Raw genomic sequence first — 57,671 nt, 5'->3', positions numbered from 1 at the left:
CCAGTTTTTATCCGCAATCTTCACAATAGCCCATACGGCCAGAATAGGTGCCTTGATGATCACCTGCAGCCCCAGCGCAACCACCGTTTGAATCTGCGTAACATCGTTCGTGGAGCGGGTAATGAGGCTTGCCGTCGAAAAGCTGTTCATCTCTTCCATAGAAAAGGATAAGGTCTTGTCAAAGACCATCGCACGCAGACGCATAGCCAGCCCAGCAGCCACCTTTGCCGCGAAATAGCCCACAATAATAGATGCAATCATACTGCCGACGGCACAAAACAACATGTAACTGCCGGGAATCAGCAGTTCGGACACAGGCGTTCCTTCCGTTTGCAGCTTGGTCGTAATTTCCGCCATATAATCAGGCAGCTTCAGATCAAGCCATACCTGCACAACGATGAAAGCTAGGCTGCAAAGTACGAGCATCCATTCATTTTTCTTGAGATATTTGAATATCTTTAGCATTCTGTTGCTCTCCTTTTATCTGATAGTCTTTGATGTTTGGTGAAGTATGGTGCGTCCTGCATCTGCATAGAAGTTCAGCTTCTAGAGACAATAAGCTTAATGAGTCGAATCAGTTCTTTAGCATCCTCTTCGTCTAACTTTCGAAGAACATTCTCGGTCCATGCAATTCCTTCATTATGCCTATCAATCATAAATTGCTTACCTGAATCCGTAATGAATACAATCACCTTACGTTTGTCGTTGACATCAGTACGCCGTACAACTAGCCCTTTCTTCTCCAGACTCTTCAGTGCCGTTGCTACCCGTCCCGTACTGACGGACAAGTATTCGCTCAAGTGGCCAGAGGTAACCCCGTCCTTATTGAAATTCAGACAAATGAGAATCCCCATTTCGCCACGTGAGAAGTGCCCTCGTTCCTCTAATGCCGGTTTCCGCGATTTGACGATATACTCGAATAGTTCTGTCGCTAATGATTTATAATCCAATGGTCACAACACCTTCTCGCTAATACCTTATAGTATGAGATAATTAATCTTATAGTATAAGATAATAATAATGTCGAGTCACAAAGTCAATTAGAGAAAATATGGAATACAAAAAAATCCTCCGTAACTAGCTTGTATCTTTACCAATTTTTCTACACAAAGTCCAATGTAAAAACATCAGAGCTAAAACTGAATCTCTTCTTATGTATCTTCCTCTGAACATCTTCATTATTGTTTGTAAGGTGAAGTTCTACATGCCGTACTTTGATGAATCGTCTGGTCATCGATTCCGCCCACAGATTCAAAGCATATTCGGCAATCTTACGCACTTCTCCCGCCACAATCGGAAACCTTCTTCCATGCTCCTGCCCAGGCAGCCAGCAAATTGGTTTGAGCAACAATATTCTGGATGCTCTCTGTGATCGCAGAGCTCATTAATTAGACCTTTTGTAGAGTACCTTGATAGAGTACTTTACAGAAGGTCTAAAGGACGTACTTTTTTTGCTTAATCGATTCGAATCGTTTTACTGACCCAAGCAGGCTCAATCAGTAATGTGTACAGTCAGTCTTAAAACCCTGTAGTATACTGTGTAGGGATTGCAGTTTCTTTTTTCAATTTTGATGCGGCTTCCAGTGACCAATAAGGATTTCTCAACATCCCTCTACCCACAGCAACCAGATCGGCCTCTTCATTACCGATAACTGCATTCGCCAAAATTGGATCTTCCAGTCTTCCAACGGCCATCACCGGAATATCCAGAGCTTCTTTGATATCTTTTGCCAAGGGGACTTGATACGCTGCGTGAGTTCCTGGTCTGCCCCATGCAGCTATAGGTCCCTCACCGCCAGATGAAATATCAAACATATCTACTCCTGCCTTTTGATATTCCTTGGCAAAAGCAATGCTTTCCTTAATACCATATCCACCTTCTACATATTCTTTGGCAGAAATACGCATCAACAGCGGCATATCTTCCGGCATTTCGCCCTTCGCTGCCTGAATGATCTCCCGACCAAAAAGGGTAAGATCTTTACCATATTCATCTTCCCGTTTGTTCGTAAGCGGCGAATGAAATTGATGAATCAAATAGCCATGTGCACCATGAATTTCAATGCTGTCGAATCCAGCCTTAACAGCGCGAGCTACAGCAGCACGAAATTTTTCAACGAGTCCTTTAACCTCTTCTGTTGTAAGCGCGCGAGGTTGTTTTGAATTTTCATCAAATGCAATAGCAGATGGTGCTACAGGGACTTCAGCATCTTCCGCCTTGCGTCCGGCATGCGCGATTTGGATTCCCACTTTGGCACCGTAGCTGTGACAAGCATCTACAATCCGTTTGAGAGCAGGAATCTGCTCATCTGACCATAAACCAAGATCAAAATCGGAGATACGACCATCTGGCTCTACATCTGTCATTTCAATTATGATAAAACCAGCTCCGCCTACCGCCCGGCTAACGTAGTGTATATAATGCCAATCTGTGGCGACCCCATCCTTTTTGTCAACCGAATATTGGCACATTGGAGGCATAACTACGCGATTTTTCAATTCCAAACCTTTAATTGTATAGGGACTAAATAAATCTTTCATGTAAGAAAGACTCCTCTCTGATTTATATTATGAAATGCATCAATAAAATGCATGCACAAGCATATACATTAACATGTTTGTTTCATTTGTCAACTCTAGGTATGATTTCAAAGCTTCAAAGTAATTGGTGCAAATAATTCTTTATTGTTTGGATTCACACTTGATCCTCATCTTCAGATTTTTTGCAATGCTTCGACAACTGAATCGTCACCAGTAATCAGATCAAATGCTCGCTTGTATGTGTTCCCCTCATCTAAAGCTGCCACAATGGCACGGGCTACATCCTCACGTGGGATACTGCCATAGGTGATATTCTCCGCGGCAGCCACTTTTCCCGTACCGATTTCATTCAAAAGAATCCCCAGTCTTATGATTGTGTAGTTCAAACTGCTGCTTTCCAGCTATGAGTAATGGCTATACTTGAGACAAAAGTTATTCTTACATTCCTAAAATTTTTAGTTATAAGTGATACTTTCTTGCTTTATAACTGAGACTTTTTACGTTTTTTTTGGATTATAACTGAGACTTATCCTCCAACAATAACATAATCACACCCTAATATGATCACTCGTCATTCTATAACTGTGAAGAGAAATGAGAACCAGTAGATTCCGAAGCCCAACCGCCGATGACAAATTGACATCGGACAATCTGTCCGATATAATCAAAACAAAACGGACAAACTGTCCGGATTTATAATATAAAGGGTGAAACTAGGATGAATATCAAAAAGTTGTATTTTTTACCTGTAGGTGAATGTTTCCTAGATCAATCGGCAGTTAATCGAACCCTTGCCCCCGGGAAATTAGTCGGAATGCCTGTGTGGTCTTTTCTATTGGAAACGACCAGCGGGCCGATACTCATCGATACGGGAATGCCCGACGCTTTTATCAACAATCCCGATTACTACAAGGGGACTAGACGTGAAGGGCGCGTCGTCCCCAACATGTCTGACGGCGACTCGATCGTAAATGTGTTAAAGCGTGTAGGTTATCGACCTGACGATATTCAAATGGTCATTAGCTCCCATTTACACTTGGATCATTCTGGGGGAAACGGGCATTTCCGCAATACGCCGATCCTTATTCAAAGGGCAGAGTATGATGCGGCCATAAACAATGAGGATTACTCTCCATTAGAGTGCAGGCTGCCCGATTTACAATATCAAATCATTGAGGGTGACCATGAATTGATTCCGGGGGTTCAAATTTTATTCACTCCGGGTCATTCCCCTGGCCATCAATCAGTCCTTGTCACAACGGAAAAGTCGGGTCCAGTGCTACTGACAATTGATGTTGCTTATACTCGGGAGAACTTCGAGAATAGCGTACCGTTCTTGACATTCGATCAAGAGATGGCTGCCAAATCGATTACTCGCATGCAGGAGTTAATTCAGGATGTTCGGCCGTCCTATGTTTTCTTAGGACACGATAGAGATCAGGCGCAAAAATGCCGCACCTTTCCTGACTTCCTGTAATGGAGGGACAGGCTATGGATACTCAATCAATGGCTTTATCCGGCAATGAGCGGAAATTAATGGGGACACTTTGCTTGCTCATTATTTTCGGAAACATCAATATGACCATGTTTAATTTGTCTATACCTTCGATTTCCGCTGACTTTGCCCTGACCTCCTCGCAGGTGAGCTGGGTTATGGTCGGTTACAGCATTTTGATGGCTATCGGCGCCGGTACTTACGGCAAGTTAACGGAGTCCTTTTCCTTTCGCCAGCTGTATGTCATTGGTTTAATCCTTTTAGCTTTCGGCTCTATGATCGGCTTTTTTGCAGCTTCATACTTGCAAGTCATCATTGGGAGACTGCTGCAGGCAGCAGGGGCCTCATCCATCTCTCCCCTGTCTTATGCGGCAGTAACCCTGTATTTTAAGCCTACAGTCAAGGGACGGGTGCTGGGAACCTTATCCGCCACAATTGCCTTTGCTTCCGGCTTCGGGCCTGTGTTCGGCGGTTTCGTGGAGCAATACTTTGGCTGGCGTGCTTTGTTCATCGTGTCCAGTCTGAGCCTATTTGTTATCCCTTTGATATTCAAGTATGTTCCTGACAAGAAACACGACCGCGGTTCATTCGATTTTCTCGGAGCTGTTTTGTTCTCCGCGGGACTGGCGTTGGTATTGCTAGGGGTTACGAACTATTGGTTTATGCTCATTGCAGGAGCAGCAGTTCTTCTATGGTTCGGTACTCATATTCAGAAAAAAGAACATCCATTTATCGATGCATCTTTCATGAAAAATGCTCCTTACCGACGAATTCTAGGGATTGGATTCCTTACCTTCGTATGCAACACGGGGTTAACCTTTACTCTTCCTGTCATGATGAAGAATTCCTTTCATTTACCAACTAGTAAAATCGGTCTGCTGATGCTTCCCGGTGCCGCCTGTGCAGCCTTGCTCGGATCCCGGATCGGAGGTTGGACAGATCGTTTCGGAAGCTCCCGCGTGCTTGTCATATCGCAAAGTCTCGTCATCAGCGGATTTATACTACTGGGGGTATCCGTACATTTGCCGCCATGGATCGACGCTTTATTGATCATTATCCTTATGATTGGATTCAACGGTGTCCTCACCTCTAGCAGCAATTTAGTTTCGACGACACTCCGTTCGGCTGAGCTGGGTGTAGGGATGGGTATTTTCACACTGGCCTATCTCCTAGGCGGAGCATTCGGCCCTGCGCTGGTCGGCCGACTGATTGATCTAAAGATGCCTTTTTCTGTTGTTTATTTTACCATTTCCCTGTTGGCAATCCTGACATACTTATTCGCAAGAAAAGCAAATCGTAGCGGAAGCTATGGTAATTAGTTTGGTAGACTTACGACATGTCCGAAAGAGACGGAGGATGAATAGATGAGTAAATTAAATTTCCAACTGTCCTTTGCTGCTATTCATGAGCTGGCCGAGGGGATCCGAACAAGGGAAATATCCCCGGTAGAGATTACAGAACATGCGCTTCACCGCATCGAACGTTTGAATCCGAAACTGAACGTTTTCGTTACCCAAACGTCCGAACTGGCGATTGAACAAGCGAAGCAATCGGAACGCGATATTATGCATGGTCGGTACAAAGGGCCCCTTCACGGGATTCCCATCGTTCATAAGGATCTATATTACACTAAAGGGATCCGAACAACTGCCGGTTCAAAAATATTGAACAGCTTCGTCCCCGATTACGATTCGACGGTTGCAGCTAAGCTACATGAGGCTGGAACAGTTCTGCTAGGCAAAGTACAGACTCACGAGTTCGCTGCGGGATTGACAACAACTAGCCCGCACTTCGGTCCTTGCCTCAATCCGTGGAACACTGAACTTGTAACGGGAGGTTCAAGCGGCGGCTCGGCTTCTGCTTTAGCGGCTGGACTTACTTATCTGGGCACAGGCTCGGATACCGGAGGTTCGATCCGCATACCCGCTGCTTTGTGCGGTGTCGTAGGGATGAAGCCGACGTACGGTCGGGTCAGTCGGTATGGTATCATTCCAATGGCCTGGTCATTGGACCACTCGGGTCCGTTGACCCGCTGTGTCATGGATGCGTCCCTGTGCTTGGATGTGATGTCTGGCTTCGATCCAAAGGATGAATCGACTGTCGATCTGCCTGCGCCAGGTATCAAGATGTATCCGAATGGTCTCAGGGGTGTGCGTATCGGATTGCCGACAAGCTACTATTACGAGGATTTGATGCCGGAAGTGGAAGCTGCGATGAAGGCCGCTATCAATAAATTCCGAGAACTGGGAGCAGAAATCATCGAAGTTAGCCTGCCCCTGATCAAACATGTTAGAAGTGCGACGATGGCCATTATGATGACGGAAATGTACTCGTACCACGAGAAGTGGCTTGAGACAGAATTGGAACAGTATGGACCGGACGTCCGAATGTTTCTTGAAAGCAGTAGAGATATTCCGGCTTCCATTTACCTTCAGTCTCAGCGGGCCCGGCAACTAATTGTCAATGATTTTTTGAATGCATTGTCCGGAATCGACATCTTGTTGACGCCGGCAACACCGATCACTGCGCCGCGTGCAGATGATGATGCTAGTGTATTCAGATTGAACTCATTTACGGTTCCGACCAATTTGACTGGCTTGCCTAGCCTGAGCATGCCTTGCGGCTTCTCACCTTCCGGTCTGCCGATTAATATGCAATTGATTGGCCGCCCCTTCGAAGAAGCGACAGTACTAGGTATCGGCAATACTTATGAAATGAATACAGACTGGCACAAGAGACATCCGGATTTGTAAGCCTGACTATATTTGATGGAGGGTAATCTATGGATCAAAAGCAACTTAACTCTGAAGTTAGCAGGAAAGCATCAACCGAAACCGGAACAGATACGACGAGCGACAAGAAAAAAGCATACGAGCAGTTTATTCATACGATCGCAAGTTTAAAGGAACTGGACCTATCGGGCATTGAACCGCATTTGCCTCCAATTTACAAAAAGCACTATACCAAGAAATAAAAAAAAGCTCATCGGTCACCCAAATGAATGTATTTTTAATTTTTCACGAAATGTATTATAATATGAAGACGGACAACATGTCCTATACACGAAAAACGGACATATTGTCCGTTTTTCGTGTTAAATAACAGTTAAATTAATGATGAAGGGAGATGTTTATGATGAATTCAGAATCGCAATCTGTCTCTCTGAAAATTCCCAGAGAGGAGTTAAACCGAAGACGAATTTTGGCGGCGGCTAGAGAACTTTTCATCAAAAACGGTGTTGACAATGTCAATATGCATCAGATTGCGAAGACTGCTGGAGTAGGACAAGCAAGCCTATACCGCCGCTACTCGGATAAGGGCGACATATGTCAGGAGATCGCGTATGAAGAATACCAACCTTTGTTTGATGAAGTTCAAGCATTTCTTGATCAGTCCCCAGAAACCGCTGCCTTGGACCGGCTTTACCATGTAATCGTAAGATATGTATCTTTTTTAGAAGCGAAAGTTCCTTGGCTCTGTGAGGTCAGCCGGGCCTCAACCGGGCATCGTCCGTTACAATCTCCGTTATGTCAATGGATGCGCAATATAAGCAGAAATCTGCTAAATGAGGCCGTTGAACAGGGAGACGTATCCGGGGTGGACATTTCATATACTATTGAAGCCCTGCTGGCCGTGCTTCACAATATCGATTACCATCTCCAAGATGAAGGCTTTACAAGCCAACGAGTTCTTGATGGATTACACCGCATATTTATTGAAGGTTTAAGAGCTAATAGACATTAAATGAGGGGCTGGCCACAAAGCCACATAACATGGATGAGAGATAGTCCTGCGTAACCCCTCTTTTTATCTCATAATGGTATATTGAATGTACAAAGAAACCATATCCTTTCAAATGGTCGGGTGGCACCTCCATTTTACCCAGGAACGGTTTCTTATTGTTTTACAATTGGAGAACAGGACGTCCCTAGTCATTTTTATGACTTATGGGACAACCCTTTTTTTCTGCCAATGGCTGCTATGCGAATTGTCCGGATCGGACTTCCATGGCACGCTCTCCTTATTCGGTCTTCTTATCATCAGCAGCGCTCTTTCGTCTACTTCCTGTAGGCTTCGTAGCAGCAGGCTTAATTACAAGACCTGTTACATCATCAATCACCTGCATATCCAAGCGTGTATGATCCATCTGAATAATATCCAACCTATATATGGCCTCTCTGTTTGCATAGCCACGGGCGACTTCATCATAAATAGTCTTAGCCTTATTTATATTTCGAAGTCTTTCTACTGCCTGTTTATCAATTCGGTCAATAATATCGGAGATTGTGCTATATTTAACTTCTGCTTCGTTCACCTTCGCGCATCTTCGTTCTACTAATCTATGTATTGTTGCTTTCGATACACGATATTTATTTAGGTAGTCCCTTTCAAGATTTTCTTTTAATATTTCAATTTGCTTATCAGTAAGACGGACAAGAATAGTATCCAGTACAATTTCTTGCCGTTCTGGATGGCAAATTGTCATCACTTTGTTATCTTTTCTTCCTGTGTATCCTTTTCCTTTATTTGATATTAATCTCTCAAGTCCTCTGGATATCGATGCGTCTTCGTATTTTCTATAATTTGCCAAAATGCGCATAATGGTTGCCCTGGATCCGCCAAACTTTTTCACAATTTTAGAGATTAACTCTTCTTGCTTAAGTTTAAACACTTCTTCATCCTCATGAAGAAGTTCCTTATATTTATCATTAAATTTTGACACGGCTTGAATATTACCATTCTTTATCTTTTCGAGTAAAATCAGCGGCTGTATCAGATCAAAACGTTTACTGACCTCGTCTCTTTTTTTCGGATCTAATTTTGCAAGTACATTATCGTATGACTTCTTCTCTTGTTGCTTCTCAAGTTTCATCGAGGCTTCCGGTACAAAAGTCGGGTGATTCACTAAATCAGTAAAAAATATCTCTAGATCCTCACCATCAGGCCTCCTTAGCCACACATGAGGGGGATTTATGGTAACCACCTTGAACTTTTTCCCATAAAGACAATACTAAGCATATATCCTGATTTGGTTAAATGCATACAACATTCCTCCATCTATTTTTTCTACTTGGGGGTTCACCTGTGTGTTTAGTGATATTATGCTACGGGATGAAATAAGCTCGTTGAGATTGGTGATTAATGTTCCTTTTGCGATGAGGTGATAAATCAATGGTTTAATTAAGAGGGGATCTGTATTGTTTACGAATGTGGAGGCAAGATGGTCAACTGGACAAGACCCAAATACACTGAAGTCGATAGATAACAGGGTTATACCATTGTGAATAGTACTTTCTCTCTTTTAAAAAACCTTTCAAAAACTTAAGGTTACGGGACAGAGATATCGGAGGTGTTTTTGGGAAAACTACTTGATATTTCCAATCCTTTTTTGATGCGCATGTTCTACAATATTTATTACCCAATTCTGTTCGATCATTGTTTCGTTCTTCTTTGGGCTCCAGTTTTATTTGATAAAGTAATGGAATATGCCCTTGCCTAAAAACCAAAACATCAGGAACATGGAACCATTATGATAAGCATTAGCTTGTTCTTGTTTCCTAACCATCGCACGGACTGTGTGTTCTTTGTTTTCTTTCAAAAAATGGATAAGATGTTGTCCAATTTGTCCATTTGAACCTACCACCAAAACCTTCACCTAATCACTCCTCATTATTATATTTTTTCCTTTCCCATTAACTTAAATCACCTTTCTTGGCTGTAAGGTCGATCATCTTGTTCTAATTAAACATTAAGTAACCGAATGGTTTAGTGAATACAAATATTGATTGCTTATTCTCCAGAAAAAATACGTCGATGATTTGAATAAACTTTGGTTCATCTTTGCTTTCTAAGTTCTCATTCTTCGGTACGTTAAACTTTGAGCGCTTCTGGTATCTACTAGGAAGCGCTCGTATTGTATATTAATTTTGATGTGGAGGAAAATCTATATTCTCATGCTCTCCATAAAAAAGCTCAATGCGTTGGACACCCACTTTTTGGGATGAAGAACAAGCTGAATTTCCAGCTTGAGCTCGGCATGCTCAAAGGGTAACACCTTTAACTCTTCCCGTTCAATCTCTTCCAGCGCAGCCATTAGAGGTAGAATGGATATACCCTCTCCAGTCTTGATGCTCCGTTTGATCGCTTCCGGATTACCCAGCTCCAGACTCACGCGATAGGTGATTCCATTTGCTCGAAGCACTCTCTCCAGCAGTTGTCTGTAGTTGCACGTATGCTCGGGCATGATCCACTCCGCATCAACCAGATCATTCAGGTCGATTTGCTCTTTAGCGATAAGCGGATGGTTCGGATGGACAATCAGCACAAGCGGTTCTTCTCGAATGGTAATCCACTGCAACGCCGGATTGCTTGAATCGTCCGCGAGGATCAACCCAACATCGGCCTCCCCTTCCCTCACCTGGTGCAAAATCATCTCTTCGCGATCCGTATGCAATCGTATGTTCAGATCTGGGTATTCTTTGCGAGTCGCCTGCATATACGGCGGCAGAAAATACGAAGCGATGGAATCCATAGTACCGATCGTCATGGAGCCTCCGCCCTGCTTGGCCAATTTTTCTTTCGATTGCTCGAAAAGCTCCAGCATTTGTCCAGCAAGCTTGAACAGCTCTTCTCCGGCGGAGGTAAGACGAATCTTATTGTTATTGTAGCGCTCGAACAATTTAACTTGATATGTTTTCTCCAGCTTTTGAATCTGGGTCGTGACGCTGGATTGTGCGTAACCGAGCACTTCTGCTGCTCTTGTAAAGCTTTCACGAATGGCAACTTCCCGAAATGTTTGAAGATAAATGAAATCCAATCTGGCCACCCCATCGAAAATTTTGATTAGAATCATCGTTTATTATAGATAACTCTGATGCTGTTTCCTATGTTACATTAGATTTAATTCAACGGGAAGGGATAACTGATGATGATGAACGAACAACATATTCATGGGATTTTCATACCGCTGATTACACCTTTTACGCGTGACTATAAGCTGGACATCGATTCGTACCGGAAGTATGTTACCTATCTTGCAGGCCATGACATCCAGGGTCTGGTCGTTAACGGTACGACAGGAGAGTCGCCAACCGTATCCTGGGATGAAGTGAAGCTGATGGTACATGTGACGCAGGATGTTCTGAAGATCATGAACAAAACCATTCCGATCGTTATTGGCACGGGAACGAATGATACCTATTCAACGGTGCATCGGACGGAAATGGCGGCTGAATTAGGAGCGGATGCAGCCATGGTGGTCACTCCGTATTACAACCGGCCGACGCAGGAAGGAATATTGGAGCATTTCCGTGTCGTATCTCGTGTAGGCCTGCCTGTGCTAGTATATGAGATTCCGGTTCGCACGGGTAGTCGCATGACAATAGATACAATTCGCAAAGTGCTGGACCTGGATGGCATAATTGGGCTCAAGGACAGCACGGGCGGTCTTGATCTGCTCTTAAAATTGGCCCAGTACGAGACCAAGCCTGTCCTCTGCGGAGAGGATGCCTATTTCCATGCCATGCTATGCCAGGGGGCTACCGGTGGTATGCTTGCATCCGCTCATCTCCATATCCAGAAGTATGTGGATATATACCAACGTTTTGTGGCTGGCGACATGAACGGGTCGCGAGACAGTTTTATGCTACTAGAACCGATGATCCAGCATGTATTTGCAGAGCCAGCCCCGGCCGCGATCAAGTGGTGGCTTACCCAACAAGAGATTATTGCCGCCGAGCAATTGCGTCTGCCACTTATGCCCCTGTCGGATCAGGTGAAGCAGGGTCTCCTGAATTCAATCATATCCTGATAAATCAGCTTATCTCAGACTCCCCAATCATAACGTAGAAGAAGCATCTCCTGGACAGGAGATGCTCAGAGTGTCGAGAAAGTCCAGAGGACTTTTCGACAATTCTATTTTTATATGGGGAGACGCATCTTTTAAAACAAAAATCGATTTAAAACGATCTGAGGACCCTAGTTTTTAGACCACTAAGACAGTTTTAAACCCCCTGCAAAAAAACAGGGGGTTTCTCGACAGCCTGAGCATCTCCTGGACAGGAGATGCTTCATTTCTTAGCCGGAACAGGCAGCCTTTAGAAAAACGAATTTAAGAAGATACCCTCTATAGTAGAACGCTGTAAATTACTGGTCCAAAATAAGTGAAGATGTATGTGACGCATAGCAATTTGGTGTTTGTAGACGCTGTCATCAGGAAAACATTTTTTACAAGTCCCGCTATCTGCATTGGGTTGTCTATAAGCGAAATTATTGCAAAAAGAGGGCTGCCGATGAATTTCACCGACAGTCCTTCTCTTTCAAGCAGTATACTCATCACTCCTATTCGCTGGACAGCTCCTTGAGCGATTTGACTTTACCATGGGGATGCTGCTCTTGCTTTCGTGACTTCCAGGCTGCTTCTTTCCTTTTCTTCTGGTGAGCCATAACAGATATCCTCCTTTGGAAATTGTGATGTATACTACTTTCTTAAGTTGTCATTTCTCAGCTCTGTTCATTCATAAAACTAAATTCGTTGAATTTTCTCCTACATATCACAATCCCAAATATAGGATGTCAAAATCGCTTAATCATAAAAATGCACTCACGCACTTTATGTTTGCGGGGGTGTATTTTTGTGATTAAGCAGATCATTGTTCTATTATAATCCATGTATGAACTTACTTATTTAAAATAGGTATCTCTCCAAGCAGATTCTTTAAATTAATAGCATCCCACGGCATATGCTCTGTTATACCTAATCCAACTACATCTGTTTCTTCAGATAGTTCTTTAATCAGATTAAGTAGCTGAGGCATTTGCATTGTTCCCGCAGGAGAAAAATTATAGGGCGCTTCAGGGTTGGCGAACAGTAAAGAACGAAATGCTTTTGGGTCAAGCACATCTAAATCAAGGTGAATAGCTAGATGCTTAATGCCACTTTCTTTAATCCACTCTCTAATAGATTCAGTACTATTCGTTAACTCTTTGGTTCCTGCAGTTTTAATCCCTAGTCTTTGAATCACTTCTGTGTCTGATTCTGCAGGAGCTATACCTAGTCTTTGAAACGCTTCTGAAATGGCTTCTGTTTCTTGTTCTGTAGGAGCCGCTAATCCCGCGATAAAGACATTTTCAGGTTTTAGTGGGATTTTCACATGTTTTGCGAACTCCTCATCTCCTTCTCCCAAAAGATTTCCGAGCGGTAATGTATGTCCGTTATCATAGCCCACATATCTAACTAAATCACTGTGAGCATCGATCCAAATTAAACCTAATTCCCCACCGTATCGTTCGTTCAAATAGGCAAATGGAGCTTGTTCCACTAAGCAGTCACCACCAAACATTACAATACGATCTGGCTTATGAGCATCAATGATATGCTGAGCAGCCTCTAACTGTTCAAGTAGCTGTTTTCTCCCATTCATACCGTTTTCGTTTTCAAGCGGAGTACCGTTATAAGCTTGAATGGGAACATGAATAAGGGGTTGATCATTATCCGGAGCTAGCCAAGCAAGCAGTTCGGCTCCAAAAGAGTAATTAGGATTGTTTCCCCCTTGCCATTGTGGCATTAACAGACGTATTGTTTTTTCAGTCATGTTTTTCTCTCCTTTACTTCAAAAGTAAGGTTAGTATAAACTGAACACAAATAAAAACGTAGTACGCACTATTTTGATAGGTACTACCCGAAAGGATATTGTAAACATGAGTATGGCTGAATTTAAAGGTAAAGTTAAAAACATTCAAGATACACCTTTTGGTTATACAGTTTCACTGATTGGTGGTAAATGGAAAATGGTTATTATTTATCTCCTAGCCGAAAACCGAACAGTTCGCTTTAATGATCTGAAAAGACAGATAGGGGCTATTACTTATAAAACATTGAGTTCACAACTAAAAGAATTGGAAGCGGATGGTCTGGTGAATCGGAAAGAATATCCTCAAGTTCCCCCTAAAGTCGAGTACAGTCTCACAGATAAAGCAGAAACGCTATTACCTGTTTTGGAAGGGTTATGTGAGTGGGGAACAAAAAACCAAAATAATTAAATCCAGTTTTCTAATAAAAAGCCTGTATGCGAAAAGTTGTCCTGTTTTCCAACATTGCTATTCCAAGTTTAAACTCTCTAGTTAAGTGAATCCAGCAATGGCTGAACAACAGCATGCAGCCGTTCTGCAAATTCTATTATCTTAATTATCGCTTCAAGCCAGATTTATTTCCCGAATCACTTCAAGCGGAACCTTCGGTTTTCGGTCTTCCGTCAACAACCCGTTGACTTCCTGCTGTACATCGGTTACCTGTGTATAGCAATAGCCCGAGAGATAGGGGGTCGCTTTAATTGCTCCGGTGATTGCACAGAAACGTTCGATAAAAGCTTCGACTGAATCCACCTGGTTTCCGTATCCCCAGCCCTTGTCCGTCTGGAAGGCAATGCCGCGAATTCGCTTATGATAATCGGTTGTCCTCGGTAGGCATATCCTTCTGCAAAGGCATATTTCCAATTGTTAAAGGAGATGCTGTTGTTTACGATGCTTTCCTTGTCCTGATATCGCTCCAAAAACTCTTCGCCCGTCTCCACATAATCATGAAGGGTCAAAATATCCGAGACCGTATGCTCCCAACCGTCATTGGTAACCACCGGACGATACGGATCAATCGTCTTCGTCAGATGATAGATGGTTTGCGTGAACTGCTGCTGCCTTACATCATGTCCAATGGTCGATATGCCCCACGATTCATTGAACGGGACCCAAGTTATGATGCTTGGATGATTGTACTGCTGCGGCACGATTTCCAGCCATTCCTTCGTAAAGCGGCTAACCACCTGATCATTGAACTCAAAGGTCGACGCCATTTCTGACCAGACGAGCATGCCTTTCACATCACATCAATATAAAAAGCGAGGGTCTTCCAGCTTCATATGTTTACGAACCCCGTTATATCCCATCGCGGCTATTTTATCGATATCTTCGATAAGAGCTTCTTCAGAAGGGGGGAGTCAGATGAGTTTCCGGCCAATAGCCCTGATCTAGAATCAGCCGCTGGTAAAAGAGGGCCATTATTCAATAGAATCTGCCCGTTTTCAATCGATATTTTCCGCATGCCAAAATAAGAATACACCCTGTCGCTCTCTTTCTCATCCTCATACAGAGCAAACTCTACATCGAACAAATTTGGCGATTCCGGTGACCACAAGCACTGCTTCCATGGACCACACGCTTCATGAAATACATGGACCTCTACCGTTATCCAGGGCCTGTCGGCAGATAAGCTGACCTTTTTCACATGCTGTCCTTTCAGCGCAATCCGTGTCTCCAGGCGTAAATTATCTTTAGCCTCAATACCCATGAGCTGAAAGTCAAAGCGGATCATATGACGGTCGATATCCGGTATTATCTTGACCTCATTGATTCTTACCTCATTCACATATTCAATCCACACACTTTTCCAGATTCCGGTGCTCTGTACATAAAAGCATTCAAAGTTTCGGCACCTCTCCCGGCGGCACCGTCCATGAGAGGATTCGTCATACGGCGGAATATATTCGTATGCAATGTCGGAACATGCTCGATTTGAAGACAATGGCTGCGACGTCAGGTTATAGCTCCTTTCATTTTAGCCGGCTCTTCCATCAGCTCATGGGCAGCACCCCAGCTCAATATTTGCTCCAATGCCGAATAACGCTGGCCAAACATCTCCTTGTATCCACGGTACTCACTGTAAAGCAGATTGCACTGGAAACTGGCTTTCATCAAAGAAGCTATTTTATCAAGAGATTTCGGGAGCATACAGGCATCACGACGGAGCAGTTTCGCCAGCTGAGAAGGATGGGTTAGTACAATCTAAAAAACTCCTTCAATAGCTGGGCATGTGTGTATGGCAGCGTACAAATCGAAATTACAAATTTTGCAGTTGAATAAAAGAATAAGCGGCCGCTTAGGACGTTTGGTTAACATGTCCTACGCTACCGCTTCTGTTAATGTTTTTTATTTCACTTATATATAGGATTAAATTGTCTGTTTGGATATTGCTCCGAAATATTCTACAACTACCTCACGGAATTCTAGAGCAGCCCGCGAAATATACCGACTCCTGTGCCATAATAAAGCGATCTCCCGTACCAATTCGTGATTTTCTACTTGAAGATATTTAAGATGTTCCCGTGAGTTTCTTGCCGTGCTTGGTATGAAGGCTATGCCAATTTCAGCTTCCACAAGCGTACTAAGCCTTGCAGGTTCATCCCCCTCATACACATACTTAGGTATAAAACCTTCCGATTTGCATACAGAGTCCACTAAATCGCGAGTACCGTAGCCTCTCTTTACACCGACAAACCATTCATCCCTTAGATCCGTCAACGTTACACTGCTTCGATCCGCCAGCCGATGCCCCTTTGGAACAGCTACAAGGATTGGATCGATAAACACGATTTGGCATTCGATGTCATCTCCCTCTATTGGAGGTGAGGACAAGCAAAAATCGACCTCTCCTCTATGAAGCAGCGTTACCATTTCCTGCGTGGTCAGCATTTGCACATGAAATTGAATATAGGGTCGCTTTTTCCGAAACTCTCGCAGAATATTGGGTAATGTGCTTGCGGTGGTCACTGCCAATTCGAGAGTGCCATGTTCCGGGCTGGATAAATCACTAAGCTCCTGCTTCCCCTGCTCCAATTCAAATAAAGCCCTCTCTGCACGGTGAAGGAATCTACTTCCGAACTCATTCAATCGCAATTTCCTCCCTGTTCGATCGAATAGAGGAACCCCCAGATCTTCCTCCAGGCGTTGAATCGTTTTGCTCAGCGACGATTGAGTAACGTGCAGACTTCGTGCAGCTTCGGTCACATGTTCCAAACGAGCTACCGTCAGAAAATATTGCAGTTGAAGAAGTTCCATTATGATCCCCCATTCATTCCCTCAAGTCAATGAGATTATAACATCAAATGCGTTGGAATAAATAATCGATTTCAAGTACGATGACATTAATTCGCTATGGGGGGACCAGGAATGAGCGTTCGCAGCTGGTGGTTAATGATTTCAGTTGGTCTAGGGATACTATTGAACCCATTAAATTCTTCGATGGTTTCTGTTGCTATTCCAAGTCTGCAAAATGTGTTCCAACTTGACTTTACAGGTGTTTCCTGGATTATTTTTTCTTTCTACATTGCAAGTAGCATCGCTCAACCTGTCATGGGAAAAGCCAGCGATTTATTCGGTCGTAGGAAAATTTTTCTTACCGGGCTTGTTGTAGCCTTCATTGCATCATTATTAGCTCCATTATCACCAAATTTCGGGTGGCTCATCATGTTCCGCATTGTGCAATCCATCGGAACAAGCATGATGGTTGGGGTTGGAATGGCTATTGTTCGAATTCATATTACAGAGAAACAAGCAACTGCGTTGTCTGTTTTGTCCATATTCCTATCTGGAGCAGCAGCAATTGGCCCCTTTATTGGCGGGGTCTTGATTCATTGGTGGAATTGGCCTGCTATCTTTTTCATCAATATTCCGTTTGTGGTGGCCAGCTTTGTATTGGCTTGGAGGAATATTCCTAAGGACGAACTGCCAACATCCGTAGCACGCAACATGTCCTTTCGTAAATGGTTTGAACTGATTGATGCATTAGGGATTCTGCTCTTCACAGTGGCTTTGGTTACCCTGCTCGTTGGACTACTCTCAGCAAAATCATCTGGACATATCTTATTAGGAAATGTCATTGTCGGGCTGATAGGTCTCGTTGCGCTGGGGATATTCGTACGACATGAGTTAAAAGCGACATCACCCTTTATTCCTTTACGTACATTTGCCAAGTACCCTGCGATGACTTGGGTTAATGTTGAATTCATGCTCGTTAATGTACTATATTACTCGCTCTTTTTCGGGCTTCCGTCCTACTTGCAAATGGTACGTCATGTCAGTGAGTTCCAAACAGGCATTCTCATGCTAAGCTTAGGCTTGTGCTCGCTAATTACTTCTCCAATTGCAGGACAATGGATCGATAAATCAGGACCCCGACCGGCATTGCTGGTGTCCGCAATTCTGATGACATTGGGGTCAGTGTGGCTCGTGACATTGAATCCAACTTCACCGGTTATCAGCGTGTGTTTGGCTTTAGCTGCATTCGGAATTAGCAACGGTTTGAACAATGTAGGTATGCAAGCAGCCCTGTTCCAAAGTTCTCCAAAAGAAATAATCGGTGTAGCATCCGGATTATTTAACACATCCAGATATCTGGGAACCATTATCTCTTCATTATTGATAGCTATCGTAATGGGAGGTACGTTTAGCTTCAAGGGATTTCAAATGCTTGGGATCATCCTTACGGTAATTGCATTGTCTTTGGTATTCATGAGTCGGCGGCACCGGGAGTCAGCGCAATTGCATGAGTCGTAGGTTCACTAAGTTCATATCTCAAACCATTGCGCGGCACCAATCATCATGCATCCAATGTCATTTATTTGGATTAAAGAAGGTGTTTCACCTAAACGAACGGTTTTATGAAGTCGGTTGCATGAACCTTTGCACACTATTTTAATTGATTCTGATGTTTCTCTCTGTGAAGCAACCTTATTAGCTATTTTTTTAATAACTGCCATAATACCATTTTTCAGAAAACAAAAGCATATTCAGTGGTCGTTTGATCATTATCGCGCCCCTGTATTTCCCTTAAGCGGAGTGGACTTGTCGAAGTGTTGAGCCAACGTAACACGGAAGTCAGTCTGCTCCAGCGGGCTGGTATATTCGCCAATGTTTGAAAAATACTACAGATTTCGTCCCTCGCTGAAGCAAGGACAAGACCCTCGTTCCGGCTTGCCGACATAATCCAGCTTGTCATTATACCCTTCCGAATTCCAGGGATTAGTAGAACGTTCGCTACACATAAGTTCAGTCTCCTTTTTGTATGATTACAGGTCACAATAGTAGTGCATCATTTTCTCACAAAAACCAGTACTTTATAGAATGTACCGACTTGGTAAAATTTCAAGTATTAAAGACTTAATAGATATATACTAACTATATTTTAATCAAAGCTAACCATTCCCTCTCGGTCTGTCTGACGCAAAGGCAATTAAATAAAGCATCGTGTGGAGTGCATTCTTCATTACTTTTGAATACTTCAGATTCCCCACTTCAATCAAGGACTTAATGGATCTATATTAACCTCGATTTCGTCGACCTGTCAAAAAACTTTCTAAAAGATGCAGCTTGATCTTCCCCCATGCTCATACTAAAAAAACCGCTGATTTGATTTGTTCAGATCAGCGGTTTGAAATCTCAATTCTTCCACAAATTCATTGACATACTTTTAGATTTGTTTATTTTCTGAATTCGGATTATCAAAACCTAACAGCCTACCCTTTGAGGTGTAAATGAAGCCATTTGTTGGATCTTTTTTTGCTTTTATCTGATCATCATTGATTTAAAAATTACTTCGTTGTAGCTTCGTACAAACGCTGTAAAATGGTAACAGCTTCAGCCCGTGTGACTAGCGCTTTTGGGTGAAGGTATCCTTCATTAGCAGTAAGGACTCCCATCTTGGTTAGGGTGTAGAATGCTTCTGCCTTTTGATCCTGGGAATCTCCATCATAGTTGTACTCTTCTCCAGTCTTGTCGATGTACAGCACCGGATAGTAGGCCGAGAAATTGTCATTGTAATTGGCCTGACGAACTTTCATATCCTTGTACTGCGCAGCTGCGGAAATCACTTCCTCAATCTCAGGATGAAGCGTCTGATTGGTATAATCCGTACGAAGAGAGGCGATCATCATCACATCCCAGCGGGTCAATGGTTTGTCAGGTTTTACATATAATTGATAGTTTGGATATTTCCCGCCAACACTTTCAGCATACGGCCAGACGTAGTCCCCGTTGAATATTGCTGCAAAATCTTTATTCGCCCAGTGTTTACGCGCATCCACAAAGTCGGAAGGTTCGCCGGAAGAATGATCGATTTCTGGAAAAAGCTTGTGAAACATATGTACAAATTCCGCTTTCATTATGGTTTTGCTTGGCTTGAAGGTCCCATCTGCATAGCCCTTGACAACGCCCTTGTCGACCATGGAACGAATCGATTCGGCAGCCCATTCATATTTTGTTCCTTCCACATCAGGAAACGTGTTTGCCGCGAATGCAGATTGACCGAAAAACAGTGTCGTCGCAACCAACGGGGTGATAAGCCATTTCTTTTTCAACATCTCTTTCCACTTCCTTTAGGTAAAATTTATGTATAAAATAGTTCTCTAGACTCAATTTTATATCGACATTTCAAAAGAAAATGATGATATTAGAGAGAAAAAAGCACTGTTAAACAGTATTTTGGAATATCGACAATCTGTGTTTAAAAAATGTTATGGATACAAGTTCTAAAGTCTCTCCATATTCGGGTAGACCCGTCGGGAATTGAGAAAGCTTGTGAAGGCCTTCATGGCCCGTTCTCGCTTTTTACTCTTTTGACCTAAGCCTGTACGACCCTAGCATCGATTAACCGCTTCATGCGATGAGGAATCTGCATTAGTGTAATCTGCCCGTTAGTTAAAAAACAGCCGAGCGCTCGGCTGTTTTTGGTAGCGTTGAACTATCGTTATTAGTTAGTTTAGCGAATTCCACCCCATAGGACTGGGAAGCTCTTCGCTCCAAAATATTGATACGCATCTACGCTTATGACTGCATCAAAGTATTGCTCTGCAAAAGGCAAGTGGCAGGCATCTGCATGAATGGGGATAATTTGGCTTTCCAAACCAAACTCTCTGAATCTTCTATAGTTTTCAGTTGCACTAATCCATAAATCGACAGCAAATATGGTTATGTCAAACTTTTGCGCCAGATAGATAGAAGTAAGTCCGGTCCCACAGCCCAAATCCAGCACTCTCATTCCTTTCTGCAGAATCAAATTTTTCGATAGCTCCTCGAGCATGATAATCGAACTAGGCCCCATTAAATTTGCTCTTATGAAATCTACGTCATCTAGATCTCACCGGATCATTTCTGCTGACCCCCTCCTACTTTCTTCATTTGATATTTCCAATAAAGCAATTCTTCATCTTTGTGATCAATTTGAAATCCTAACTTCAATAACAAATTCTTAGAGCTGTTATTGTCAGGTACGCATCTTGCCGTTACGATTTGGACTTCTTCATGATTTAAGGACCACTCTATTAATTTTTGAGCGGCTTCATAGCAATAGCCTTTGCGGCGATGACTTTCATTCGTTGCAAAACCGATCTCAATCATACCGTTCTGATCAGGATCTCCTAAAAAACCAATCCCTCCAACAATTTCTTGGGTATCCTTCTCCACAATGATCCAAGAATCAAAACCTCTAGTGCCATTATTTTTTATCAAAAGTTCTCGAAAATAAGGTAAAGCTTCAAAGAAATCAGGACCCGGCCATTCATCACTGGTTTTATAACCCAAAGCTTCAATAGCACCTATATCACGTTGGGCTGCTGCTTCGATTAAATTAAGATCAAGTGTTTTTAATATGAGCCGATTCGTTTGAAGTTTCATGTATTGTCCACCTTTCTACTTACTTAGATTGAATCTTTCATTCAAGAAGTCTGGTTGTATTTGACCAAATTGGAGTAATTCCCTTCTATCCCCCTTTGCTAAAAATTAGAAAAGGGCAGGAATGAACATACGTCATTCCTACCCTCATATCACCTGCTTAAGCGCTAATTTCAGCAAGCTTCTCCACAAGCGTTAAAAAATAGTCGGTACCATTCCTCCATCCATACGGATTGGCGAACCTTTAAATGCAGATGCATAAGGACTACATACAAATGTAGCTAGTCTACCTATTTCAATAGGCTTGATAAATCGCTGTATTTCAGATTGAGGCAGGTTTGTAACCATAAAATCTTTCTCTTTTTCTGAAAAAGTCATATCTTCATGAGGATACATACTCTCAATGATTTGGTGCACATTCTCAGAGAGTGTTGGTCCTGGCATGATCGTATTGACTGTAACTTCTGTCCCTATTGTTAATTTAGATAAGCTTTTTGACAATGATAACAACATAGATTTTGTCATACAATACTGCGGCATTTGTCCTGAAGGCATAATTGCTTCTTCACTCGCAATAAAAATAATGCGGCCATAATCATTTTTCAACATTTTAGGTAAATAAAATTTTGACAATCCATTTGCAGCAAGAACGTTAGTACGGAAGTATTTTTCCCATACTTCATCGTCTACGTCCTCATATTGCATAATTTCATAAATGCCCGTATTGTTAACTAAAATATCAATACTAGGGTATTTTTCAAATAAAGCTTCTCTTTGTCCAATATCCACAATATCGGCTGTCGCATTTTGAGGGGAGGTAGCTGGGAAATTTGACTTAATTTCATTTACAGTTCGTTCTACCTCTTCATAATTTCGTCCATTAATTAGTACATTAACACCTTCTTTGGCTAGTTCAATGGCAGTTGCTTTACCTATGCCTTTCGTTGATCCTGTAACTAAAGCTGTTTTATATTTTAATCCCATATCCATAATACACTTCTCCTTTTTTAAAACAGTCTTGAGCTCTGGATAGTGATTATATTATCTTGTCTGGATTGTCCAGTAACTAGCATATTGCGCCAAAGTTCTTGTTTAACACGCCAAATAATAAAACTCATTAGGCAGTCCTAACGTGCTCCTGATATCGAGTTTGTACCTAAGTGTTCAGTCCGCCAATTTGAAGGTGTATCACCCTCCCATTGGCGGAAGGCGCGGTAAAACGAATTCTGGTCTTCATATCCAATCAAAAATGCCACCTCTTTAATATCGAGCGAGGGGTCTGCCAAGTACTCTCGTGCCTGCTCATGCCTAGCTTGTGTCAATAGAAACTTGAAGCTCGTATTTTCGTCAGTAAGCCGGCGCTGCAAGGTACGATCGCTCATACTGAGCTCCTTCGCCACAGCCTGAATGTCAGGACGCCCTCCTGTAAGGCTACGTTTCATGATCCATTTGACCATCTCAGTAATTGAGCGGCTGCGCTGCTGCTCATGCAACGATCGGTCCAGAGCAGGAGTCAGGATTTCCAGCAACTCTTTGTTGTACGAGACAAAGGGACGGTCCAGATCTCTTCGATGTAGCGTCAATCGGTTACATTTTGCACCAATTCGAATGCGACAGCCGAAGTATGCTTCAAGGGCTTGTACATCGCCCATGGAGTGCGAAAATTCAACAAGCTGCGCTGTCAAAGGTTGACCTGTCCCCCGGCGTCCAATCTCCAGAAGACAAGCCAGCGTAATACCCACCAGCATCGGCGGACCAGATTGCTCGGGAGACAGCCATTCCAGATCAATTGTACAGTGCTCGCCCTTCTCAGTGATATGTAGGTTTTCCGGGGGACACAGTTGTTTGTACCGAGCCATTCGGTTTAGAGCGTCGCGGTAGTCCCGAGCATGGTAAGTCGCTAAGACAGTCGGTGGGTACTTCGCTGTATCAAAGACGGTCGCAAGCTTGATAATTCCTTGTGCAGTGTCACCAATGAGATCAGAATATGCCTGCCAGATCGCGAAATATTGAGCGGTGGTGACTACTGTTTCAGTACTAATGGTGATCGGCAATCGTGCTTTGCGAGCTACGTCGTGGGCGCCAAACCCTAACTGACATAATCCTGCCCACAATCCTGGCGGGATTTTAATACGGTCAGAGGTATGAGACTTCATATATATGGGCCTCCTTTATCTACTTGCATATTCATTAGTTTTGGTTGCGATGGGGTCCCTCTTAAGTACACATAAGAATACTCTTAAGTACGTTAAGGTGTCTACATTAACGTACTAAGCTGCGAAAAATGTTACATCTTCTTGTTATCTGTGATACTTTCAATCAATGAAGAGGAATATGGCGAATTACTTAATCATAATAAAATTCTGTTAATGGCATGAACGACTCATCCTCAACACCAAAAAACACACCCATATGTTTATGAGTGTGTTTTTAAAACCTCAAATCACGACACTCCTAGGAATGTCATTCCTTCATGCTTCTTATATTTAAAAATTAAGGCTTCAAGAAAGGCCCGTTTTCACCGATCTTACCGGAGGCAGGATTATCCGGGAGATCAAGTACAATAAACCTTTTGCACCCCAGCGGCTAGAGTAGTTGTACACAACATCCTGTATGATTTTATATCTTTATCGTGTGCAGCATTAATCAAATCTTGGTAGGTTGCACCTGGTGACTCTCATTGGATCACTGTTGGCTGCATTGCCGCTTGAAACATGATTCGCACCACCTCGGTTGTTCGAAGGGTCCGCATCAACGTTTTTTGCATTGATCAGCATTGATCGGCGTTACAACAATTACAGATGTTAATACAAGTATCCCCGTGACGATCTCTCCCTTCCTCTTTTCTCGTACAAATGATTATTCTATCACTCTCATGGATTATTTTATGTTTTTATGGAAGAATTCAGAGTAGAATATGTTGATTTATAAGGAGGAAATAGCGGATTTTATGTAAAAACTTCTTTTCTCTTTACGTGTAAATTAAACCTATTCGAAATCTCAGCAACTTAAAAATGATCAAGCAATAGAATTCGGTTGTGGAGCGATACCCACTTGGTTTTATGGTGGGCAAAATTATTTTGCTCACCATTTCAAAGGTTTACTGATTACTTAAATGCATCCCAAAATTTCATTAGATCAATACTGTTTGGTTCTCTCCAGGATCCTATATCTCTCTCTTATGACGGATCGAAAAATAGAGCGGATTTAAATAGTTCTTCGAATCACGCTTTTGGTTGCTGCCGCCTCAAAAATCGTCTCAATCAGCACCAATACACGGTGTACTTCTTCATTTTTGATCGCAATCTCCGCTTTTCCTTCGATGGTGGAGACAAAATTCTCATAAAAGCTTTCCGCAGCAGCAGGTATTTTCTCAATCGGGAACCTAAGGGTGGATTCCTCAGACGGCGGCGCCATCGTTTTCGTCAATCCTTGACCTGCTTGAATCGGCTTGGGTTCCACGTGAGCGACATCTGGATTTCGGGTGACGATCTCTCCACTCAAATCCCAATCTCTAATCATTGCGGTTCCTTCAGTTCCTTTAATATACCAGCGCGGCAGCTTTACGTAATTGGTTGTACCCACTTCAATGACTGCGGTCAGACCGTCCTTGAACTCAATAAAGCTGGTAAAGCCGTCATCCACTTCAGTCCCCAAAATATAGCTAAGGGTAGCAGCTACGCTTTCTATTTTGCTGTCCGTAATCTGAAGCAGCTGGTCCAACAGATGTACTCCCCAATCCAGTAGCATTCCTCCTCCATACGCCTTTAGTTGCCGCCAGTCACCTGGGATGCCATTAGCCCCCTGAACTCGCGATTCCAAGTGGAAAAGATCACCCACGGTCTTATTGCCAATTATATCTTTAATAATTCGGAAGTCTTCATCCCATCTACGGTTCTGATGTACTGTAAACACACGATTTTCCTTCTTCGCCACCTCAACAATGTCCAATAAATCCGCGCTCGTTATCGTAACCGGCTTTTCACAAATGACATGTTTTCCGGCTTGCAGTGCCTGGATCGCGATTTCCTTATGAACATCATTAGGTGTTGCTATCAAAACAATATCCACGGCCTGATCGGCAAGGACGGCATCCAGGCTGGCATAGGTTTTATAGCCGGCAGCCGCAGCCAGTTCCATTCGGTAATCGACAATATCATATACACCGCCAACGGCAAGTTGCTGATTAGATTCGATCAATTGAACATGGTAGCTTCCCATGCCTCCATAACCGATAATGACTACATTGTATATACGATTGCCCATTTTCATCTTCCTCCACTCCTGATTTAAGCCCACCGCATATCAAGTGGTTGCTCATAGATCAATAAATCTTAATGTCCTGCGTAACTCTCCCTTCACTTCATCGGATAGCTCTATCATACAAATCTCATGAAAAGCTTTCCTCCTCATTTCTTGCTGTTTTATTCCCGAATATTGTCCTGCGGTATTTCAATGGTGATGTTCCTGTTGCTTCTTTAAAGAGATGATGAAACGTCTTTACACTACTGAACCCTGCTGCCTCTGCGACCTCAGTGATCGGATTGTTTTCATTCAACAAAATCCATTTTGCCTTATTCAGTCTGTAATCATTCAAAAATGCTACAAAGGTCATCCCCGTATTCTTCTTAAATAGCCTGGCGAAATAATAGGGACTGAACCCCATATAATCAGCGACATTCTTCAGCGAAATGGTTTCATGATAATGGCATTCCACATATTCAAAAATACGTTCCAGTTTATAAAGGGTGTCCTTTGATTGTGTTAAGGGTCTTTCAGAGATGTCAGGAAGCCTTGGCGTCATGCTTCTCGGCACTTCACGCATAATAAGAGTCAACATCTCAAACAACTTCGCTTTGATCATATAGGCATGACCTTCGTGGTGGTTGACGTTCTCATCATAAATGCTTTGAATCAGAGGAAGCATTTTAGCTGCTGTTTCTTCTGGCCAGTTCCAGCTTGATTGTTCCATCTCCGTAAATATAGTTCTAAGAGGGCGTTTCTGATCACTTAATGTGGAAACCTCTTGAAAAAAGCTCAGATCAAATTGAATAACCACCCGTTCGCTGTCGGGAGAAGCCAAGAAATAATGAACATCACCCCCATTTATAAACTGAACTTCACCTTGTTTCATGCGTATCGAAATATCGTTAATTCCCAGATCCAAGGTTCCCTGGGTCACATAAATAATTTCAATTTCTTTATGCCAATGAGGATAGCAAAGCACGTCGCCTTTATTAATAAAACTCCGGAAAGGAAAATGTCGGTCAAGCTCCGGGATTTCTAAATAAAAATTCATTTTGGTAGACTCCTTTTGTTGTAAAGTTCAAAAAAGCCGTACACATGACTATTGATAATTATGCTGCACTGCATTCCTTCTTTTCTTTTCATTTTTCTCCTTCTCGACTTTCGAATAAAATTCCCTCTCTCTTTTGAATTGTAAGCGGTTAACATTCTTTTTCCTACCCTAACAATCATAGTTGTATTAAGTAAAACAACTGTTAGGTATCCTTACTAACCTAATTTTGCAAACACAAAGTTATGCCTCAATTATGAGCGGTTTGGCGCCCGAAAACAATTTGGGCTGATCTTATTACGTGTAAAATTGTCGAACGATTATTTTTTACATTTTTTATATAAATACGTATATACATTTCCAAGATAAAGGTATAATCTAGTAATGCAACAGAATCCATATAAAAAATATAGACTTATGGAGGGACGGACCTTGAAGAGACTATTCGCTTTAAGTTGTGCTTTCTATCTGTTAATCGGCATTACTAGTGTGGTGCTTGGAGCATTACTGCCGGTCCTACTGCCTTACTATGGACTGGGGTACAGCGATGGCGGATTATTGTTGTTCCTTCAGTTTTTCGGATTTCTTGTCGGTGTTCTGTTCTCCCCCTTCATGGCTCTACACATCGGTCGCAAGTCTATGCTGTCCATTGCCCTGGTTAGTATCGTAGCAGGGTATGCCATCTTGGGTGTACTCCCCTCATGGACCTGGGTTATCGTGATGACCATCTGGGTTGGCTTCGGCTCAGGCATCATTGAGTCGTCCATCGGAGCGTTCACGATTGAGTTCACCGAAGAGCAGAAAGCCGTAGCCATGTCCAAGCTGGATGTCTATTTTGCACTTGGTGCACTGCTCATTCCCGCAGTGGTAAGCCTGTATATCTGGCTTGGAATGTGGTATTTGACCTTCTACACCATCTCCCTTCTGACGTTTATTCTGGGGCTGTTCTGGATTACCATGCCTACTTCCTCCTCTTCCCATCTTATTCAAGCAGATCTCCAAACCTCTGAGCGATCGGTCGAACAAGCCCGGTACTCTGTACAGCACCGTGTGTTACTGGGAATATTCATTGTATTTTTCTTTGTTTACATGGGGCTTGAACTGGGGCTCATGAACTTCCTACCCTCTATTCTGATCGAGACCCTGCAGATTCGGGAATCCGTAGCTTCGTTGGGTGTTAGCATACTATGGATTGCGATGATCATCGGCCGCATGTTCTCAGGGAAGATTGCAGAGTCCGCAGGATATATTCCTTTCCTGCTGTGGAGCGGAATCGGAACTTTCTGCTTTCTGGTCGCAATGGCGTTTGTCTCCAGTCAGTGGGCTACATACCTTCTGATTTTTGGTGCAGGGTTATTCATGTCCGGTCTCTTCTGTATTGCCCTCGTCTATGCGAACGTGCTGATTCCGGGAATGACCGAGAGAACGACCAGCATTCTAATTGCGTCAGGCGGAATTGGCGGAGCAGTGCTTCAATATGTAACAGGCTGGAGCATGAGCGAATGGTCGGTGACGGCTACCCTTTGGATTTTGGCGGCTTTCAGCCTAATTTTGCTGCTGGCAGTCATTTTCTCGTATCTGTGGAATAGCAGGAGCAGACGGGTAGTTGACTCCCTTGTCCATCAGGGCAAGGAAGGATGAGATTCTTTATTCTTGGGGGAGGTGAGGCCCACCGCTTTATGTAGTAGCAGGGCAGTACATTTTTTAAGGATGTACTTAATGAGAATGTATATTCTGATATGGAGGGGAACATCGTGCATACCTTAACCAAAGAACGCTTCAGATACGGAAAAGGCATTACTCTGATTGACGATTCAGGTAAGGAATATTTAGATGGCGTATCTGGCACCTTCAATCTCTCACTCGGTTACAATCACCCTCATGTCGTCACCAAAGTACAGGAACAAGTCGCCAATCTTGCCCACATGTCCTCATCCTTTACCGAGCCCTATGTCGAGGAAGTCCTGGATCATTTGATCCAGTATACGCCGAACAGCATTGACGCGGGATGGATGAGAGATATTACCGGCTCTACGGCGAACGAATGCGCTGTGAAGCTAGCCCAGAAATATACGGGAGCGCTCGATATAATCAGCCTGTATCTATCCCATCATGGGCAGACCCAATTCGCAACAGGCATATCCGGCAACGCCTTCCGGCGGAGGAAGTTTCCCAACTCGGCTGCAGCAAATTCCCTTCATGTACCTGCTCCCTACTGCTATCGCTGCCCGTTTAATTCTTCGCCTGACAAGTGTGGCTATCAATGCGTCGAAGCCATATCGGATGCTATTGAGTATGCAAGCTCAGGTTCTGTGGCCTGTATGATTATTGAACCCATCCTGGGCAACGGAGGCAATATCATCCCACCTGCAGGATATTTTAAGCGTCTCCGTCAGCTGTGCAACGAGTACGGGCTGATCCTAATCGCTGATGAGGTGCAGACCGGGATTGGGCGGACAGGCTATATGTTTGCAAGTGAACTGTTTGATATCCAGCCAGATATCATTACTCTCGCCAAGGGTCTCGGCGGCATTGGTGTACCGGTAGCAGCAGTATTGATGCAGTCTCGTCTTAATGTCCTCGAGAAGCACGAGCACTCCTTCACCTCAGGTAGTAATCTAATCTCGGTTACGGCAGCTAAAGCCACGCTAGAGGTTGTATCTGAACCCGGTTTTCTGGAAGCCGTTCGGTCCAAAGGAAGCCTGCTCGGAACCCTGCTGACGGAGATGGCCGACAAGCACGATTGTATCATTGGTGAGGCTCGCGGCGTCGGCTTGATGTGGGGACTGGAAATTGTCGACGAGGATAATGCCCCAGACGCAGTTAAGAGCAATGCGATTATCGACCGCGCTTTTGCCGAACAGCAGCTGATTCTCAGAGGCTCCCGTTACGGTTACGGCAATGTGGTCAAAGTGAGACCTTCCCTCACGGCTACGGAAGATGAGATTGTCGAAATTGCCAAGCGGCTTGACACTGTTCTGACCACCCTTCACTAACTATCTGCCTAACAGGCAAAAGGAGGAATTATTCATGCTTGCACTGGTATACAAATCGGCTTGGGATGTCGCACTTGAGGAAAGACCTATCCCGGAGATAAAAAAAGATAACGATGTACTCGTCCGAATTCGGGCGACAGGCGTATGCGGTACGGACCTAGGTATCATTAGTGGCAAATATCATGCCGTTCCGTCCACTATCTTGGGCCACGAATCAGCGGGGGATGTGATCGCTGTAGGATCAGCCGTCAGTTCACTGCAGCCTGGGGACCGGGTGGTGATTGATCCAACATACTACTGCGGCCAATGCGAAATGTGCCGGACAGGAAGACAGAATCATTGCACACACAAATCCGTAACCGAGACCGGAGTTAGCGCCGACGGTACGTTCACCGATTATTATGTGACTGAGGACCGTTTTTTGTACAAGCTGAAGGATCATATCAGCTACGAAGAAGCGACGCTGACCGAACCGCTGAGCTGTATGCTGACCGGAATCAACCAGATTCACCTGCTGCCGAACTTCACAACCGTTATTTTAGGCGCAGGTCCGATCGGGATTCTGTACAGTTATGCTCTTGCTTCGAAAGGCATAACTGGTTGCCTTGTTGACATCTCGGAGGAACGGCTCGCTATAGCGGATTCTATTGCTCCCGAACGGTGGTCCGCGCACGCCACACTGGAGTCGGCCATTCATGAGCTGGCTCCGTTAAAAAATCAGGTGGACATGATTGTGGATACCACAGGAGTGGTCGGCACTGAGGTACTAAGCCAGCTTGCGAGCGGCGGGTATTTGATGCTGGTGGGGCTGAGAGATGGGATAAGTTCGTTTAATCCGAAAGAGGTAGTTGACCGTAGCCTTAAAATCATCGGCTCGATTGATTCTCTGGGCACGTTCTCCACGGCGCATTACCTGATTGAGCAACAAATCATTCCCGCCAAAAAAATCATAACCCACTCGTATCCGCTTGATGACTACCATGAAGCCTTTAAGACGCTTGGATGCAATATCAGCGAGCGGACACTTCAGCCTTCGTCTCAGGCGATCAAGATTGTACTGCAATCTAATGGCTCCGGCAACTAAATTTAGCTACTAACAAGGGAGAGAATGGACATGACGAGCATCCATCATGTTACACCGACCAATAATGAATGCACAGGAGACCTATCAGCGTCCGTTCCGGTCAAAGCGGTCATTTTCGACATGGACGGGGTGTTAGTAGACAGCGAACCGATTTACTTTGAGGTCGAACGTAGCTCCTTTGCCCATTTCGGTGCGTCCATGACGGAAGAAGAGCACCATACCTATGTCGGAGTGACACTCGAATCCATGTGGCGTCAAGTGCTGAACAGGCATCAGCTCACCAATACGGTGGAAGAGGCCCTGTCCTATCACCGAAAAAATGTGATGCAGACGATGATTGCGCACGAGGGCCTTGTGGCGATTGACGGACTGGAGCGGTGGCTGGACTGGCTGAAAGAGAAAGGGATTCCGGTCGCGGTGGCCTCTTCCTCTCCACGGGCGCTAATTGATCTCATTATGGAAAAGACAGGACTTGGCCGTTACTTCGACATTCGAATCACCGGTGAAGAGGTATTGCAGGGTAAGCCTGCACCGGACATCTTCTTATACGCCGCCGAGCAGCTAGGCATTGCACCGGCCCATTGCATCGTTATTGAGGATTCACAGAACGGGGTCCAGGCAGCCAAAAGTGCAGGAATGTACTGCATCGGCTTTCACAACCCCGGCTCCGGCCGACAGGATCTGTCCAGAGCCGATCGCTGGATTCTCAGCTATGACGACCTGTGGGCGATCAAAGAGAATCTACCGTTCGATGAGCAGTTGCTTGCTAAGAGCAAGAGCTGAAAGGTACCGGAAGGTATACCCCCTTTATAATTATATGGAATCGTCCGATCTTTACTATGATTGAGGGTATTAAATAATGCCCCTTGGAATATACACGGGAGAATGTCATTTATCCTTCCCTGTGTGTACTCTAAGGGGCGTGCTTTACATCGAAATAGAAAAATGGGATGCTGTTAACACCCCAAACTGGATTCATCGATATATATCCTTGCTTCATCTGAACGGTAATTTTGCCCTATATTCAGCTCTTTCTGTCTTCTTTGGTAATTAGAGAACTGTAAGCCGGAATTGTAACTGTTCCTTTCTTCACCTTTACATCCTTTGAGGTGGAAAAGATCACTTTCCATTTACCCTTATCGAAATCTTTTATCTGCAAGGTAACCGACTCTCCAGACAGGTTATGATATACATACATTGTTTCTTTGCCTGAAGTACGTTTAAACGCGGTCACGCTGGCAGAACCTGCTTGTATAGGTTGCAGACTGTCGCTACGTAAAGCTTCATGTTCTTCCCTCAGACGGATGAGTGTGCGATAGCTCTCCAGTAAGGAATCATCGTCCCTCAGCTGCGCTTCCACCGATACCTCGCCTGTGTTGTATTTGGGTTTCTCCCACGTCGTTTGACCAGGGCCATCTCCCTTGTACCAGCGCATAGGCTCACGAAGATACTCATCAGGCTTCTCTCCCTTCATGCCGATTTCTTCCCCGTAATACAGGAAAGGCTGACCCGGAAGCGTCAAAAGAATGGAAGCGGCCAGCTTGGCTTTTCGCACATCCCCGCCCAGTTCGCTCATGACACGGGTCTGGTCATGGTTGCTCAAGAACGGAGCATCGAGTGCTGCCTTATTATACGATTTGTACAGTTGCAGCGTTTTCTCGGCGAATGTCGCGATACCCTGATCTCGGCCGTTTTTCACGGAGTTCAAAATCGTTCCACCCAGGTCAAAATTAAATAGGGAGTGGAGTGGTCCGAAATAAGGAGCTATGGTCTCCGGTTTGTCCCATACCTCTCCTGCCAGATATACATTTGGATTCACCTTCTCCATCTCGGAACGGAATTCATTCCACCAGGCGATGTTCTTATCCGCACCATCCTTCGTCTGTCCTCTAAAAATATGCATCGCCGCGTCAAGCCGGAACCCGTCTGCACCCTGCTGCAGCCAATACTTGCCTACTTTGATCATTTCTTTGCGGACTTCGGGATTGTCAAAGTTCAGATCCGGCATGCCCGACCAGAATGTACCGTAGAAATATCCTTCGCCGTTCGGATTCTTATGCCATACCTGCTGACCCCACGATCCCTTTTCTTCCAGATCCGTGTTCTCATCCGCCCATACGTAATAGTTGTGGTATTTGCTTTGTGGGTTGGCACTGGCCTCCTTAAACCATGGGTGCTCGCTGCTCGAATGATTGATAACAAGGTCCATGATCACCTTGACGCCCTTTCGGTCCGCTTCTTTCATCAAGGTGCGAAAATCATTTAGACTCCCATACTGCGGGTCCACCTGATAGTAATCAGTTACATCATATTTATGGTAGCTTGGAGATGGATTTAGGGGCATAAGCCAGAGGCCGCTGACCTGCAAATCCTTACCCGAATGGGGTTTGCCATCGTTTAAGTAATCAAGTTTTTGTGTGATTCCTTTCAAATCACCGTGTCCGTCTCCATTCGAATCATAAAAAGAATTGATATAAATTTCATAAAATACGCCGCTTCCAGTAGAAACCGGAGGCTTATGTCTGTTCAATTCCTGCTCTGCCATTGCACCTGAAGCGAACATCGTGAGCATAGGCACCGTTAACATGGCGGTGGACAATCTTCTTAAGCGTTTGTTACGTGTCAAAACAAATCAGCTCCTTTGATTGTTATGGGTGCGCTTTCATTATAAATAGAAACAATCCAAAAAAAGGGGATATTTATTATCTATTATGGTGGAAAATATCGATCTTATTGTTATATCTCTGTATCAAGCAAAAAAGAGCAGACTCTATGTCTACTCCGTTTTTCATCCAAATCAGTTCAGGAAATATATCTTAATTTAATGCGTTTTGAAGCTCTGTGCAGCGAAGACTTTACCGAATTTTCACTCTTGTTTAAGATTCTAGCCGTTTCTTTTATGGAGTATCCTCGGACTACACGCAATTCAAGTACCGTCCTTTGCTCGGTATTACTTGCCATCAAAAGAATTCGATTGACCTCCTCCTGAATTTCAAAATCGACGGTATCCCAGTGATAGTAGAGCAGCTCCTTACGTAAGTTGTATTCATCCATCTTTTTTCGTTTTCTTATTAAATCTATAGCTAAATTTTTGGCAATTCTCAGAAGATAAAATCGAATACGATCTTGAGGCAAGTCAGGTGAAGCTCTTATAAACCGAATAAAGCACTCATGCAACAAATCTTCGGCATCCTGTTTGTTATGCAATATCCTCAATAGATATCCAAAGAGATCTGATTTGCAAGATAAATATAGATCCTCCACACCTTTAATATCCATATTATTGCTTGTCCCTTCTGTTTTGTTTGGAATCGGCAAGTCACTTTATTGTCTTAAATTCATATCCCTGCTTTTTTAAATATCTTATGATTTCAGGCAAGGCTTTGGCTGTTTCTTCCTTCCCATAAGTGTCATGCATGAGTACCACTGCTTTTTCTCTAGTCCCCATGTTCCTTATGAATTCGCGAATTAATTGTTCAGCGTTCTTAGGTGCACCTTCTGCATCTTTAGGTAACACATTCCAGTCAATCTGATGATAATCCTTATCTTGTAGAGCATTGTCCAGTACTTCCATACCATCGGGATCATTTCTCTGCCATGTCATATGACCGCCTGGAAATCGAATCACTCTTGTGGAAAAATTCTGTCCCAATATTTGTTTTAAAACTTGATTTGTTTTTTCAATATCATTCATAAAAATACTCGAATTCACAGTCTGATTAGGATACAAATAACTGTAGTCATGTGAGTAGGTGTGATTTCCGATAGCATGTCCTTCCTTAACCAATCTTTTGGTTATTTTTTTAGTCACTTCATTTTCTTCCACTGCTTTTCCTACCACAAAAAACGTTGCTTTCACATTTTCTTCTTTAAGAATATCTAATATTTTAGGCGTTACGGTAACCGATGGACCATCATCAAAAGATAAATAGACTACTTTTTTACCGTCTATCCCCTGAGGCCGATGCCCTTGCATTTGCTGATTCAAGTACTTCTCAATAAATGCTGCATCTTCAACACCCGAAACATTTTTTAGAGGGGATTTGCTCCCTTTGGATTCGTTATTTAGTTTGTCGGTTGACACTGACTCTATTTTTTCTATAAATTCAATTGTTTTTACTGGCTGTGGTTTACTACTAAATATGTCAAAGAGTTTTATAATAATTAAAACAATACATATGATAATAATAAACAGAAGCCTTCTTCTATTTCTCTTTATCCGATGAGCTCTCGTTCTATTATGCGTATAGCTTTTCTCCATAGTTTATGTTCCTCCAAAATCTAGAAGCTATTGACGGCTTTCATTTTGTGACCATGTGCCAATACAATTATTCGTATCTCAATGCATCTATAGGCTTCAAACTTGCTGCTTTATAAGCCGGGTATACTCCAAATAGGATGCCTGTGCCCGCAGAGCTAAGAAACGAATATATGATAGGCGAGATCGTAAATTCAATGGTCATATGTGCAGTTGCCTCAAGTATTTTGGATGCCCCTATGCCTGTTACAACCCCGATTGTACCTCCTAATAGACCAAAGATGACCGCTTCAGATAGGAATTGAATCATAATATCTCTCGGCTTGGCGCCAATAGCTTTTCGAATACCGATTTCTCTTGTACGCTCTATAACCGACACCATCATAATATTCATAATTCCGATTCCCCCTACCACGAGCGATATCGCGGCTACACCTCCTAGCAAGCTGGTCATGATATTATCTACACCTGAAGCAGCACCTGCTGCTTCTGACAGACTCATAATTTGAAATTGATCCGGTTCCGAGGGTTTTAGCTGGTGCGTTAAACGCAAGCTTTCCAATATGTCTGAACGAGCCTGATCCATCAAAGCTGGTGACTTGGCGGATACGTCCAATCCTGTAATGTTCTTCTCACCCAGACGGTTCATTATGGTTGTAGCAGGGATGTAAATTTGTTCATTAGTGCTGTAGCTTAATTTCGTTACTGGCTGAGTATTTAATACTCCAATTACCTTGAAAGGGACCTGTTTAATTTGAAACGTTCGTCCCAATACATTTTGGGTATCTCCACCAAAAAGACGTTGAACCGCCTGACTTTCAAGAATGGCGACATTCATGCGTTTATCCATCTCATCGTTGGTAAATGTTCTGCCCTCGGCAAAGGAAAACTTTTTGACTTTATAGAATGAAGCGGAAGTCCCTACAATAGTGGCGTTATAGTTATATCGCCCCCACGTAGCTTTTGAATTGCTCGTTATATTTGGCATCAATGCATCTATGGAATTCTTTTGTTCCAACGCCTCGACATCAGCCCAAGTAAACGATGGAGTGTTGTCATAATCTATTTCACCATCGACCATTGTCATAGCTGGCGCAACCATCAATACGTTATTCCCTAATTTATTAATTTCCGCCTTTATGCGGGTTGTAGAGCCGTTTCCAATCGCCATAATGGCAATAACCGCTGCCACCCCGATAATAATACCGAGTATTGTTAAAAAGGAGCGTAGCTTATTGGTTGTTAAACTGTTAATTGATACACGGATCGTTTCCATTAAATTCATAGGCTTGCCATCCTTGATGAAATTCTTCTATTCATAATGCTCTCATCCCGCTCAATATTCCCATCACGAAAGCTGATCAGGCGCTTGGCATATTCGGCAATTTCCAGCTCATGAGTAACTAAGACAATGGTTTTCCCCTGTTCATTCAAACCTTGAAACAGCTCCATAATCTCGACACTCGTCTTTGTATCTAGTGCCCCCGTTGGCTCATCCGCCAGCAGAATAACAGGATTATTCACCAACGCACGCGCGATGGAGACACGTTGCTGCTGACCACCAGATAGCTCATTAGGCTTGTTGTACATCCGTTCTGCAAGCCCTACACTTCGAAGCGCCTCCACAGCTCGTTCCCGGCGTTCCTTGGCAGGTATACCTGCATACATCATAGGTAGCTCTACATTAGCTAATGCTGTAGTTCGGGGAAGTAGATAAAATTTCTGAAACACAAAACCCAGTTTCTGATTTCGAATCTCGGAAAGCTCGTTCTCACGAGCATCCAAAATGGAATACCCATCCAAATAATACTTCCCCGTATCAGGATGATCGAGGCAACCAATGACATTCATCATAGTGGACTTACCCGAACCAGAGGGACCCATTATGGCAACAAACTCACCTTCGCTAATAGATAAATCAACACCACGCAGAGCTTGAATCTCCTGACCGCCCACCTCATATATTTTTTTAAGTTCTTTAATTTCAATAACGCTTTTATTCAAACGAACTTCGTTCATTGTGCCTGACCTCCATCAGGGTCTTGACCCTCTTGACTGCCATTTGGACCAGCACTACCACCCTGGGGCGGAATAACAATGGTTTCGCCTTCCTTGACACCAGACTTGATTTCGGCCTGATCCGCTGTATAGACCCCCAGCTTCACTGGTCTGAATTCATAATCTGCAGGGTTAGCCGGATTCTTCGCTACATATACTCCATCCACTCCACCTTCGGATCTCAATGCGAACAATGGAACAGACAACGCATCTTTATGTTCAGCCAAGAGGAGTGATACATCCATGTTCATCCCTGGTTGTAGTCTTATCTTTTGACTATCCAAAGACAATTCAATTTTGTATGTAGTCACATTGGATTCCGTAACCGGCTCTGGAGAAACAAAGAGGACTTCGCCTTTAAATTGTTTGTCCGGGAATGAATTCGTGTGTAACGTAGCCTGGAGCCCAGTCCTCATTTTAGCAATGTCACTTTCGTTAACCTTGGCACTAACCTTCATAACGCCTGTATTGGAGTTGTTCATAACAATGAAAGGTGCTGTAGGACTGGTACCCACATCGCCATTAACCTTCAAAATAATTCCATCCCACGGTGCCGTAACCTGTAATTTGTTCAGAACACTTTTCTTCTGTTCCAATTCCGTTTCAGCCTGTTGTAAAGAAGCCTGTGCGGATTGAATATTGGAGGCATCAGGCGGGGACTGTGCTGCCTTTAATTGTATTAAAGCTGTTTTATAGCCCATTTCCGCATCCTCAATCGCCTGAACTTGTCGATTCCTTGCCTTCTTGTATTGAAGTTCAACATTATTCATATCCAATTTTGCCTTATCCAGGTTTTGCTTGGCCGTCGCCAGGTCACTTTCTGCAGCTGCATCATTCTGGACTAGATAAGTCTGGTCATCATAATCCTTCTGGGCTTTATCCAAAATCATCTTGGCCGCCACTTTTTGTGCAGCGACTTCTTCCAGCTCCATGGAATCCTTGGCTGTTTTAATGGCCATCTGAGCCTTTAGGACATTTGCCTTCTGGAGCTCAATATCACTAGGCTTTGGTCCACGCTTGGCTTCCTCCACCTTGGCTCGGGCAATCGCTACATTGGATTCAGCATTTTTAATTTGTAACTTGGAATCCGAATCATCCAAACGAGCCAACACCTGACCCGCTTTGACACTATCTCCTGCTTTGACATTGACAGCAATGAGCTTGGCACCCTCGACATTTGTAAAATTGATATTAACTTCCTTAGAAGCCTGAACGGTTCCAGTTACTTTAAGCGATTCGGTCATGTTTGTTTTCTGTACCTGTACGATCTGGTTCGCAGGATCCTCCACGGGCTTTTCCTGACTTCTATTCATATAAACAGTACCGCCAATTCCCGCTATAATAATCAAGACAAGAATACCTATGATCCCTTTCAATCTTTTTTTCCTTCTTAACACTTGCAATGCATCTTTCTTTTCTGTTTCCGACAATGTTATATCCCCTTAAAATGTATTTTTTCTAAAACCTATACGCTCCACGGTTTGTTTAAAGCATGTTGCAGCATTGTCATTTGAATAATGAGTTCATCCTTATTCCGTTCAATTTGCTTCACTTTTAACTGATTCGTGGCGACCACCGTACCTGTGGCAAATCCACGTTCCCTTTTTTTACGAGATATGTCCAACACTTTAATAGCGTTCTGTAAATTACTTTGCATTTGTTCGTATTGTTCATCATTTTGCTGTAAGTTAAAGTAGATACTCTTTAGTGATTCTGCCAATTGATCCTTGGTATTTTTGAGTCCGCCTTCCGCTGAGTCTACATCAATCTGTTTAATTTCATAATCGTCCGTTCCCGAGTTCCATGTGTAATATTTAACTTCCATTTTTGCCAGCTTGACAGCCTCCTCCTGTCTCCATACCGAAGGACTCGCCGAGATTGCACGCGTCACAAGCGTATCCAAATTCGTGTTATCCATTTTCCGGTAAGCGGGTCGATCAACCAGTTCATATACCGTACCTTGCGGCTGCCCCATTTGGGTGTTTAGCACCTCTAACGCTTTTTGCAGCGCAGATTTTGCAATCTCTACATTCTTTTCTGCTTCTAAACGAGTCTGAATAATGGTGCTTTGTTCACTTGGAGAAATTTTCCCACGGTTGGCTTTCGCCTCAGCAGCTTTTTCTTCCAATAACGCAAGCGAAAGTGCATCCTCACTACTCTTCACTTTGTTGTCAGCCAAAAGTACGTCGTAATAGTCCTTCATTGTGGTGTAGTCTGTCTGATCTTGAGCAAGTTCGATTTGCTTCTTGGATTCCAAATAAGAAACCGTCGATGAGGCATACCCCTTCCAAGCAGAACTACTAGCCGCGTCCTCTTCACCGTTGCCTGCACCTGCTGGAATGAAATCCAGATTCTTACCTGCATTTTTTAGGTTAATCCGGTTACGATCTATCGTTTGCTGGGCTTCTTTCAAACTAAAGCTATTAGTCCGTGCCCATTGCTGGGCTTGACTCAATGTTAGTTTCACACTTGCATTGGAAACCAATTGCTGCCCCTCTGCTTGAACAAAGGACCCTGAAAAAGAACTGGTTGATAAGGCCAACAACAATAAAATAAACACACTTTTTTTCATAGATATCCCCCTCTTTCTAAGTTTATTAAGTCTAATAAATACGTTGTTATATGAATTTCAATTCTTACTCTACACTACAATTTCTTTGTATGACTCCCCATCAAGGAAATCGTGAATTGAGAGCTGCATCGTCTATAATCCGTGGAGATTCCAGAAAGGAGGAACCACTCCTCCCCTTCTGCAACTTTTTTACACAAAGCTTATCGTTCCTTATAACATCTTCAAATCCAATTGACGAAGGTACAGGAACCGTACAATAAGAAAGGAAAAGAATTGGATTGCCCAAAAGCACAGCATAATCTGAATAAGCGTAATGCGAAAGGGCACTACATATATTCCAGATGGTTCTGACATAACTAAACAAAGCACTATTCCTATGGATGATACGACTAATGGCAGAAGAAATAAGAAAGCAATTTGTCTGGATGCAGCTCGTCTCATTTCTCTTGAGTTTAGTCCGATTTTCGATAAAGCTCGGTATATTTCCTCATCCCGTTGAAGAACTACATACAATCTGAAATACAATAGACTTACAGTGCTTGCCAACATAATAATGGCGATAAATCCGCCAATAAATTCGCTAATATTCAGATCCATCTCCGATGTCAAATAATCCACTGCTCTAGAGTTAAGCACCCCTTTATTCACCTTGTGGGCCAACACGGAATACAACCATATCTCCTGTTGAGTTTCTGAAGTATCTAAAGAAAGTTGACCATTCTTCCATTTTGGCACAAAGTAGTAAACAGATTTGTATGCCAATGGATCATTGAAATACCGTTGTTCAATTAAATGGTCGTAAGTTCGATCTGGAACAACAAGTAACCGTGCTAGTTCAGAGATGATGTTTTCATCAGACTTTAAGTTATGGTCCAACTTCTGAGTATCCATAATCTGGATATTCATAATCTGAGATTTTCCTTGATTGTAAGTTAGCTTTTTTTCAAAAAAGGTTTTCTGTTCTTCTAAAGACATCCCGTTTGAATCAAAAATGAAAAAGCCTTGATGGTCCCGAAGCGCTACTGCCTGTTTTAGCTCCTTAAACCTGGAAGCAAGAGCCTCATAATTGGATTGTTTCATCACTGGCGCGAGCTGTTCATGAAAGGGAAAGATCAACACTTCACCTTTCGAATAATCTACCCCAGCCGTATAAAGATTTTGGTCAATCTCTTTTTCAAGCTCTATAGAACTTACAACATCAGAAGTAAGTGCAAATGAATAAGATTGCTCCTTAAGAAATCTCTTTTGCTGCTGCATGGAGTCAAACGTTGACGCTGCTCCTACACAGGAAATGATAGAAATTAGGGTAATTAATGAAAACAGCCCGGCATTATTCCTGATTTTGTATGTGATCTCAGATAACCATAATAAGCGTATTCCGCTCCAAGACCATTTCCTGTTAGCTCTAAGCAATTGAATGAATAGTACACATAATTGAGTGTAAAATAAGTAAACACCAATAAATCCCATTACAATTGTATATTTAAATGTGTCTCCAACTGAATAGTGTAATATATAAAAAGAAAGAGTCCCCAAACGATACGGTGCCAGATAAATGTAGGGTGGAAAATCAATCCTCATCAAATATACAGCCGCTCCTATTAATACTATGGCAAGAAAGGACAGGCTCCATGAAGCTTTTAAATCCTTTTTTAGCTGTGAAACCTTGCTAAAAGGCTGCTGTAATTTAAAATGGCGTATGAAGAAAACAGACACAAATGAGATCAATATAAACAAAAACATAAAGCCCACCACGGTGAAAGCCAGTGCTTTCCAAGGAAAATAAAACGTTAAATACATTCCTATGACATTGGAGCCCAAAAGTAGAAAGAATTTCGCTGAAACAAATCCTCCGATAATCCCGGTAATTAAGGATAAAAAGCCTATAATTAGATTTTCATATACGACCAAAAAATAAATTTGTCTGTGATGTGTCCCTAAAATGGTCAGTATACCAAATTCTTTTTTTCGTGCAGCAACAAAAATATGGTTTGTGTATAATACGAAGAAAAAGGAAAACACAAAAATCAACAGATCAGCAACTTGTAATCCCTTTTTCACATTAGCTGCTGTGATTGCATCTGAGACATCCGGGTGAAAAATAAATATCGCATATACGAAAAAAATCGAAATCATTAATGAGCTGCTTACATAGTAAGGTACATAAGCACGCACATTGTGCTTGAGATTATTCCATGCTAACAGACGAAAGCTCATGCGCATGTCTACTCCCCCCCAAAAAGGAGAGTATATCTATAATTTCTTGAAAAAATAATTGCTGACTATGACTACGATGGATTTCATTATATAACTCACCATCTTTTATAAAAATAACCCGATCGCAATAACTGGCTTCCACGGCTCCGTGTGTTACCAGCACGATTGTGGAATGATCCACCCGACTGATAAGCCCCAGCATTTCCATCACAATACGTGAAGACATGGAATCGAGATTTCCAGTGGGTTCATCTGCGAGCAAGAGTGAAGGAGAGTGAATAATAGCCCTGCCTATAGCCGCTCTTTGCTTTTGTCCCCCTGACACCTCATAAGGTCGTTTATCCAAAATATCAATAATATCCAGTTTCTTCGCTACCTCTTCCAGTTTGTGCTCCATTTCCTTTAATCCTTTTTTATTCAGCATCAGAGGAAACAGTATGTTCTCTCCCAAAGTGAGAGTTTCCAGCAAATTATAGTCCTGAAATACAAATCCCAGCTCTTTACGACGAAATAAAGCCAGCTTATCCTTCTTGAGCTGATTTGGATTTTCCCCTTTAATACAAACCTCGCCAGAAGTCGGCATATCAATGGTTGAAATCATGTTTAATAATGTAGTCTTCCCACTACCAGACGGCCCCATAATGCCAACAAACTCGCCTTGTTTGATCGTTAAATGGATGTTATTAAGGGCTCGGTAGGGAACCTTGCCATAGTATATTTTGGTGACTTGATCCATTCGTACAATCTCCATAATTCATTCCTTTCTTTTTCCTATGTCATGATCATAATCCATCCAGACAAGTGAAGCGATCGATTAACATTACAAAAACCTTAAATCTGTTGTAAGGTTTCTCATTTGCGAATTGGAAACAGAATTTGAACCGTCGTCCCTTCACCAACCGTCGATTTTAACTGAATGTTATGATTCAGTCTTTTGCAGATTTCAGACACCAAATAGAGTCCCATCCCGGTTGATTCACGATACTTCCGCCCATTTTCACCTGTGTAATAAGCCTCAAATACCCGTTCTACGTCTTTTTTAGGGATACCAATCCCCTCATCCTGTACTTCCAACACAATGACATGATCTCTTACGTGAGACATCAGTTTCAGACTGTGGGCATGACCTGAAGAATACTTCACCGCATTGGTCATCAATTGGTTAATTATGAATCTTAGCCACTTGGCATCAGTTATCACACACAACTGCTCGTCCACTTCATTGGAAGGATAAATTTCGTTACGAATCAATAGTCTTTTGTTATCATAGATCACATCACTAACCAGTTTTCGTAATACAACAGGCTCCACATGAAAATCAGGTTCAAAGGATTCCAACCGTGACATATATAAAATCATGTCTAGTCCTTTTCCCATTCGATCAATTTCATCGTAAATCTGATCAGATTCAGGATCTATTTTTCCTTTGAGGATTAAATGAATAACAGCAAGAGGAGTTTTCATCTGGTGAACCCACTGATTGATAAATGTAATATGATCACGTTGCTGATGCTCTAACTGATGAATTCGAGACTGATACAATCGGTAATATTGTAAAAGCAAGTGTTGCAAAGAAGAGGCTAACGGATTAAGTACCTTCATCTGAATAAGCTCATCTAAATCTCTTAGGTTTGCAGTGGATAATATTCGATATAAACCAGAGTACAGGACATATCGGAAGAGCAAATAAACCAGCAATATGGAAGTCCCAAAAAAGACGGAATACAGGGCTGTCGACCAGTTACGGTAACCATCCAACCAATAGATACTTAACACAAGAAAAAGTTGGATGATATTAAAAATCACAAGCGAAAAATGGTCACGCCAAAAAAGCTTCACCGTTCATCCTCCTCAGTCAAAGTGAAGCCGATAGCCAGCCCCTCTAACCGTCTCTATGATATCCCCCAGTCCCAGCTCGCTCAGCTTTTTACGGACACGAGTGACATAAACATTCAATGTGTTCTCGCCCACATACTGGTGATCATCCCATAAAGCCTCTAAGAGATGAACTCTACCCACAACCTGTTTAGGATACGTCATCAATAGCTCTAACAGTGCTGCTTCTTTCTGGCTAATTTCGACCTGCTTGTCATGGAACACAAGTTCCATAATATCGGGATATAGCGTCAAAGCTGACACTTTTAAGGAACGTGATTTTGGAGCAACGGCATAAGAACCATAGGCACGTCGCAGATTACTTTCTACTTTGGCTAACAGTACTTCGGGATAAAATGGTTTCGTAATGTAATCATCTGCTCCGTTTTGCAAAGCAATGACCTGATCCATTTTATCATCGCGTGCAGACACAAAAAGGATGGGACATGTAGATTGAGTCCGTATTTGTCTACACCAATAAAATCCATCGAAACGAGGTAGATTCACATCAAGTAGTACCAAATCTGGCTCCACCTTTTGAAAGGCAACTAAAACTTGATCAAAATTTGAAACAATAACTCCTTGATAACCATATTTTTCAAGATAGGATTGGAGCAAGGAGCTGATTTGAGGGTCATCCTCTACTATTAATATCTTTTGCATTATGTTTTCTACCTTCTTAGTGCTTGAATTTTTAACAACTGATTTCTCTATAATGCCTTTATTTAATCATTCAAGCAATAACAACAATCTAATCCCCTTTGGTTGTAGATTTAGGAGGTTTTCGTGGTGGTGTATATAGAACCCCGGATAATATGCATGGTGCCAAATACCAGAGTGATTAACAATATAATTATAGTAACGACAACCATTACTGTTATAATGGTTTTTTTACGATTTTTTAATATTTCATTGAAACTTTGCTTTGGATCTTTCAAGTCTGCTCACTTCTTTCCTTGCCTAGCTATTTACCAGCATAATTAGTTTCTACATAACGAACAACAGTTGAATCTTACAAAAACATTTCTTTGCTGTAAGGTTTCTGATTACCTACAGACCATCGTCGGATTGAACTAACGTATGTACGTAACAAAACTGCCCGGGGTTGAGAATCTTTTTCTGATTCTCAACCCCGGGCAGTTTATCCTTTCTATCCTTTTACAGCCGAACCTACCGTCATCGCCCGCTCCACTTGTTCACTCAAGAACAGATAGACCAGTACCATCGGTAAGGAGGCCATAGTCATAACAGCCCCCATGGCTCCCCAATCTGTGCTGTAAGAGCCTTGGAAGAAAAGCAAGCCGAGTGGCAATGTCTTCATATTTTCATCAGAAATTAAAATATAGGCCAAAGTGAACTCATTCCAGTTGTTCAAGAATTGAAAAATGGCTACCGTCGCAATTGCAGGCAATGCAAGTGGCATAATGATTTTCAGGAACAGTCTATAAATATTAGCTCCATCCATGCATGCCGCCTCTTCAATCTCCTTAGGAATTGCTATAAGAAACCCGTAAAAAATCATGGACGAGAAAGGAAGGCCAATTGCGATATAAGGAAGAATAAGAGCTCCATACGTATTGGTAAGATGAAAATCGCGAACCAGAATCGCCAGCGGTATCATGATAACCTGCAGTGGCATAAACATTCCTATGATCATATAAGTCCGAACGGCAGAACGAAACCTCCATCTCATACGAGCCACTGCGAAGGCAAACATCAGAGCCAGTAAAAGGATGAACAGAGTCGAAATCGTTGATACGACCAGACTGTTCAGAAAGTAACGGGGAATATTAAACTGCGTCCAGGCATTAATGTAATTCTCGTAACGAAAATGTGTCGGCAGTCCAAATGGATTAGAGACAAAGATCTCATCGTTGTTCTTGAACGAGTAGGAAACCATCCAGAACAACGGGTAGACCGAAACAATAAAATACAACCACAGCGGTATCTGCAGAACAGCTTGTCTGAACTTGCTCAAAGCGGTTTTACTCATTTCGTTCTCCTTTTCGATACACGCCTTATCAGGCGGTTTGTCCGCGGTCGAACAGCTTATTGATGACTACAGTTGCCAATAGTGAGATTAGTACAAGCAGCACGGATACAGCACATGCGTACCCATAGTTGCTTTCCATGAAAGCATAGCGGTAAATCATGAATGTCATTGTATAGTTTGTAGTGCCGGGGCCACCATTTGTCATAATCAGCATCTGCACAAAGGCCCCAATTCCAGAGGTAATCGCAATAATAAAGCAGAATTTGTAAGTTTCCCTCATCAGAGGAAGGGTGACATGCCAGTGCGCTCTCCATTTGCTGCAGCCGTCAATCGTGGCGGCTTCAAAGTAGTCCTCGGGTACTGACTTAACTCCTGCATATAGCAGCGCAAATTGATACCCCATAAACTGCCAGGCATTAACGAAGGCGATGGCAATAATCGATGCTGTCGGGGAGCTTAGCCAATTTTGCTGATAAGGGATGTTCAAGAGATCAAACAGCCGGTTGATCAATCCGTTAGTTGGGTCATAGATTGCAATCCACAGCTGGCACACCACGGTTACCGATAAGACAACTGGGATAAAATAAGACGTTTTCAGTATTTTTCGCCCGCGTGTGCGCGGGTCCGCACAGATTAGCGCTAATAGTGTTCCCAGTCCGATCTGAAAGACCGCCAGCACAATGGCAAAGATTAATCCGTTCTTAAGCGAAGTAGCAAGTAGAGGATCGGAGAACAGTTCCCGATAATTACTCAGTCCCGAAAAGGTCAGCGTACTCAGGCCGTCCCAATCATAAAAGCTGCGAAGAACAGTTTGCAGAACGGGATATATCAGTATCACGCTATACAGTATCAAAGCAGGGAGGAGAAACAGTGCGAGCGCCGATTTGTTCCCCAAATATTTATTCATGTCTTGCTTCCACCCCTTATCTTTGGAACAGCATCCCCCAGCGACTTATCCGCCAAGGGTTGCCGAATTCCTGAATTCTCAGTTTTCTTTTTCCAATGTACTATTCAGATTGTTCACAAAATCCTGTTCAGAGAAATTGTCTACCATTAAATTTTGAGTATTGTCATTAATGGTGTTCTGAATTTTTGTATTGCTCAGAAGTTGAGCATATTCCTGCGCGTTTGGCAGCAACTCTTTGACGACTCGCTGCATCATTGCTGGGACATTAGAGGCCATTGGCTTATCCACTTTCTGCGAAACAATTGGACTTCCAAGTTGGGTGTATCTGTACTCGGCTGACTTTGTGGCAAGGAAGGCCGCTACCTTTACAGCTGTTTCCTTATTCTTGCTACTCGGTGATACTGCGTAACCTTGTGGTGAACCCGAGCCGTCTATGAAATATTTGGAATTCTCGTAGGTTGCTTCATCCTTTGCAGGCCAGTACATCCAGTCAACCTGGTCGCCCAGCTTTTCTTGTGAACTGTAAATTTCCCATTGTCCGTTCACGAACATAGCAGCCTTCCCTTGATAAAATAAGGACGATGCCTGATCATAATTGGTATTCGTGGCGTTGGCATCGAACAATCCAGCTCTCTGCAATTGCTTCATCTGCTGAGCCGCTGCTACAAATGCTTTCGGCAATGCTATTACACCTTTCTGATCAAGTGCTCCGAATCCATGTGGCTGCTCCCTTGTAACCAGTCCATTATAAAAAGCGGTCGTTATCCATTTTTCCTTGGCAAAGATTGACATAGGTACATAACCTGCGGCTTTCAACTTTTTCGCTGCATCGGCCATTTGGTCAATCGTCTTAAGCGGTGTTTTGATTCCGACCTTCTCAAAAATTGACTTGTTATAATAGATCATTTGGAATTCTATACCGGTTTCGGGATAAGCATATACATGATTGTCTGGAGCTACCAAACGCGATTCAACACCCGGGTTAAGATTCTTCTTGAATTCGGCCGTTGTGTCATAGTTGTCCAGCACCTCAACATTTTTCGATTTTGCGAAAGTTTGCAGAACTGACCAATCCGCTAAATAGATGTCTGGCATGTTTCCCGTTGCCGCATAGGTTTTCAGCTTCTGGCCTCCATCCTGCACGGCAGGATCCAGTTCAATCTCTACGTTTGGCATCTTCTTTTTGAGCTCTTCCACCGCATAATCGAACGGCTTTATGGTATCGTCATCAAAATGCTGCGCATACACCTTCAATTTGATCGTACCGTCCCCTGCCTCGCTCTTGGAAGAGGTCGAGTTATCTTCGCCACAAGCGACCAATCCAATAGACATGGTGAGCACTAGCAAAGCTGCACTCCAACTTCTGTAAGTTTTTTTCATGTGTTTAATCCCCCTCATGCAGTGTGTTTTATGATTACGCTTTCATTTGCATGACTACAGTATACTGCCGCTTCTTTTTTTGATTAAGGAATAAAACGGGCTTAATCAGTAAAAAACGGGACAAAAAGATCTGCGGTTCTCCATATATAGGAAAACCGCTAGGCTTAAATCGATTTGTCCTGCCTCGTAGGAAAGGCGCTACCTTTTTTTGAGTTGCTCATATTCAGTCGGTGTCATGCCAAAGCGTTTCTTGAAGCATTTGCCAAAATAATTGGGGTCACTGTATCCAACACTTTCAGCGATTTCTGACAGCTTCCGATTTCCATTCAGCAAAAGCTCCTTGGCCTTTTTCATCCGGATGTGTGTAATATGATCCACTATGGAGAAGCCAGACTCCTTGCGAAAAACGCGCCGGAGATAGCTGGGATCGACGAAAACTCCGCACGAAACCTGCTCTGCAGACAACTCTGTGTCTGCATAATGTTCCTCGATATAATTGATCGCCGCCGCAAACAAATTGGAAGCCTTCGTAGGACGCATATTCTCCATCAGCTGGATCAGCTTGCGGTATAGGGCGAGCATCCAACCTTCAGCAGCCTCCCAGGAATCCAACTCCCGCAGCCGGTCGTAAGGAGATTTGTTCCCTCCTTCATCCCATAGCCGATCATAAGGAATACCGCGTTCACTTGCAAAGGAAAGTGCTAGAGATACGATTCCCATAAGCATCGCATCCGCGTACTCATCCCCCCACTTGTATATACTAAGCTGCCGGATTGCCTTACGGACCTCCTCTAACGTTTCACTGTCTTTCATTCGGAGGTCTAGCACGACCGCATCACGCAGATGTCCCAAATCAGGCATACCTGCTCTGCCGTGCAACGCTTCGCTACCATGCTTACCCCACTCGGTACTTTCGCTCTCCTGTGGAAACACCGGTAGTTTCGGCTTAATACGTTCCAACATCGAGAGCATTTCTTCTGCATTGAACGGCTTCAACAAATAATCCTGTACTCCGGTTCGAACCGCCTTCTGTAGGTATTCAAATTCGTTATGTCCGGATATGAATACAATAACGATGCGTTCGAACTTGACTTTCAACCTCTCAGCTAATTCAATTCCGTCAATAAAGGGCATATTGATATCTACGAGGGCGAGATGCGGCTGATGCCGCTCGGCTTCCTGAAGTGCTTCCTGGCCGTTCCTTGCTTCGCAGCAAACCCGAAAGCCATGACTTTCCCAATCTATCTTAATTCGCAGAAAGTCTCGGAACAGCGGTTCATCATCGACAATCATCACTTTATACATCTTGGTGTTCACTCCCCTTTGGCAGCATCGGCAGCAACAGGTCAACAGTTGTTCCCTCCGTGAGCACACTTTGCACGGATATCCCATACTCCTCGCCAAAATACAGGCTCAGTCGTTGCTGAACACTGTAGGTACCGATTGATCGTATTCCTTCTTTCGATAAATGTCTGGACATGATAGTCTGAACTTGGAATTCATCCATCCCCACACCGTTGTCCTGCACCCGAACGACCACCTTATCGCCCTGTTTAAAGGCAAAAATACGGATAAAACCTTTTGTTTCTTTCTTCTTAAGACCATGGTAAATCGAATTCTCGACAAGCGGCTGAAGCGAGAGCTTCGGGATCGGTGTACCTGCAAGCTCGGGAGGGATATCCACTTCATAGCGAAACACATCGGGATAACGGATTTGTAGAATCGTCAGGTAATCATCAGTAATCTGGGCTTCCTTTTCTAAAGTGATTAATTCCCGTCCCTTGTTCAGCACCATCCGATAAAAATCTGCCAGCGCTTTTGTAGTATCTCTAGCCTCCTCATTCCGATCTAACTCATTGAGTGCATAAATGGTATCCAAAGTGTTGTACAGAAAATGCGGTTTAATTTGGGCACTTATCAGTGCAAGTTCATATTCACGCTTACGGTTCTGTTCCTGCCTTACCTCATCCAGCAGCTCCCGAACTCGTCTTATCATAAAATTAAACGCTTCAGCAATGGTACCGATCTCATCCTCTGTACGGACTGTTGTAACCGATTGCAAGTCACCGGTTACAACAGTCCGCATGGCCCTAGTTAGTTGTTCGAGAGGGCTAACGACCATTTTAGATAGAAAGCTAGCGCCCAGCCAGGAAAAAATAAGGCATAACACGCCGATTAAGAGCGACAGTCTAACATTTTGCCGGACATCAGCCGTAAGCAGGCTAAGAGAAACAATATTGACCAACTTCCAATCCATCCGGTTATAATCCGTGACCGTTACCAGATTGCCCTCATACTCGAATGAGCACGTTCCATGGGATGCATTAGGTGCACAACGTTGGATGGCCTCACCCAGCTGTGGATTCACCAGATTCATCAACATCTCATTGTCTTCTGCCACAGCCACGCGCATTTCGTTATCTAAAAAATAATAAGATTTGGGTGCATCTGGATCGCTGGAACGAAAGTAATCAGACAAACCTTCTTCCTTCACTAACAGAAAAAGCGTTCCATAGGGTTCGCCGGTGTCTATATTAATGACCATCTTCCCCAGCGTCAAAACGGGAGAGCTCCGATCTGGTGTTAGGAAATCCCTCTTCTCCATATCAAACCAGAGGGCCTGTCCATAACTTTCAGATTCCCTTACCTGCTTAAGCATGCTATAGATCTTGCGATCATCCCCGCTTTCGGTATAAGAGGCGAAAATCGTCCCTTCGTTATCAATGAATACAGCGGCATCCACCTCACGAAAGATTGACAAATCAATGGATAAGCGGCTCTGCATCAAGTTTCCAAACTGAATAGGCTCCATGGCAGTATTAGGTTTGGCACCGTATGAATCATACATCCGGTTAATATTCGTGACCATAATATTGGCCGCCGTTTCCACACTCCTGAATATATAATCGGTCCTAGACAAGATGAGCTGAGACTCATCGACCACATTGCTGGTGGTTCGATCTATCAAAGAACGGCTGAAAAGTTGGTTTGACAATAGTCCAAGAATAAGCAGAGAAATAATAATTAGCGGAAGAAATACCGTTATAACCTTGCTTTTAAAGCGAAGTCGACCGAACCACTTACGAGCTAGTGACAAAATATTCAACTAGGACCCCTCCGTCATCAAGAGAATATTCATCATGTTAACACAAACAATCTCTACAGTAGTAGTTCAAAAATAAAGTTAAAAAAATTCAACCGTTCTTCTTGAAAGTGCTTTAGAGATGTGTTAGGATAAAGTCGATTTTTAGTAAAATTATTAACTAAAAAGGTGTGAGCTCTTTTGGCAACCATTAAAGACATTGCCCGCGAAGCGGGTGTGTCTGCCGCAACCGTTTCAAGGGTTTTAAATAACGATCTGTCACTGTCCGTAAGCCCAGACACTAAAAACAGAATTTTTGGGGTTGCCGAGCAACTCGGGTATAAGCCTACCCGGCTGAGGCAATTAAAGCAGAATACGGAACGTGCCGGGAAAACGGTCTCCCTCCTGCTGTGGTGTTCTATTGAGGAGGAAAGAGACGATCCGTATTACGCTTCGATCCGCCGTGGAATCGAACTGCGCTGTGAAGAGCTTGGCCTGACGTTGGGCCAGACCTTGCGAGGCCGCTCATCCATCGGCACCCTGCAGAAGGCGGACGGTCTTATTGTTGTGGGCGGCGTTGACCCTGAAGAGGTATTCAAGCTTCATCCTGACAAGAACACCATTGTCCTTGTCGACCAGTACCATGAACAGCTGGAGTATGATTCTGTACGACTTCATTTCCGGCAAGCTGTTGATCAGGCACTCGGTCATCTACTTGAGCTTGGCCACCAACAAATCGGATTTATCGGCGGTAAGAGCGACGGTGAGCGAAGAGCGCATTATTTTGAACGATTCATGCGGGAACAGGGGTTGTACAATCCTCAATTCGTCCGCATAGGTGCCTGGAGTACCGCGGATGGTTATCTCATGATGAACGAACTCCTAACCCAACAGGAAAGACCGACTGCCTGCTTCGCTGCAAGCGATCCGCTCGCTATTGGCGCCCTCCGCGCCCTTCATGGACATGGAGTCAAGGTACCCGAAGATATGGCTGTTGTCGGCTTCGACGACATTGAGATGGCAGCCTTCGTGCAGCCTCCGCTAACCACTGTCCGTGCCTACCCTGAACAGATGGGAAAGGCTGCCGTGCAACTGCTCTCTGAACGGTTTGAGGGACGTGAACCACCTGCGTACAGCGTGATCGGGACTAAGCTTGTCATTCGGGAGAGCTCATGCAAAAAAGGCTAACATCAGTACTTGAGAGTCTTGTTGTCATTGATCAGTATCCTTACGTAAAACAATAATGATAACCCCCTAAGGAGTGAATATCATGAACATTCATGTTAACGAGGCGCTTGGTTTGTTTCATTTGCAGTCCAAGGATTGCAGCTATATTATCCAGCTTGTAGAAGGATATCCCGCACATGTCTATTGGGGAGCTCAACTTCATCATGACCAAAGTCTCGCAAGTATATTGGAGCTTAGGGAGCGTTGCTCCTTCTCTCCCACTCCCGTTTCTTCCAGCCGTACAATTTCTTTGGACACGCTTCCTCAGGAATACCCCCAGTATGGAACAAGCGACTTTCGTCAACCAGCTTACCAGGTTGCACTTGCGGACGGAACTCGGACTACGGAGCTGAAATATAGTGGTTACCGTATTGAACCGGGTAAACCAAAGCTCGAGGGACTTCCTTCCGTCTATACCGAATCGGATGATGAAGCCACAACCCTCTTTTTGATCCTTGAGGATCAATACTCGGGGCTTAAGACTACACTGCTCTATACTGTATTTGCGAACCACAGTGCTATTGCTAGGTCTGCTCTTTTTGAACAAAAGGGAAGCGCTACCATAAATATTGAACATGCCATGAGTGCCTCTGTCGACTTCGCCGATTCCAACTACCAAGCTCTCTACTTATCTGGAGCCTGGGTTCGGGAAAGACATATCCAACGCCGTGATCTCGGACCCGGCTCCATTCGGCTCGAGAGCCGACGGGGTTCCAGCAGCCACCAAATGAACCCCTTTCTGGCACTGCTTCGTCCTGATGCGACTGAAGATCGTGGAGATGTTTACGGTTTCAGTCTAATCTACAGCAGCAACTTCGTCGCACAGGCAGAAGTAGAGCAGTTCAATCAGACTCGTGTAAGTATCGGAATCAATCCTTTTGACTTCTCCTGGCGGCTTGAGCCGGGTCAGTCATTCCAGACCCCTGAAGCCGTATTGGTCTTTTCCGAAGAAGGTCTTGGAGGCATGTCACGCACCTATCACCGACTCTATCGCACACGTCTGTGCCGAGGGGCTTACCGTGACAAAGAACGTCCGATTCTCGTGAACAATTGGGAAGCCACGTATTTCGACTTCGACGCCGACAAAATCGAAGCGATTGCCAAGGAAGCAGGACCCCTTGGAATTGAGCTCTTTGTTCTAGATGACGGTTGGTTTGGTAAGCGCGACAACGATGACAGTTCGCTTGGAGACTGGTTTGAAGACCGTCGCAAGCTGCCTGGCGGGCTTGCTGACCTGGCAAAACGGGTTAATGAACAAGGATTACAGTTTGGCTTGTGGGTTGAGCCGGAAATGGTATCACCGGATAGTGAACTGTACCGCAGCCATCCCGACTGGTGCCTGCATGCGGAAGGCCGGCGGCGGACGGAAGGCCGATCCCAACTGGTGCTCGATCTCTCCCGCAAGGAAGTATGTGACTACTTGTATGAGACACTTAGCTCCGTATTCTCGATCGCTCCAATTACTTATGTCAAGTGGGACATGAACCGTAATATGACAGAGATTGCTTCGGCTACCACTCCTAGTGAACGTCAAAAGGAAACTGCACACCGATATATGCTCGGACTTTACGATCTGATGGAACGTCTGACCTCCCAGTTCCCGGACATCTTGTTCGAAAGCTGTTCCGGAGGCGGGGGACGATTCGATCCCGGAATGCTCTACTATATGCCGCAGACATGGACCAGTGATGATACCGATGCCATTGAAAGATTGGCTATCCAGTACGGCACAAGCATCGTGTATCCAGCCAGTACCATGGGCGCACACGTATCGAACGTACCAAATCACCAGGTGGGGCGAATCACCTCCCTCGCTATACGCGGCGACGTGGCAATGAGCGGAAATTTTGGCTACGAACTTGACCTAACTGCCTTTACAAATGAAGAAAAGGAGCTCGCTGCCAAACAAATTGCCCAGTATAAGGAAATTCGTTCCCTCGTACAGCAGGGAGATATGTATCGACTCCTTAGTCCATTTGAAGGCCGAGGCGATACGGCCTGGATGTTCGTTAGCGAGGACCAGTCCGAAGCTTTTGTCGCTTACTTCCGCGTACTAGCTGAACCGAATGGGCCCATCCGGCGACTAACTCTAAAAGGACTTGACCCAGATAAAAAGTATATAATCGAACACGGAGCGACGGGCAACACAGCAGTCCATGCGGGTAATACCTTAGTGGAGGATGGCGGTTCCCCCTTCTGCGTAGCATTTGATGGCGAAATTTTTGGAGGTGACCGCCTAATGAAAATTGGGCTTGTTGTCTCGGATCTCTCTGGAGATTTCGCCAGCTCTACCTTCCGCCTTAAAGCTATCTCCAACTAATAACAAATGCAGTTAGCAACGGTGAATATCGATGAAAAAATTAAAACAAGGCAGTCCGATTTTCCGGCCTGCCTTGTTTTATAACTTTGGTCCCTGTAGATTAAAGACACACAAGAGATTGCCAAGCAATTGATCATTTAATAGCATCCTTGACTTTGATTCTCCATATCATATGATCAGAGCCTGCTCCCCAATAATCTTTTAATAAATAATCAGGAGTTCCAAATTTCTTTTTCCATATTTTCTGCGCAATACGATATCCACTATCTAAACAAAATTCTTCTACTCCTCTATTCTTCAGCGCCAAATACATTGATTTCAACAATAAATTCCCTACCCCAATCTTCTGGTAGTCAGGGTGAACAAATACAGTTCCTACCTCGCATAACTTTTTAAATGTATCACTGGTAGATTTACTTATTAGTTGACTTACTGGTCCATATTCAATAGAACCCATTATTTGATTCCCATCTACAGCGATTAAGAAATATCGCTGCTCACCGTGACTCTCCAAGTCACTTTCCAAATATAACCTCTTAGTATTAATTTCCTCCTCTATGTCTTCCAGCATATGACCAATGCCTTCTTTAGCAAACGTGTCTGTAATCACAACTCTAAACAATTCATTTAACTTTTCGATGTCCTTAATTTCCGGCCTTCTGATTTCGACATTATTCATCTAATTTCAGCCGATGTATGATTCAGTACGGGATACTTTGAAAGTACACTATTCGGCAGCTCCATCAAACTTGTTATTTCATAAGTAGGTTGAATCCCAGACGTATTTGTTTTTCTGGAAGGGTTGAACCAACAGGTATCAATTCCGTATTTGTTCCCTCCTTGAATATCAGAGGTTAAAGAATCGCCGACCATAAGAACCTTACTTTTATTAGAGATGGCCAACTTGTTAAATGCGTAATCGAAAATACCAGCTTGTGGCTTTTGGCAACCCACTTCCTCTGAAATAATTACCTGCTCAAACACATCACGCAGCGGCGAAAGCTGAATTCTGGAGGTTTGCACCTCTTTGATTCCATTCGTAATAATTGCCAAACGACAATCAGAGAGCATATCACATAATTCAACCGCTCCGTCCATCAAAAAAGCACCTTCACCCAAATAACGTAAATATGCAGCACTAAAGGCATCTGGATTGAAATCTAGATCATGAATAGTAAATAATCGCTTAAACCGTTCCACACGCAGTTGCGCTGAGGTAATGTGTCCTTCCTCTGCCTCTCGCCACAACGCGCCGTTGATTTCATCGTAACTGGATTTATACTCCGTGGCCCCTTGCGGCAATCCAAATTGGGTAAACGTATTATGTAGCGCATGACTCTCTGCCTTTTTAAAATCAAACAGCGTATCATCGACATCAAACAAAATAATTTCGTATTTCATAACGACCTCCATATCATTGCTTTACTAAATTGTTCAGTCCGCTTGATCCTTTGAGCTGTTCCAGATAGAAGTACAACGAAAAACTAACAATACATTATTACCTTTCGGTTATTATACAGAACCTAGTTAAGCCGTCAAGTCACTAATAACAAAGTCATAGTATTTTGTCATCGGTGCAAAAGGCAAATAACGCTCAATAAGAATGCCCGTAAAATGAAGGTGATCTCATTTTACGGGCCACTGAGCATCTAAGAGATGATATAGCAAGAATCCTAGTGATCTTCATTAATCCATTTAGCTAGTGTTTGATCAAAACAATGAGGTTCTTCAAACATCGGGTTATGCCCACTATATTCAAAAACCACTTTTTTCACGTTCTCGTAGGTGTCATCGACCCTATCCCATAAAGAAACTGGCGCAACCAAATAATCATACCTTCCCAAACCAATAAATACGGATTTATGGATATCCGCTAAGGATTGTATCAAATTCATGTTTCCGAATACTTCTCCCCATAAATAATCAATGATAGGCATGTTCGTATATACATCATTCCACGTATAAGCCGCATCATAGGCATAATCATAAAAGCTTTGAGCTCCCATACGTATACACATGTGAACAAATCTTCTATCAGGGTCTCTTTTGATATCTTCCTCTAATAAAACAATGTCCTTTTCAAAACGTTCCTTTCTTTCTGAACTGGCCGTTTCATTAAAGAAAGAAAAGCTTTGCCGTTGTCTTTCTTGGCTGTTTGTAGGTGCTGAATTTAAAAGTACCACTTTTTGAACATAGTCCGGGTATTGTTTAGCATATTCTAAAGCCATAAAAGCATGCCCGGAATGTCCTAATATGATAAATTCATTTAGATGAAGGCATTGTCTTGCTGTTTCTATATCATTAATAACTTTATCCAAAGTATAGTCTTCTGGTTTTAAAGCTCGAGTCGGTTTTGCAAACCCTCTATGATCCAGAAAAATAAACTGAAACTTTTTATATAAATGGTCTGAAAATAAGCGAGGATAATATACACTACTGCCGATCACCAATATCGGTCTTCCGTTACCTCTTATAGCATATTTCAGCTCAAATCCATCACTAATAACTGCTTGATAAGTGCTCATTTATAATCTCCTTTTCTTTTTTAAATCACTCCCTTTCCTTTGTGTAATTCCCTTGTATTCTCCATAGAACGTTCCAACACTTCAACTCACCTCAAAAAGTACAATTTTTATGAGAAAAGTTTAACATGTTTTTTTCAAAAACAAAACTGGTTTACTTTTGTCTTACTTGTCTTGACTTAAGGGATTCATACTTCATTTTTGACAAGCATATCTTTTTGGAAACAAAAAAACCGCGATTATCGCGGTTTTTTATGTAGAGGTCATACTTTTATTTGCTTGGCGACGTCCTACTCTCCCAGGACCCTGCGGTCCAAGTACCATCGGCGCTGGAGGGCTTAACGGTCGTGTT

Annotated in this window: 50 protein-coding genes, 1 rRNA gene and 3 pseudogenes (1 of these 54 running past the window's edge); 15 read left to right on the top strand and 39 right to left on the bottom strand. The window is 43.3% G+C overall.

What is annotated here, in order from left to right; all coding sequences use genetic code 11:
- From NLX78_RS25115 to NLX78_RS25100, 4 genes and pseudogenes are all read right to left on the bottom strand, one after another.
- Positions 1-465, bottom strand: partial view of an ABC transporter ATP-binding protein gene (locus tag NLX78_RS25115; RefSeq protein WP_250268343.1) — the beginning only. 1,299 nt of this gene lie to the left of the window's left edge; 465 of the gene's 1,764 nt are visible here — the first part of the coding sequence; the start codon lies at positions 463-465; its stop codon lies beyond the left edge, outside the window.
- A gap of 74 nt (positions 466-539) precedes the next feature.
- Positions 540-950, bottom strand: coding sequence for a MarR family winged helix-turn-helix transcriptional regulator (locus tag NLX78_RS25110; RefSeq protein WP_250268342.1), 411 nt, complete (start codon positions 948-950; stop codon positions 540-542).
- Between the two features lie 568 nt (positions 951-1,518).
- Positions 1,519-2,541 carry an NADH:flavin oxidoreductase/NADH oxidase gene (locus NLX78_RS25105; protein WP_069291934.1) on the bottom strand — a complete coding sequence of 341 codons (1,023 nt, stop codon included), beginning with the start codon at positions 2,539-2,541 and terminating at the stop codon, positions 1,519-1,521.
- A gap of 173 nt (positions 2,542-2,714) precedes the next feature.
- A pseudogene (locus tag NLX78_RS25100) lies at positions 2,715-2,942 on the bottom strand (NAD(P)H-binding protein); the annotation flags it as partial.
- 317 nt (positions 2,943-3,259) lie between these two features.
- Here NLX78_RS25100 and aiiA point away from each other — a divergent pair.
- The 5 genes from aiiA to NLX78_RS25075 all read left to right on the top strand — a co-directional run bounded on the left by aiiA (position 3,260) and on the right by NLX78_RS25075 (position 7,780).
- Complete coding sequence (gene aiiA / locus NLX78_RS25095) at positions 3,260-4,018, top strand: quorum-quenching N-acyl homoserine lactonase AiiA (protein WP_165179822.1); 759 nt, start codon at positions 3,260-3,262, stop codon at positions 4,016-4,018.
- Between the two features lie 14 nt (positions 4,019-4,032).
- Positions 4,033-5,355, top strand: a complete 1,323-nt coding sequence (locus NLX78_RS25090; protein ID WP_061830911.1) for an MFS transporter — start codon at positions 4,033-4,035, stop codon at positions 5,353-5,355.
- A 45-nt stretch (positions 5,356-5,400) separates the two neighbouring features.
- Positions 5,401-6,789, top strand: coding sequence for an Asp-tRNA(Asn)/Glu-tRNA(Gln) amidotransferase GatCAB subunit A (locus tag NLX78_RS25085; protein WP_029515916.1), 1,389 nt, complete (start codon positions 5,401-5,403; stop codon positions 6,787-6,789).
- Positions 6,790-6,818: 29 nt separating this feature from the next.
- Positions 6,819-7,010 (top strand): hypothetical protein, encoded by a 192-nt coding sequence (locus NLX78_RS25080; protein ID WP_029515917.1) that lies wholly within the window; start codon positions 6,819-6,821, stop codon positions 7,008-7,010.
- Positions 7,011-7,168: 158 nt separating this feature from the next.
- The gene (locus NLX78_RS25075; RefSeq protein WP_081112483.1) at positions 7,169-7,780 is read left to right on the top strand and encodes a TetR/AcrR family transcriptional regulator; all 612 of its coding nucleotides are present in this window, start codon (positions 7,169-7,171) and stop codon (positions 7,778-7,780) included.
- A 277-nt stretch (positions 7,781-8,057) separates the two neighbouring features.
- Here NLX78_RS25075 and NLX78_RS25070 read toward each other — a convergent pair whose 3' ends face one another.
- The 3 genes and pseudogenes from NLX78_RS25070 to NLX78_RS25060 form a co-directional block, all read right to left on the bottom strand.
- Entirely contained in the window at positions 8,058-8,909 is an 852-nt protein-coding gene (locus NLX78_RS25070; protein WP_254351827.1) for a hypothetical protein, read from the bottom strand.
- Positions 8,910-9,569: 660 nt separating this feature from the next.
- Positions 9,570-9,692: pseudogene (locus tag NLX78_RS25065) on the bottom strand (NAD(P)H-binding protein); the annotation flags it as partial.
- A gap of 288 nt (positions 9,693-9,980) precedes the next feature.
- On the bottom strand, positions 9,981-10,889 hold the full coding sequence (locus NLX78_RS25060; RefSeq protein WP_367988757.1) for a LysR family transcriptional regulator: 909 nt from the start codon (positions 10,887-10,889) through the stop codon (positions 9,981-9,983).
- A 72-nt stretch (positions 10,890-10,961) separates the two neighbouring features.
- Between NLX78_RS25060 and dapA the strand changes: the two genes are divergently transcribed.
- Positions 10,962-11,846 (top strand): 4-hydroxy-tetrahydrodipicolinate synthase, encoded by an 885-nt coding sequence (gene dapA / locus NLX78_RS25055; protein ID WP_367988755.1) that lies wholly within the window; start codon positions 10,962-10,964, stop codon positions 11,844-11,846.
- A gap of 530 nt (positions 11,847-12,376) precedes the next feature.
- Here dapA and NLX78_RS25050 read toward each other — a convergent pair.
- Positions 12,377-12,481, bottom strand: a complete 105-nt coding sequence (locus NLX78_RS25050) for a DUF6254 family protein (RefSeq protein WP_023988604.1) — start codon at positions 12,479-12,481, stop codon at positions 12,377-12,379.
- 233 nt (positions 12,482-12,714) lie between these two features.
- Positions 12,715-13,629, bottom strand: coding sequence for an arginase family protein (locus NLX78_RS25045; protein WP_061830919.1), 915 nt, complete (start codon positions 13,627-13,629; stop codon positions 12,715-12,717).
- Between the two features lie 106 nt (positions 13,630-13,735).
- On the opposite strand from NLX78_RS25045, the gene NLX78_RS25040 reads away from it, so the two are divergent.
- Entirely contained in the window at positions 13,736-14,077 is a 342-nt protein-coding gene (locus tag NLX78_RS25040) for a winged helix-turn-helix transcriptional regulator (RefSeq protein WP_013310350.1), read from the top strand.
- Positions 14,078-14,230: 153 nt separating this feature from the next.
- Here the strand turns inward: NLX78_RS25040 and NLX78_RS25035 are convergent.
- Positions 14,231-15,515 (bottom strand): annotated as a pseudogene (locus NLX78_RS25035) (glycoside hydrolase family 2 TIM barrel-domain containing protein); the annotation flags it as partial.
- 77 nt (positions 15,516-15,592) lie between these two features.
- Between NLX78_RS25035 and NLX78_RS25030 the strand changes: the two are divergent.
- Positions 15,593-15,865: a helix-turn-helix transcriptional regulator gene (locus tag NLX78_RS25030; RefSeq protein ID WP_254351826.1), complete on the top strand. Its 273-nt coding sequence runs from the start codon at positions 15,593-15,595 to the stop codon at positions 15,863-15,865.
- Positions 15,866-16,036: 171 nt separating this feature from the next.
- On the opposite strand, the gene NLX78_RS25025 is transcribed toward NLX78_RS25030, so the two are convergent.
- Positions 16,037-16,924: a LysR family transcriptional regulator gene (locus NLX78_RS25025; RefSeq protein WP_235306330.1), complete on the bottom strand. Its 888-nt coding sequence runs from the start codon at positions 16,922-16,924 to the stop codon at positions 16,037-16,039.
- A 111-nt stretch (positions 16,925-17,035) separates the two neighbouring features.
- Here NLX78_RS25025 and NLX78_RS25020 point away from each other — a divergent pair, with 111 nt between their 5' ends.
- The gene (locus tag NLX78_RS25020) at positions 17,036-18,421 is read left to right on the top strand and encodes an MFS transporter (RefSeq protein ID WP_254351825.1); all 1,386 of its coding nucleotides are present in this window, start codon (positions 17,036-17,038) and stop codon (positions 18,419-18,421) included.
- Between the two features lie 11 nt (positions 18,422-18,432).
- Here the strand turns inward: NLX78_RS25020 and NLX78_RS25015 are convergent, their stop codons facing one another.
- The 8 genes from NLX78_RS25015 to NLX78_RS24980 form a co-directional block, all read right to left on the bottom strand.
- On the bottom strand, positions 18,433-18,624 hold the full coding sequence (locus NLX78_RS25015) for a hypothetical protein (protein WP_254351824.1): 192 nt from the start codon (positions 18,622-18,624) through the stop codon (positions 18,433-18,435).
- Positions 18,625-19,455: 831 nt separating this feature from the next.
- On the bottom strand, positions 19,456-20,223 hold the full coding sequence (locus NLX78_RS25010) for an S-layer homology domain-containing protein (protein WP_254351823.1): 768 nt from the start codon (positions 20,221-20,223) through the stop codon (positions 19,456-19,458).
- Between the two features lie 398 nt (positions 20,224-20,621).
- Positions 20,622-20,942, bottom strand: a complete 321-nt coding sequence (locus tag NLX78_RS25005) for an SAM-dependent methyltransferase (RefSeq protein ID WP_302057530.1) — start codon at positions 20,940-20,942, stop codon at positions 20,622-20,624.
- 65 nt (positions 20,943-21,007) lie between these two features.
- Positions 21,008-21,535, bottom strand: coding sequence for a GNAT family N-acetyltransferase (locus NLX78_RS25000; RefSeq protein ID WP_250268318.1), 528 nt, complete (start codon positions 21,533-21,535; stop codon positions 21,008-21,010).
- A 192-nt stretch (positions 21,536-21,727) separates the two neighbouring features.
- The gene (locus NLX78_RS24995; RefSeq protein ID WP_061830939.1) at positions 21,728-22,522 is read right to left on the bottom strand and encodes an SDR family NAD(P)-dependent oxidoreductase; all 795 of its coding nucleotides are present in this window, start codon (positions 22,520-22,522) and stop codon (positions 21,728-21,730) included.
- Positions 22,523-22,659: 137 nt separating this feature from the next.
- Positions 22,660-23,688, bottom strand: coding sequence for a helix-turn-helix transcriptional regulator (locus NLX78_RS24990; protein WP_254351821.1), 1,029 nt, complete (start codon positions 23,686-23,688; stop codon positions 22,660-22,662).
- 1,051 nt (positions 23,689-24,739) lie between these two features.
- On the bottom strand, positions 24,740-25,804 hold the full coding sequence (locus NLX78_RS24985; protein WP_069291929.1) for a Gfo/Idh/MocA family protein: 1,065 nt from the start codon (positions 25,802-25,804) through the stop codon (positions 24,740-24,742).
- 118 nt (positions 25,805-25,922) lie between these two features.
- Positions 25,923-26,831, bottom strand: coding sequence for an AraC family transcriptional regulator (locus tag NLX78_RS24980; RefSeq protein ID WP_250261374.1), 909 nt, complete (start codon positions 26,829-26,831; stop codon positions 25,923-25,925).
- Positions 26,832-27,260: 429 nt separating this feature from the next.
- Here NLX78_RS24980 and NLX78_RS24975 point away from each other — a divergent pair, with 429 nt between their 5' ends.
- The 4 genes from NLX78_RS24975 to NLX78_RS24960 all read left to right on the top strand — a co-directional run bounded on the left by NLX78_RS24975 (position 27,261) and on the right by NLX78_RS24960 (position 31,691).
- Positions 27,261-28,469 carry an MFS transporter gene (locus tag NLX78_RS24975; protein ID WP_250268311.1) on the top strand — a complete coding sequence of 403 codons (1,209 nt, stop codon included), beginning with the start codon at positions 27,261-27,263 and terminating at the stop codon, positions 28,467-28,469.
- Positions 28,470-28,582: 113 nt separating this feature from the next.
- Positions 28,583-29,824: an aspartate aminotransferase family protein gene (locus NLX78_RS24970; RefSeq protein ID WP_254351820.1), complete on the top strand. Its 1,242-nt coding sequence runs from the start codon at positions 28,583-28,585 to the stop codon at positions 29,822-29,824.
- A 34-nt stretch (positions 29,825-29,858) separates the two neighbouring features.
- Complete coding sequence (gutB1, locus tag NLX78_RS24965) at positions 29,859-30,908, top strand: 2-amino-2-deoxy-D-mannitol dehydrogenase GutB1 (RefSeq protein ID WP_069291925.1); 1,050 nt, start codon at positions 29,859-29,861, stop codon at positions 30,906-30,908.
- 30 nt (positions 30,909-30,938) lie between these two features.
- Positions 30,939-31,691 carry an HAD family hydrolase gene (locus tag NLX78_RS24960; RefSeq protein ID WP_254351819.1) on the top strand — a complete coding sequence of 251 codons (753 nt, stop codon included), beginning with the start codon at positions 30,939-30,941 and terminating at the stop codon, positions 31,689-31,691.
- Between the two features lie 241 nt (positions 31,692-31,932).
- Here the strand turns inward: NLX78_RS24960 and NLX78_RS24955 are convergent, their stop codons facing one another.
- From NLX78_RS24955 to NLX78_RS24880, 16 genes are all read right to left on the bottom strand, one after another.
- Positions 31,933-33,534, bottom strand: a complete 1,602-nt coding sequence (locus NLX78_RS24955; protein ID WP_254351818.1) for an alpha-amylase family glycosyl hydrolase — start codon at positions 33,532-33,534, stop codon at positions 31,933-31,935.
- A gap of 176 nt (positions 33,535-33,710) precedes the next feature.
- Complete coding sequence (locus NLX78_RS24950; RefSeq protein WP_069291923.1) at positions 33,711-34,187, bottom strand: RNA polymerase sigma factor; 477 nt, start codon at positions 34,185-34,187, stop codon at positions 33,711-33,713.
- Positions 34,188-34,227: 40 nt separating this feature from the next.
- Complete coding sequence (locus NLX78_RS24945) at positions 34,228-35,169, bottom strand: polysaccharide deacetylase family protein (RefSeq protein ID WP_254351817.1); 942 nt, start codon at positions 35,167-35,169, stop codon at positions 34,228-34,230.
- Between the two features lie 67 nt (positions 35,170-35,236).
- Complete coding sequence (locus NLX78_RS24940) at positions 35,237-36,451, bottom strand: ABC transporter permease (protein ID WP_254351816.1); 1,215 nt, start codon at positions 36,449-36,451, stop codon at positions 35,237-35,239.
- Positions 36,448-37,185 carry an ABC transporter ATP-binding protein gene (locus NLX78_RS24935; protein ID WP_061830961.1) on the bottom strand — a complete coding sequence of 246 codons (738 nt, stop codon included), beginning with the start codon at positions 37,183-37,185 and terminating at the stop codon, positions 36,448-36,450. Before NLX78_RS24935 ends, NLX78_RS24940 begins: the two co-directional genes overlap by 4 nt.
- Positions 37,182-38,654, bottom strand: coding sequence for an efflux RND transporter periplasmic adaptor subunit (locus tag NLX78_RS24930; protein WP_254351815.1), 1,473 nt, complete (start codon positions 38,652-38,654; stop codon positions 37,182-37,184). Before NLX78_RS24930 ends, NLX78_RS24935 begins: the two co-directional genes overlap by 4 nt.
- Before the next feature lie 35 nt (positions 38,655-38,689).
- Entirely contained in the window at positions 38,690-39,796 is a 1,107-nt protein-coding gene (locus tag NLX78_RS24925) for a TolC family protein (RefSeq protein ID WP_254351814.1), read from the bottom strand.
- A gap of 210 nt (positions 39,797-40,006) precedes the next feature.
- Positions 40,007-42,019, bottom strand: a complete 2,013-nt coding sequence (locus NLX78_RS24920) for an ABC transporter permease (protein ID WP_254351813.1) — start codon at positions 42,017-42,019, stop codon at positions 40,007-40,009.
- Positions 41,985-42,764 carry an ABC transporter ATP-binding protein gene (locus NLX78_RS24915; protein ID WP_254351812.1) on the bottom strand — a complete coding sequence of 260 codons (780 nt, stop codon included), beginning with the start codon at positions 42,762-42,764 and terminating at the stop codon, positions 41,985-41,987. The genes NLX78_RS24920 and NLX78_RS24915 overlap by 35 nt, the downstream gene beginning before the upstream one ends.
- Positions 42,765-42,865: 101 nt before the next feature.
- Positions 42,866-43,852 (bottom strand): sensor histidine kinase, encoded by a 987-nt coding sequence (locus tag NLX78_RS24910; protein ID WP_254351811.1) that lies wholly within the window; start codon positions 43,850-43,852, stop codon positions 42,866-42,868.
- 12 nt (positions 43,853-43,864) lie between these two features.
- Positions 43,865-44,551 carry a response regulator transcription factor gene (locus NLX78_RS24905; RefSeq protein WP_254351810.1) on the bottom strand — a complete coding sequence of 229 codons (687 nt, stop codon included), beginning with the start codon at positions 44,549-44,551 and terminating at the stop codon, positions 43,865-43,867.
- 487 nt (positions 44,552-45,038) lie between these two features.
- Positions 45,039-45,881 (bottom strand): carbohydrate ABC transporter permease, encoded by an 843-nt coding sequence (locus NLX78_RS24900; RefSeq protein WP_061830975.1) that lies wholly within the window; start codon positions 45,879-45,881, stop codon positions 45,039-45,041.
- 28 nt (positions 45,882-45,909) lie between these two features.
- Complete coding sequence (locus tag NLX78_RS24895) at positions 45,910-46,788, bottom strand: carbohydrate ABC transporter permease (protein WP_061830977.1); 879 nt, start codon at positions 46,786-46,788, stop codon at positions 45,910-45,912.
- 78 nt (positions 46,789-46,866) lie between these two features.
- Complete coding sequence (locus NLX78_RS24890; RefSeq protein ID WP_250268297.1) at positions 46,867-48,168, bottom strand: ABC transporter substrate-binding protein; 1,302 nt, start codon at positions 48,166-48,168, stop codon at positions 46,867-46,869.
- 198 nt (positions 48,169-48,366) lie between these two features.
- A complete protein-coding gene (locus NLX78_RS24885; protein WP_250268295.1) occupies positions 48,367-49,473 on the bottom strand; it encodes a response regulator transcription factor in 1,107 nt (368 codons plus the stop codon).
- Positions 49,466-51,274, bottom strand: a complete 1,809-nt coding sequence (locus NLX78_RS24880) for a sensor histidine kinase (RefSeq protein ID WP_254351809.1) — start codon at positions 51,272-51,274, stop codon at positions 49,466-49,468. The genes NLX78_RS24885 and NLX78_RS24880 overlap by 8 nt, the downstream gene beginning before the upstream one ends.
- Before the next feature lie 177 nt (positions 51,275-51,451).
- Between NLX78_RS24880 and NLX78_RS24875 the strand changes: the two genes are divergently transcribed.
- A complete protein-coding gene (locus NLX78_RS24875) occupies positions 51,452-52,438 on the top strand; it encodes a LacI family DNA-binding transcriptional regulator (protein ID WP_069291912.1) in 987 nt (328 codons plus the stop codon).
- Positions 52,439-52,520: 82 nt separating this feature from the next.
- Positions 52,521-54,797: an alpha-galactosidase gene (locus NLX78_RS24870; protein ID WP_254351808.1), complete on the top strand. Its 2,277-nt coding sequence runs from the start codon at positions 52,521-52,523 to the stop codon at positions 54,795-54,797.
- Positions 54,798-54,930: 133 nt separating this feature from the next.
- Here the strand turns inward: NLX78_RS24870 and NLX78_RS24865 are convergent, their stop codons facing one another.
- The 4 genes from NLX78_RS24865 to rrf form a co-directional block, all read right to left on the bottom strand.
- Entirely contained in the window at positions 54,931-55,476 is a 546-nt protein-coding gene (locus NLX78_RS24865) for a GNAT family N-acetyltransferase (protein ID WP_254351807.1), read from the bottom strand.
- Positions 55,473-56,198 (bottom strand): YjjG family noncanonical pyrimidine nucleotidase, encoded by a 726-nt coding sequence (locus NLX78_RS24860; RefSeq protein ID WP_254351806.1) that lies wholly within the window; start codon positions 56,196-56,198, stop codon positions 55,473-55,475. Before NLX78_RS24860 ends, NLX78_RS24865 begins: the two co-directional genes overlap by 4 nt.
- Positions 56,199-56,470: 272 nt before the next feature.
- A complete protein-coding gene (locus NLX78_RS24855) occupies positions 56,471-57,322 on the bottom strand; it encodes an alpha/beta fold hydrolase (RefSeq protein ID WP_254351805.1) in 852 nt (283 codons plus the stop codon).
- Between the two features lie 274 nt (positions 57,323-57,596).
- Positions 57,597-57,671 (bottom strand): 5S ribosomal RNA (rrf, locus tag NLX78_RS26940); the annotation flags it as partial.

Source organism: Paenibacillus sp. Lou8.1, from assembly GCF_024213565.1.
GTDB lineage: Bacteria > Bacillota > Bacilli > Paenibacillales > Paenibacillaceae > Paenibacillus > Paenibacillus polymyxa_B.
The sequence above is the reverse complement of the archived record's forward strand: the minus strand, read 5'-3'. Positions and strand labels throughout refer to the sequence as shown.

Bases quoted from the DNA above. Each gene is read 5' to 3' on its own strand.
- NLX78_RS25080 (WP_029515917.1), top strand. From the start codon at position 6,819: ATGGATCAAAAGCAACTTAACTCTGAAGTTAGCAGGAAAGCATCAACC.
- NLX78_RS24905 (WP_254351810.1), bottom strand. From the start codon at position 44,551: ATGCAAAAGATATTAATAGTAGAGGATGACCCTCAAATCAGCTCCTTG.
- NLX78_RS25045 (WP_061830919.1), bottom strand. From the start codon at position 13,629: ATGACTGAAAAAACAATACGTCTGTTAATGCCACAATGGCAAGGGGGA.
- NLX78_RS24895 (WP_061830977.1), bottom strand. From the start codon at position 46,788: ATGAATAAATATTTGGGGAACAAATCGGCGCTCGCACTGTTTCTCCTC.
- NLX78_RS24950 (WP_069291923.1), bottom strand. From the start codon at position 34,187: ATGGATATTAAAGGTGTGGAGGATCTATATTTATCTTGCAAATCAGAT.
- NLX78_RS25105 (WP_069291934.1), bottom strand. From the start codon at position 2,541: ATGAAAGATTTATTTAGTCCCTATACAATTAAAGGTTTGGAATTGAAA.
- NLX78_RS24925 (WP_254351814.1), bottom strand. From the start codon at position 39,796: ATGAAAAAAAGTGTGTTTATTTTATTGTTGTTGGCCTTATCAACCAGT.
- NLX78_RS24860 (WP_254351806.1), bottom strand. From the start codon at position 56,198: ATGAAATACGAAATTATTTTGTTTGATGTCGATGATACGCTGTTTGAT.
- NLX78_RS24885 (WP_250268295.1), bottom strand. From the start codon at position 49,473: ATGTATAAAGTGATGATTGTCGATGATGAACCGCTGTTCCGAGACTTT.
- NLX78_RS24920 (WP_254351813.1), bottom strand. From the start codon at position 42,019: ATGCGCATGAGCTTTCGTCTGTTAGCATGGAATAATCTCAAGCACAAT.
- NLX78_RS24890 (WP_250268297.1), bottom strand. From the start codon at position 48,168: ATGAAAAAAACTTACAGAAGTTGGAGTGCAGCTTTGCTAGTGCTCACC.
- NLX78_RS25020 (WP_254351825.1), top strand. From the start codon at position 17,036: ATGAGCGTTCGCAGCTGGTGGTTAATGATTTCAGTTGGTCTAGGGATA.
- NLX78_RS24990 (WP_254351821.1), bottom strand. From the start codon at position 23,688: ATGAAGTCTCATACCTCTGACCGTATTAAAATCCCGCCAGGATTGTGG.
- NLX78_RS24940 (WP_254351816.1), bottom strand. From the start codon at position 36,451: ATGAATTTAATGGAAACGATCCGTGTATCAATTAACAGTTTAACAACC.
- NLX78_RS24855 (WP_254351805.1), bottom strand. From the start codon at position 57,322: ATGAGCACTTATCAAGCAGTTATTAGTGATGGATTTGAGCTGAAATAT.
- NLX78_RS25085 (WP_029515916.1), top strand. From the start codon at position 5,401: ATGAGTAAATTAAATTTCCAACTGTCCTTTGCTGCTATTCATGAGCTG.
- NLX78_RS24935 (WP_061830961.1), bottom strand. From the start codon at position 37,185: ATGAACGAAGTTCGTTTGAATAAAAGCGTTATTGAAATTAAAGAACTT.
- NLX78_RS25075 (WP_081112483.1), top strand. From the start codon at position 7,169: ATGATGAATTCAGAATCGCAATCTGTCTCTCTGAAAATTCCCAGAGAG.
- NLX78_RS24865 (WP_254351807.1), bottom strand. From the start codon at position 55,476: ATGAATAATGTCGAAATCAGAAGGCCGGAAATTAAGGACATCGAAAAG.
- NLX78_RS25025 (WP_235306330.1), bottom strand. From the start codon at position 16,924: ATGGAACTTCTTCAACTGCAATATTTTCTGACGGTAGCTCGTTTGGAA.
- NLX78_RS25015 (WP_254351824.1), bottom strand. From the start codon at position 18,624: ATGGCAGTTATTAAAAAAATAGCTAATAAGGTTGCTTCACAGAGAGAA.
- dapA (WP_367988755.1), top strand. From the start codon at position 10,962: ATGATGATGAACGAACAACATATTCATGGGATTTTCATACCGCTGATT.
- NLX78_RS25005 (WP_302057530.1), bottom strand. From the start codon at position 20,942: ATGCTCGAGGAGCTATCGAAAAATTTGATTCTGCAGAAAGGAATGAGA.
- aiiA (WP_165179822.1), top strand. From the start codon at position 3,260: ATGAATATCAAAAAGTTGTATTTTTTACCTGTAGGTGAATGTTTCCTA.
- NLX78_RS25010 (WP_254351823.1), bottom strand. From the start codon at position 20,223: ATGTTGAAAAAGAAATGGCTTATCACCCCGTTGGTTGCGACGACACTG.
- gutB1 (WP_069291925.1), top strand. From the start codon at position 29,859: ATGCTTGCACTGGTATACAAATCGGCTTGGGATGTCGCACTTGAGGAA.
- NLX78_RS25060 (WP_367988757.1), bottom strand. From the start codon at position 10,889: ATGATTCTAATCAAAATTTTCGATGGGGTGGCCAGATTGGATTTCATT.
- NLX78_RS24980 (WP_250261374.1), bottom strand. From the start codon at position 26,831: ATGAATTTTTATTTAGAAATCCCGGAGCTTGACCGACATTTTCCTTTC.
- NLX78_RS25000 (WP_250268318.1), bottom strand. From the start codon at position 21,535: ATGAAACTTCAAACGAATCGGCTCATATTAAAAACACTTGATCTTAAT.
- NLX78_RS25050 (WP_023988604.1), bottom strand. From the start codon at position 12,481: ATGGCTCACCAGAAGAAAAGGAAAGAAGCAGCCTGGAAGTCACGAAAG.
- NLX78_RS25070 (WP_254351827.1), bottom strand. From the start codon at position 8,909: ATGAAACTTGAGAAGCAACAAGAGAAGAAGTCATACGATAATGTACTT.
- NLX78_RS24900 (WP_061830975.1), bottom strand. From the start codon at position 45,881: ATGAGTAAAACCGCTTTGAGCAAGTTCAGACAAGCTGTTCTGCAGATA.
- NLX78_RS24985 (WP_069291929.1), bottom strand. From the start codon at position 25,804: ATGAAAATGGGCAATCGTATATACAATGTAGTCATTATCGGTTATGGA.
- NLX78_RS24945 (WP_254351817.1), bottom strand. From the start codon at position 35,169: ATGGAGAAAAGCTATACGCATAATAGAACGAGAGCTCATCGGATAAAG.
- NLX78_RS25090 (WP_061830911.1), top strand. From the start codon at position 4,033: ATGGATACTCAATCAATGGCTTTATCCGGCAATGAGCGGAAATTAATG.
- NLX78_RS24915 (WP_254351812.1), bottom strand. From the start codon at position 42,764: ATGGAGATTGTACGAATGGATCAAGTCACCAAAATATACTATGGCAAG.
- NLX78_RS24870 (WP_254351808.1), top strand. From the start codon at position 52,521: ATGAACATTCATGTTAACGAGGCGCTTGGTTTGTTTCATTTGCAGTCC.
- NLX78_RS24995 (WP_061830939.1), bottom strand. From the start codon at position 22,522: ATGGATATGGGATTAAAATATAAAACAGCTTTAGTTACAGGATCAACG.
- NLX78_RS25040 (WP_013310350.1), top strand. From the start codon at position 13,736: ATGAGTATGGCTGAATTTAAAGGTAAAGTTAAAAACATTCAAGATACA.
- NLX78_RS24960 (WP_254351819.1), top strand. From the start codon at position 30,939: ATGACGAGCATCCATCATGTTACACCGACCAATAATGAATGCACAGGA.
- NLX78_RS25030 (WP_254351826.1), top strand. From the start codon at position 15,593: ATGCTCGATTTGAAGACAATGGCTGCGACGTCAGGTTATAGCTCCTTT.